The sequence below is a fragment of the Ochrobactrum sp. XJ1 genome (genome assembly GCF_024701725.1).
Lineage (GTDB): Bacteria > Pseudomonadota > Alphaproteobacteria > Rhizobiales > Rhizobiaceae > Brucella > Brucella anthropi.
Genome location: NZ_VDGD01000005.1, coordinates 114988 through 172658 on the forward strand (window position 1 = coordinate 114988; position 57671 = coordinate 172658).

Consider the following 57671-nt stretch of genomic DNA (forward strand, 5'->3'; position numbering starts at 1 on the left):
CAGCAGAGCTGCCAGAGCAGGCGAAAGCGTCAGCGAGTTGAAGGCGGAGATCACCGTCGAGATCGCGATGGTGAGAGCGAACTGGCGGTAGAACTGACCGGTCAGGCCGGTGATGAAGGCAAGCGGCACGAAGACCGCAACCAGCACCAGCGCGATGGCGATGATCGGCCCGGACACTTCCTGCATGGCGCGATAGGTTGCCTCGACCGGCGACAGGCCCTGCTCGATGTTACGCTCGACATTTTCCACCACCACGATGGCGTCATCGACCACGATGCCGATGGCAAGCACGAGGCCGAAGAGGCTGAGCGCATTGATGGAGAAGCCGAACACATACATCACCGCAAACGTGCCGACGATGGAGACGGGAACGGCAACCAGTGGGATGATGGAGGCGCGCCATGTCTGCAGGAACATGATAACGACGATCACCACCAGCACGATGGCTTCAAGCAGGGTATGAATGACCGACTCAATCGAGGCTTTCACAAACGCCGTCGTGTCATAGACGATGTCGAAATCCACGCCTTCCGGCATAGTTTTCTTCAGGTCGGCCATGGCGGCATGGACGTTTTCGGAAATTTCAAGCGCATTGGAGCCGGGTGCCTGAAACACACCCATGCCAACCGCTGACTTGTTGTCGAGGAGCGAGCGCAGGGAATAATCAGCTGCGCCCATTTCGACACGCGCAACATCGCCCAGCCGGGTGATTTCACCTTCGCTGCCCGATTTTACGACGATGTTCGCGAACTCTTCCGGTGACTGGAGACGGCCTTGCGCATTGACGGATAGCTGAAGGTCGAGGCCCGAAACGGACGGCGATGCGCCGATGACACCGGCAGCAGCCTGAACGTTCTGCTGGCGGATGGCAGTGGCGATATCGCTTGCAGAAAGTCCGCGTTCGGCTGCCTTCTGCGGGTCAATCCAGACGCGCATCGAATAATCACCGCCGCCGAATATCTGCACCTGACCGACGCCCGGAATACGGGCGATACGATCCTTGACGTTCAAAACGGCATAGTTGCGCAGATAGTTCACGTCATACCGGCCATCGGGCGAGATGAGGTGAACCACCAGCGTCAGGTCGGGCGAGCTTTTGGCAGTTGTGACGCCAAGGGTGCGCACTTCTTCCGGCAGGCGCGGTTCGGCCTGCGAAATACGGTTCTGCACCAGCTGCTGGGCCTGATCGGGATCGGTGCCGAGCGCAAATGTGACGGTCAGCGTCATGACGCCGTCGGCGGTCGCCTGGCTCTGCATATAAAGCATGCCTTCGACGCCGTTGATCTGTTCTTCAAGCGGCGTGGCGACGGTTTCGGAAATAACGGCTGGGTTGGCGCCCGGATATTGCGCGCGAACTACGATTTGTGGCGGCACGACTTCCGGATATTCCGAGATCGGCAGACCTGTCATGCCGATCAGACCGGCAACGAAGATCAGGACCGACAGAACGCCAGCGAAGACCGGGCGGTCGACGAAAAAGCGTGAAAAGTTCATCTGTTTATCCCCCTTAAGCGGGAAGGCAAAGACTCTCCCGGCCCGCGGGAACAAGTGTTCTCGCGGGTTGTTTAGGCTGAGTGTTTGCGTTTATGCGCGCTTCAGGCGCGCACTGTTTCAATGAGCATTTCCAGCAAAAGTGCGAAGCGGTTTTGCGTGAGGTAAATGCGTACAAGCAAAGAGATAGAGCGGTTCCACGATTCCGTTCAAACTGGAACCGCTCTAGTTCTGGGCAAGTGTTTCGGTTACCGGTTGCGGTGCGACGACCACGCCCGGACGAATGCGCTGCAGGCCGTTCACGACGATATTCTCGCCGGGCTTCAACCCGCTTTCGATAATGCGCAGGCCGTCATAATTGCGACCAAGAACTACCTGCCGGTATTCAACCTTGTTATCCGTGCCGACCACGAAGACGAACTTCTTGTCCTGATCGGAAGAAATCGCCCGGTCGCTCACCACCAGTTTTTCATCCGGTTCCGGCTCACCGAAACGAATGCGGACAAACTGGCCCGGAATGAGCCTTCCGTCCGGATTGTCGATTGCCGCACGAACCCGAATTGTGCCGGTTGTGGCATCGACTTCATTGTTGATGAGCTGAATATGGCCGGAAATCGGGGTGCCTTCATCGGAAGCAGTGCCGATCTGGACAGGAATGCGCTCGATGGCGTTTCCGCCAGGCGAGGCTGCAAGCTTGGCAAGCGCCTTGGTGACGACTTCCTCATTGGCGCTGAAGCTTGCATAGATCGGATCGACCGAAACAAGCGTGGTCAGGACCGGCGAGGCGGAACTTGCCGCAACGAGATTGCCTGCCGTGACTTCCAGCCGCCCGACGCGACCGGAAATCGGTGCGCGCACTTCGGTATATTGAAGATCGAGCTCGGCGGAACGCAGGGCTGCCTTGGCGGAACGTAAGCTTGCTTGCGTCTCATCATAGGCGCTGGAGCGCTGGTCGAGGCCGCTTTGGGCGATCGTACGGGTGGTCACGAGCTGGCGCCCGCGTTCCAGTTCGGTCTTGGCCAGTGCGACGCGGGCTTCTTCAGCGGAAACCTGCGCTTTTGCCTTTTCGACCGCCGCCGCATAGGGCTCGGGATCGATGGTGACGAGCAGGTCACCCTGTTTCACCAGAGCGCCTTCGCGGAAATGGGCTTTCAGGATGGCGCCGCCGACACGCGGCCGAATTTCTACCCGGTCAATCGCTTCCAGACGGCCGGAAAACTCTTCCCAGCTTACGATGCGTCGCGATTCTGCCTTGGCGACCGAAACCGGCACGGCGGGCGGTGGAGCGGAAATATCGGTTGCAGCATCGGCCTTGAGGTGAGGCGCGCCAAAGAGAATGGCGCCGCCGCCGGCTGCAGACAATAGGATACTCAGGCCGGCGCCCCATAGGGCCCGGCGGGCTGTGATCGATGTCATTGTTGTATCTCCTAACCGGTGGGGGCCGGCTTCAATGTGAGCACCAGATCAAAGCTTGGGAGGACTTTAAAACTGATGTTATGCTGCGATTGACTTTGCTCCTGCCTGCCGGAAGAAATCGGAAAACAGGTCGATAAGTTTATGTTCCTGTGGCGACCAGTCGGTGCCCGCCACCTTGTTTTCGGCTATCCAGCCAGCTTTCCCGGGCAGGACATGCGATTGTACCTTCACGCCCGCCTGACGGAGACGCTCGGCATAGGCCTGCGTTTCATCGCGCATCGGGCACTGGGCGCTGGTGACAAGCAAGGTGGGTGCCAGACCAGCAAGACGCGTACACAGGGCAGGCGCGGCGTAGGGGTGGGTGAAACCCGCACACTCGCCCAGATAATGCTGCCAGCCATCCGACATCGTCTGGACGGCGCTTTCCGGGCAATACTTGCGGAAAGACGCCGTGGCGAGGCAGGGGTCGAGCATGGGCGAAAGCAGTATCTGACCCTTGAGTTCGGTCAGATATTGATCGCGCGCCATGAGGGCTACGCCGGCAGCAATATTGCCGCCCGCCTCTTCACCGGCGACGAACAGCATCGACTTCTTGTGCGCTAATTCAGGGCAACGCGCGCGCATCGAAGACAAAATGGAGTAGGCTATCTCAAGCGCCGCCGGGAACGGGTTGAGGCAGGCCGACGAATATTCTGGCGACACGACCACCGCACCTGCCTCGGCAAGTGTTTCGGCAACACGCTCGCAGTCACCAAGGCAGTTGACCGAGAAAGCACCGCCGTGAAGGTGCAACACCACAGGCGGCGGAGAGAGCAACTTGGCGCCCTTATAAATGCGCGCCGTGCAGTTGGTGTTACCCGCCTGCATTGTCTCAACCGTAAACTTCTCGCACATCTTTCTTGGCCTTCATGTATAGCGGCAAACCGCCATGGTTAGATATTAGCATTGTCTATAGGCTGGAATAGTCCCCTATAATTGGTTACACTGTCCAGAATCTCGAACAATGACGGCTTTTTGATAATGGACCAGCTCTCGGCCATGCGCGCTTTTCTCCGGGTTGTTGAAACCGGGAACTTCACGCGCGCCTCCGCCTCGCTCAATATGCCCAAGGCAACGATCAGCAATCTTATCCAGGGATTGGAAGCCCATCTTCGTACCAAACTCCTCAATCGTACGACCCGCCGTGTTCTCGTAACACCGGATGGCGCACTTTACTATGAGCGCGCTGCACGATTGCTGGCCGATCTTGCGGAACTTGACGGCAGCCTGTCGAGCGCCCAGACCTTGCCCAAAGGTCGCCTGCGCGTGGAAATGGCGAGCGCGGTCGCCAATCTCATCATCATTCCGGCGCTGATCGAGTTTCATCAGCGTTATCCCGATATCCAGATCGATCTTGGCGTATCGGACCGGCCTGTTGATTATGTGGCGGAGAACGTCGATTGCGCCATCCGCATTGGCGAGCTGGCCGACCAGTCGCTGATTGCGCGGCGCATCGGCGACATGCATTTCATCGCCTGCGCTTCCGCCGAATATCTCGACCGTTGTTCCACGCCGCTGCACCCGTCCGATCTCGGCAGGAACTGCACGGTGGTCGGTTATTTCCGGCCATCGACCGGCCAGCAGATGCCGTTCCGTTTCAAAAAAGGGACGGAGGAAATCGAGGTCAACGGACGCTATGTGGTGGCAGCGAACGAATCGACCACCTATCTCGCAGCCGCGCGCGCAGGGCTCGGTGTGGTGCAGGCACCCTTGTTCATGGTGAAGGATGACATAGAAAACGGCACGTTGCGCCCTGTCCTGCAGGAATGGGAAATCGAGCCGATGCCGATCTATCTGGTCTATCCGCCCAACAGGCACCTCAGCAACCGTCTCCGCGTCTTTGCCGACTGGGTCGTCAAGACCGTTGCAAAGTCACAGCTTAATGGGAGTTAGAACGGTCCTGTTATAGCAGGGCTGTTCTAACGAATTGGTTTGCCGCACTATCCTAGGCAAAACCGCTTCGCGCTTTTGCTGGCAATGCTCTAGCGCGCGCACCGCCGCTTGTTGAGCCGGACCTTGATCTTGTCGGGAGAAGTGCTTTTCGCCTTGTGACCCGACGAGATGATATGCGCTCGCACGGTGCAGTCGCCTGCGAGAACCTCGAAATTATTGGAGCGGATATACATCACCGTATTGATCGGCTGGTCGGGCATTTTCTGCGCGACGGCGTTGACGACAGCGGTGACTTCCTTCGCCCTTTGTTTCGAACTGCCATTGCTGGCAGCCAGCGCCGGGCTGAGCGCGGATGAAAATGCGAATATGCCCGCAAACAGAAAAGCAGTCTTAGCTTTCTTCATTGGCATGGCCTCCGATTGAGCTGGAATTGAATGGACCAACATAGGCCCCAATTGCGTCAATACCAGTACCGGAAAGCCGTTTTACCCGCTCTTTGCTTCGTTTATGCCGTTTGTGATGCGCTTGACCGTGGTCGCGACCAGAAGCAGGCATAGGAGCGGCTGCAGCCAGAAAATCCATTGTGGCAGAATGCCATCAATGGCAATCCACGCGCCGAGCACGCCAAAGACCACAGCGCGGTCACTTTTGCCCATCGGGCCGTCATAGCGGCGGCTCGCACCCACGGACGCACCGGCAACGCCTGCAAATTCCGTAAGGGTGGCCAGAAAGATAATCGCGAATAGCCATGGGCTGGTGAACGGCGCGATGATCGCGAAGGGCGCATAAAGGGCGGCATCGGAAACAACGTCTCCAATCTCGTTGAGATAGGCACCCAGTGTCGATTTCTGTCCGTGTTCGCGCGCCAGCATTCCGTCGACAGCGTTCAGCGCCATCCGCAGGAAAAGCCAGATCGGGACGAGTGCAAACCATGCCGCGTTACCGCTCAACGCCAGAAAAGCGCCAAGTATGATCGAGACGAGCGCGGCAGCGACTGTAACCTGATTGGCCGTTACACCGCCTGCAGCAAGTCGCACGACAAGAGGTCTCAGTAAATTCTGGAAACGCGACTTGAGTTGATAAACCGACATCAAGAATCTCTTGGGAAACGAAGAATAAGTATTGAACAGCTATTTGCGGTTCGCTCCAGCTCGTTTATTCAAACATTTTGTTTCACTCAATAGAAATTGCGGGCAATTGTCCCATGAGGAAACAGGTGGAGAGGGGATGGCATGAACGAGCACGCTACAAATCGGCATCGCGCGGCGCAGGAAAGCCAGTTCGTCACCCATGACGGCACGTCGCTGTTCTACCGTTTCTGGCCGGCAATTTCCGGCAGGCCGAAAGGCGTGATTGTCCTCCTGCATCGTGGCCATGAGCACAGCGGACGCGTCGCACACCTCGTTGATGAGCTGGGGCTGGATGACTACGCCTTCTACGCCTGGGATGCACGCGGCCACGGCCAGTCGCCGGGCGTGCGCGGCTTCTCGCCGTCCTTCGGCGCGTCGATCCGTGACCTCGACAGTTTTGTCGCCCATATCCGTCAGGAAACTGGCACCGCCATCAAGGATGTGGCAATCATCGCGCAGAGTGTCGGCGCGGTTCTGGCTGCGGCCTGGGTGCATGACTATGCGCCGAATATTCGGGCGCTGGTGCTGGCTTCGCCCGCTTTCGACATCAAGCTCTATGTGCCACTCGCCAAGGAAGGCATCGGCCTGTGGCAGAAGCTGAAAGGCACTTTCTACGTCAATTCATACGTCAAGCCGCAATTCCTGACCCATGATCCGGAACGCATCGAATCCTATCGTACCGATCCGCTGATTACGCGCCCCATCGCCTCGCACATCCTGCTGCAACTCTATGAGACGGCGAAGCGCGTGGTGGACGATGCGCGGGCGATCACCGTTCCGACGCAACTGCTCATTTCCGGCAGCGATTTGGTCGTGCGTCCTGCGCCGCAACATCGCTTCTTTGAAAATCTCGGCAGCCGCATCAAGGAGCGGCATGTTCTGAAAGGGTTCTATCACGACACGCTCGGCGAACGGGATCGCAAACCCGCAATCGAACTCATCCACGATTTCATTGAGGACCGTTTTGCCGAAAAGCCGCAGCGCGCCGATCTGACGGATGCGCATATTGCAGGCCACACGCGCGACGAGGCCGACCGGTTGTCGAGCCCGGTGCCGCTTCTGACCGCGCAGGGGCTTTACTGGGCGTCGACACGCGCTTCGATAGCCTTCGGTGCGTTGTTTTCGGAAGGGTTGAAAGTCGGCAAGCGCACGGGGTTCGATTCCGGTTCCACGCTCGATTATGTCTATGAGAATGAAGCACGCGGCCTGGGGCCGGGTGGCAAGCTCATCGACAAGCAGTTTCTGGAAGCGATCGGCTGGCGCGGCATTCGCCAGCGCAAGGTGCATCTGGAAGAACTAATCGGTGCGGCGATCAGACGGCTCAAAAGCGAGGGCCGCTCGACCAATATTCTCGACATTGCCTGCGGCCATGGCCGCTATGTCATTGATGCGGTGGTGCGTGCGGACGCCATGCCGGACAGCATTCACCTGCGCGATTATTCGCCGATCAATGTGCTGGCGGGTAACAAGCTCATCCGGGATCGCGGGCTGGAGGCGACTGCCCATATGGAAGAGGGTGACGCATTCAACGAGGAAAGCCTTGCAGCGGTCACGCCGCAGCCGGACCTCGCCATCGTGTCCGGTCTTTACGAACTTTTCCCCGATAATGCGCTGATCAACCGGTCACTTTCGGGCCTTGCCCGCGTGCAGAAACCCGGCTCATTGCTGATCTACACCAACCAACCATGGCATCCGCAGCTTGAAATGATCGCGCGTGCGCTCACGTCACATCGCGGCGGCGAGGCATGGGTGATGCGCCGTCGCACGCAGGGCGAAATGGATCAGCTTGTCGAGAAGGCCGGTTATCGCAAGCTCGAACAGCGCGTCGATCAGTGGGGCATTTTCACCGTCTCGATTGCGGAGCGCGTGGGAGACGGCCAAGCGTGACAGTGCATTTGACGCAACTTGACGGATCTTCGCGGCGGCCTGTGATCCGTCGCGCGATCCTTTGGCTTCTGTTTCTAGCGCCCTTTTTCTACCTGACCTACGGTACGGCCAACTGGCTCGCATCGCAGCAAGGTCATGTGCCTAACCTTGCTTTCGGATGGGAAAGCCAAGTTCCGTTTATCGCGTGGAGCATCGTTCCCTATTGGTCGGTCAATCTGTTTTATGCGATTGCGCTGTTCGTCAATGACAGCCCCGAACAGGTCGACCGGCTGGCAAAACGCTATCTGACGGCACAGATCATCGCTGTGCTCTGCTTCGTCGCTTTTCCGTTGACCGCAACTTTTGTAAAACCGGCAACGGCAGGTCTTCCGGGTTTTATGTTCGATGTGCTTGGCGGCTTCGACAAACCCTTTAATCAGGCGCCCTCGCTGCATATCGCGCTCTTGATCATCATCTGGGATCAGATGCGCCGCGTGATGGGCGATACCATACGCATGGTCTGGCATGTCTGGTGTCTGCTGATCGGTCTGTCGGTGCTGACCACCTATCAGCATCACGCGGTCGATATTCCGGCAGGTGCTTTGCTTGGCCTGTTTGCCTTGTGGCTTTTTCCGCGCAGCGGTCCTTCGCCGCTGGCAGAGTTTCGGTTCACATCAGACCCCAAAGCCAGAAGGATCGGGTTTTACTATCTGGCAGGCGCAATCCTGTTTCTGGTGCTCGCCATCCATGGCCTGACCGTCACCGGCTATGCAGTTTTCTGGCTCTGGCCTGCAACGGCACTGGCCATTGTAGCGCTTGGCTATTTCGGTGCAGGTGCTGGCATTTTCCAGAAGCAGACAGATGGATCGGTCAGTCTCGCAAGCCGTTGGCTGCTTTGGCCTTACCGGTTTTTTGCTCGGCTGAATGTGCGGTTCTGGACACGCAAGCTGCCGCCGCATGTCGAGTTGGCCGACGGAGTGTTTCTCGGGCATTTTCCAAGAGCCGCAGAACCCTCATCCTTTGCTGCCGTCATTGATCTTGCCGCTGAAATGGTGCCACCGCTGCATGCCACGGAATGGAAAAACTTTGGCACGCTCGATCTGGTCGCGCCGTCATCGGAAAAGGTGCAACTGGCCTCCGATGCCGTTGAAGCCGCACGCCATCACGGCCCGGTTCTTGTCTGTTGCGCGCTTGGTTTTCAGCGCAGCGCAACAGTTGCGGTCGCATGGCTCGTCTCTACCGGGCGTGTCGCCAATGCGCGAGAAGCCGAAGCGCTGATCCGTGCCAGGGGCTGGCCGGTGCATCTGCATTTGGCGGAGGAGCTGACATGAATTTTCCGGCAGCGTCCATAGCAATTGTTCTGCGCCGCAATGCCTTTCTCGGCATTGTTGTCGCCGTGGCTTTGCTTGCGGTCGCGCCCTTCATGCGCCCGGTGCATGATCTGGCCTTCTGGCTGATCTGGCCGCTTTTGTTGGTAAGCGCGTTGATCGTGCTGGGTATCGCTGCGCATCTCCTGTTCGATGCCGCGCTTTTCAAGCTGATCGCCGGTTCCGGTGAAACGGGCTTGGGTGAGGTAGACAGCATTCTTGAGCGCATGGGGTTGCGCTCCAATGACGGCACGGTCCGTCCACTCGCGAAAAGGATAGAAGGCTCGCGACGCATCATGGGGCGTCTGCGGTTCTTCATGGGGCTGGGTATCGTACTTTTCATTCTGCTGGCCACGGTGCCATTGGGTCAGGGGCTGTAACATGCGGGAACTGATCCGCCATCAGGTGCAATCGACGTTCGGTTCGTTTCTGGCAATCCTGTCGCGCGGGATTACCGGCGTGCGGCCAATCTGGAGCGGCACCGGTCCGTCGCGCAATCAGCGCATCTATTTTGCCAACCATACAAGCCACGGCGATTTCATCCTGCTTTCCTCCTGTCTCGATCAGGAAGAGCGCGCACGCACCCGTGCTGTCGCCGGTGCTGATTACTGGCGGGGCAACCGCGTGCGCCAGTTCATGGCAGAAGTTCTGTTGCGCACCGTGCTTGTCGAGCGCAACTGGGTGGAACGCACGCAAGACCCGATGGAAGTGATGCTGAAAGCGCTGGCCGATGGTCATTCGCTCATCATCTTTCCCGAAGGCACACGCAACATGACCGATGAAGCGCTGCTGCGCTTTCGTTCCGGCATCTATAATCTGGCGCTGGCACGCCCCGATGTCGAGCTGGTGCCATGCTGGATCGAAAACATGTCGCGCGTGCTACCCAAGGGCGCCATGCTGCCGGTGCCGCTTCTTTGCCGTGTCATTTTCGGTGCGCCGGTGCAGCTTGGCGAGGGTGAGGACCGCAAGGAATTTCTCGCCCGCGCCCGTCAGAGCCTTCTCGATATTCAGCCTCAGAATGGTAATCACTCATGAGTGAAACGACCCGATTATTCCTTGGCCTCATGGGCGTTCTGATAACGGCAAGCGCCGTTGCCGGTGTTCTTGCATGGCGCGCGCCGAAGCCGCTTTCATCCACGCTGGTCAATCTCAATGCCCGCATCAAGGCATGGTGGATCATGGTCGGGGCCATGTGCATCGCTTTCCTGTTCGGAAAGGGTGGCGTGATCGTGCTGTTCGCGCTGATATCATTCGCGGCCTTGCGCGAATATGCGACGCTGACGCAGACGCGACGCGCCGACCACCGCGTGCTGCTCGGCATGTTCCTGCTGGTCATTCCGGTGCAATATTATCTGATCTGGATCGACTGGTACGGGCTCTATTCCATCTTCATCCCGGTCTATTGCTTCCTCGCCATGCCGGTTCTGACTGCACTTTCCGGGGACACGTCGCGCTTTCTGGAGCGTATCAGCGAGCAGCAATGGGGCATCATGCTGTCGGTCTATTGCATAAGCCATGTGCCCGCGCTGATGACACTGGATATTCCCGGTTTTGACGGCAAGAAACTGCTTCTGATCGCGTTTCTGGTGGCCACCGTGCAGGGCAGCGATGTGCTGCAGTATATTTTCGGAAAGCTGTTTGGAAAACATCGCATCGCGCCCAGCATATCGCCGTCCAAAACCTGGGAAGGTTTTGTGGGCGGTGTCGCGAGCGCCTCTCTTCTGGGGGCAGGGCTTGCATGGCTGACACCGTTTTCGCCGGTTCAGGCGGGTGCCCTTGCGGCCACATCATGCATCATGGGCTTCTTCGGCGGGCTTGTTGCCTCCGCCATCAAGCGCGATCGCGGCGTGAAGGACTGGGGCCATATGATCGAAGGACATGGCGGGATGCTGGACCGGGCCGACAGTCTCGTCTTTTCGGCTCCGGTCTTCTTCCATATCGTGCGCTATTTCTGGACCTGAGCTCTGAATATTTGTTTCGTCGCATTATCCTACGCAAAACCGCTTAGCACTTTTGCTGGAAATGCCCGGGTCGGTCAGGGCAGCTTCAAAGCAATGAACTGTGAAACCTGACCGTGGTTGAAATTGTTATCCGAGGCAAGGATCAGCGTTCTCTTGCCGTCAATCATCGGCCCGAAGGTGATGGCCTCTATATTGTCGATGTCGAGGCCGAAATCACCTTCGTTCAGCTGGAGGAAAAGTTTCTTGCTGAGCGATGTCACAGACTGATTGGCCAGTGAGGGCACATCCTTTACATTGCTGGCACCGTCGAAAGATGCGCGGTAGAGCGTAATACGATTGCCCACACCCATGGCGAAGGAGCGTTCGACAGTGAGGAGATCGTTTCCATCGGAAACGAATTCCGACAGACCGTTATCGTTCCAGAAGGGCGGCAGCGTCGCCTTGGTGAAGATTGGGTCGGTGTCATAGGCATATTCTGCCGTCACATTGCCTGAGGCGAGGTCAAAGGCGATGATGCGTGAACGGCTGCCATGGTCGAGTGTCGCCTTGTCTCCATCCTGTGTCAGGGCGTTTTCCGTCCCCGCCAGAAGCGTCTTGCCGTCCGGTGTGATGGTCAGGCTTTCAAAAGACAGATTGTTGCGGACGCCGCGTGTCTTGCCTTCGTCGGGAATGTAGGCTTCCGGCAAAGCAAATTCGCGAATGAAACTGCCATCGGTCTTTGCTTCGCCGATAAAAGGCCTGCCGTTCTTATCGCCTTCGCTTGACCAGTAGATCGTGCCGGTCGCCACGTTGAAACGGATGCTTTCAGGGTCCACATCCTTCAGCGCAAATGATTTGCCGGCCTTATCCAGAAGCTTGACTGTTTCCAGAACATCAAGGCTTTGCACGCCGGAACCGTCGATGGCGAGCTTGAGCTTGTAAAAGCGCGCAGGTGCGTTTTCCGAACGATCGTCGGATATGGCGTAATAGATATTTTCACGTGGGTCGTAGTCGAGGCCGGAAATTCCGCCGAATTCAATGCCGCCGATTTTCAGGCCGGTCGGTAGCATGATAGCGCCGATGAGTTCCGGCTTCTGCATTTCCTGTGCCGCAGCGCTGGTGGCAAGGGCAAGAAACAGTGCAACAAAAGGTGCTTTCATGGCGGATATCCGTTCGATCAGGAAAGTCACCGGATAGTCGTTCTGTTTGACAGGAAGATGAAAGCCGGTCTCAAACCCTGCCGGCCGTGCGCGCCGGTTCTTCCCTGTCGATCAGATGGGAAGGTGCCGCAAACTGCAGCAGCTTGTTCTTGTTCGTGATCTTGATTGCAGAGGCCTGCACACTGACACCGTGGGACCCGAGCGTTGCAAAACTGCGCGACAGGTTTTCCGGTGTCATGCCGAGATAGGCGGCAAGTGTCCGTTTTTCATAAGGGATCATTACGACATCTGCGCCGTTGTTAAAGAGCGATTCCTTGACGATCCAGTTGGCGAGGCGCTGCACACTGCTTCTAAGCTTCTGCGCCTTCAGCTCTTTGACCAGACGACGATAGGCGCGTGCCGTTTCAAAGACGACGGCGCGCATGAAACCGACGTCCTCGCTCATCAAATCCCGAACCAGACTTGAAGGCACCATCAGCACACGGGTTGGCGTGAGGGTCTGTGCAGTTTGCAGGCACACATCGTCATTGAGCACGGCTGCGAGAATGAAAATATCGGCGGCGCGCAATATTTCCAGCGCGGTTTCGCCGTCGTCCGATTTCGCGGACATCAACACGAGGCCGTCCAGGATTGCGAACAGGAAGTCCGCAGGCTCGTCTTCCTTGATAAGGGTCGTGCGTGGCGGAAACGACTGCACGAAGCTCGGGCGCATGATCCGCTCGAAAGTGGCATCTGCCATATCCATGAAGAGCGGCAAATTCTTCAGCGCGTCGATGTCTTCTTCTCGCATTAAACCTCACTTTTGGGGTCAAGTTTTCATCAGTCTATTATGCTTGATAAATATCAATTGCGCAATGCGCATAAATCAATACTTTGAACTAACTAGGTCTATTTTGGTCGTTAAGCCACGAATATCTAAAATTCAACTTGAATAGTCTAAAGATATTGATCTTAATCAATGTATTCATCTGAAAGTCGACGCATAAGTGCATACGAAACCTCCAATGGTATTCAATTCGGAGTACGCCTATGCAACATGTCGCAGGGGAAAATCCCAGGGCGCAGACCACGGCGCTAGCGATGAGTACGACCGCTTTCACAGTGTGTTTTGCGGTCTGGACCATCTTTGCAATCATCGGCATTGAAATTCGATCCGAGCTGGGCTTAAGCGAAACCCAGTTCGGCTTGCTCGTCGGTACGCCGATCCTTACGGGATCGCTGATCCGCGTCATTCTGGGCATCTGGGCGGATCGCTATGGCGGTCGGGCCATCTTCACGCTCACAATGCTGGTCTCGGCGGTTGCCACCTATCTTCTGACCTACGCCACCACCTATCCGCAAATGCTGATTGCAGCGCTTGGCGTTGGCGTGGCGGGCGGGTCGTTCTCGGTTGGCGTTGCCTATGTCTCGCGCTGGTATCCGCCGGAAAAGCAGGGCGTTGCGCTTGGCATTTTCGGCGCGGGCAATGTTGGAGCGGCGGTGACGAAGTTCTTCGCGCCGATGGTCATGGTTGCATTCGGCTGGCATACGGTCGCCGAAGTCTGGGCGGCCGCGATGGTCGTCATGGCGTTGATTTTCTATTTCACCACGAGTGACGATCCGGTCCTGGTCGAGCGTCGGCGCAAGGGCGAAAAACCCGCCAGCACCTTGATGGAGCTGGAGCCGCTGAAGAATATTCAGGTCTGGCGTTTCTCGCTTTACTATTTCTTCGTCTTCGGCGCCTTCGTGGCTCTCGCGCTGTGGCTGCCGCAATATCTGATCCATGTCTATGGCGTCGATATTCGCCTCGCAGGTATCATCGCGGCATTCTTCTCCGTCCCGGCAAGTCTTTTCCGCGCCTATGGCGGACATCTTTCGGATGTCTATGGCGCGCGCCGGGTCATGTACTGGACCTTCGCCGTCTCGCTGGTCGCGACATTCATACTGTCCTATCCGCCGACGGACTATGTCATCCAGAGCGATAATGGTCCGCTGGCCTTCCATGCCGAAATGGGCGTGATCGGCTTCACCATCACCGTCTTCATTCTCGGCTTCTTCATGGCCTTGGGCAAGGCGGCCGTCTTCAAGCACATTCCGGTCTATTATCCGGGCAATGTCGGCTCCGTCGGCGGTCTGGTGGGCATGATCGGCGGTCTTGGCGGCTTCATCCTGCCGATCCTGTTCGGTGTACTTCTGGACCAGACCGGCCTCTGGACGAGCTGCTTCATGCTGCTCTTTGTCATCGTCGCGGTTTCCTTTGCGTGGATGCATGTCTCGATCCGCCAGATGGAGCGCGCAGCCGAGGGCAAGACGACGGAAGAGCTTCCGGCCTTTGCTGAATTGCAGGGCTTGAAGAAAGCCGACGTCAAGCCGGCAAAGGGCGATTCCGTCCTGACCGACTGGCGTCCGGACGATCCGACCTTCTGGGAAGAGAAGGGAAGGAGGATCGCCAAGCGCAACCTGTGGCTTTCGATCCCGGCACTGCTTCTATCCTTCGCCATCTGGCAGGTCTGGTCCGTGGTGGTGGCAAAGCTGCCGCTGGTGGGTTACCAGTTCACGACCGACCAGCTGTTCTGGCTGGCGGCGCTCCCCGGCATTTCGGGCGCGACCTTCCGCATCTTCTATTCCTTCATGGTGCCGATCTTCGGCGGCCGCCTGTGGACCACACTGACCACCTGGTCGCTGGTCATTCCGGCCATCGGTATCGGCTATGCCGTGCAGAACCCGAATACGCCTTACTTCATCTTCCTGCTGCTGGCGCTCTGCTGCGGCTTCGGCGGCGGTAACTTCGCCTCCTCCATGTCCAACATCTCCTTCTTCTTCCCGAAGAAAGAGAAGGGCAATGCGGCAGCACTCAATGCGGGCCTCGGCAATCTCGGCGTCAGCGTCGTCCAGTTCGTGGTTCCGCTGGTCATCACTGCCGGTATCTTCGGCAAGCTTGGCGGCGATCCGTCAATGGTTGCGACCGAAGCGGGCAGCACGCCGCTCTGGCTGCAGAATGCCGGCTTCTTCTTCGTGCCATTCATCATCATCACGGCTTTCGCCAACTGGTTCGGCATGAACGATATCGCGTCGGCCAAGGCTTCGTTTGCCGATCAGGCCGTCATTTTCCGCCGCAAGCACAACTGGATCATGTGCTGGCTTTATACCGGCACGTTCGGCTCGTTCATCGGTTATTCGGCTGGCTTCCCGCTTCTGACCAATATCCTGTTCCCTGAGGTTAATGCACTTCAGTTCGCCTTCCTCGGACCTCTTGTCGGCGCGCTGTCGCGGTCGGGTTCGGGCTGGCTTGCCGATAAATATGGCGGCGGACGCGTCACCATCTGGGCATTCGTCCTGATGATGATCGGCGTGGCGGGCGTACTGTACTTCGTCGGCATCAAGGATCAGCCGAATGCGTTCTGGGGCTTCTTTGCTTCCTTCATCCTGCTGTTCTTCGCAACGGGCATCGGCAATGCCTCCACCTTCCAAATGATCCCGGCGATCATGTCGAAAGAGATGGACAGGCTTATGCCCAATGCCACCCCGGAAGAACGCCGTCACGAAGCAGACAAGGAATCTGCGGCCATCACCGGCTTCACCTCGGCCATTGCTGCCTTCGGCGCCTTCTTCATCCCGAAGGGTTACGGCACCTCGATCAGCATGACCGGCGGACCGGAAGCCGCACTCTGGGCCTTCCTGATCTTCTACGTGACCTGCCTCGTCATCACCTGGGGCGTCTACACCCGAAAAGGCGGTCTGCTCTACGACGTGGAGCACCGCAGCAAACCAGCCGCTGCTGCTGCCTGAAGAAATAAAGTGAGGATATAATCATGAGTCTACTCCTCGATCGCCTGAACTTTCTTGCGCGCAAGAATGTCGGCACCTTCTCGGAAGGCCATGGCGTCACGACCAATGAGAACCGTGACTGGGAAGACGCCTATCGCAAGCGCTGGCAGCACGACAAGATTGTCCGCTCCACCCATGGTGTGAACTGCACCGGCTCCTGCTCGTGGAAAGTCTATGTCAAGGGCGGCATCATCACCTGGGAAACCCAGCAGACGGATTATCCGCGCACCCGGGCCGACCTGCCGAACCATGAGCCGCGCGGCTGTTCGCGCGGGGCAAGCTATAGCTGGTATGTCTATTCTGCCAACCGGGTGAAATATCCGCTGATCCGCTCCCGTCTCCTGAAGCTGTGGCGCAAGGAACGCACGCTGAAAACGCCTGTCGCGGCCTGGGCCGCGATCCAGCAGGATCCCGCCAAGCGTGCCGACTATATGAAAGTGCGCGGTCTCGGCGGCTTCGTTCGCGCAACGTGGGAAGAAGTCAACGAGATCATCGCCGCGGCCAATGCCTATACGGCCAAGACCTATGGACCGGACCGCGTGATCGGCTTCTCGCCGATCCCGGCCATGTCGATGGTGTCCTATGCGGCGGGCTCACGTTACCTGTCACTGCTCGGCGGCGTCTGCATGTCATTCTATGACTGGTATTGCGATCTGCCGCCCGCTTCGCCGATGACATGGGGCGAACAGACCGACGTGCCGGAATCGGCTGACTGGTACAATGCCGGCTTCCTGATGCTCTGGGGTTCCAACGTACCGCAGACCCGCACGCCGGATGCGCATTTCTATACGGAAGTGCGTTACAAGGGCACCAAGTCGGTCGTGGTCTCGCCCGACTATTCGGAAGCAGCGAAGTTTTCCGATCTGTGGCTGCATCCCAAGCAGGGCACCGATGCCGCGCTTGCCATGGCGCTTGGCCATGTGATCCTGCGCGAATATCACCTTGACCGGCAGGTTCCCTATTTCGAGAATTACTGCCGTAAATATTCCGACTTCCCGATGCTGGTCATGCTCTCGAAGAAGGACGGACGTTATGTGCCGGACCGCTTCCTGCGCGCTTCCGACTTCAAGGGCGATCTCGGCGAAGGCAATAATCCAGACTGGAAGACGGTCGCCTTCGACACGAAGTCGGGCGCCTATGTTGCGCCGCAGGGCTCCATCGGCTTCCGCTGGGGTGACGATGGCCAGTGGAACCTCGAAGAAAAGGACGGCAAGGGCAAGGATGTGGAACTTGCCAAGAGCTTCATCGACAAGGACAGCCATGATGCCGTCGCCGATGTGGCTTTCCCATATTTCGGCAACCGCGAGCACGATTATTTTGAAGGCACGGACCATGACAGCGTGCTGGTGCGCAAGGTTCCGGCCCGCAAGCTGAAGATTAAGGGTGGCGACGTCATGGTCGCGACTGTGTTCGACCTGTTTGCCGCCAATTACGGTCTTGATCGCGGGCTTGGCGACGAGAATTCCGCCAAGTCCTATGACGAGGGCCTGCCATATACCCCGGCCTGGGCAGAGAAGATTACGGGTGTCCCGCGCGACCAGATCATTGCTGTCGCCCGCGAATTTGCAACCAATGCCGAAAAGACCAATGGTCGTTCCATGGTCATCCTCGGTGCCGGTCTCAACCACTGGTACCACATGGACATGAACTATCGCGGCATCATCAACATGCTGGTGATGTGTGGCTGTATCGGCCAGTCCGGCGGCGGCTGGAGCCATTATGTGGGGCAGGAAAAGCTGCGCCCGCAGACCGGCTGGACAGCGCTTGCCTTCGCGCTCGACTGGAACCGTCCGCCGCGTCACATGAACTCCACCTCGTTCTTCTATGCGCATACTGATCAGTGGCGCTACGAAACCGTGAAGGTGCAGGACATCCTTTCGCCCACCGTGCCTGAGGGCGCGTGGGACGGCACGATGATAGACTACAACATCCGCGCCGAGCGCATGGGCTGGCTGCCTTCCGCGCCGCAGCTTCAGACCAACCCGCTGGAGCTGGCCAAAGAGGCAGCCGCATCAGGCAAGGAGCCTAAAGACTTCATCGCGAATGCTTTGGAGAACGGCACTGTCACCATGTCCTGCGAGGACCCCGACCACGAGGCCAACTGGCCGCGCAACATGTTCGTCTGGCGCTCGAACCTGCTTGGTTCGTCGGGCAAGGGGCATGAGTATTTCCTGAAGCACCTGCTCGGCACGTCGAACGGCCTGCTTGGCAAGGATCTGGGTCAGGAAGGCGCGCAGGAAAGCCGTGAGGCCGTGTGGCATGAGAATGCTCCGGAAGGAAAGCTCGACCTTCTGGTCACGCTCGATTTCCGCATGTCCACAACTTGCGTATATTCCGATATCGTTCTGCCGACTGCCACCTGGTACGAGAAGAACGACCTCAATACTTCCGACATGCACCCCTTCATCCATCCGCTGTCGAGCGCGGCCGACCCGGCTTGGGAAGCACGCAGCGACTGGGAAATCTTCAAGGGTATCGCGAAGAAGTTCTCGGAAGTGGCGCCGGAAGTGCTGGGTGTCGAGAAGGACATCGTTCTTGTGCCGACCCTGCATGACACGGCGGGCGAACTGGCGCAGCCGAAGGATGTTCTTGACTGGAAGAAGGGCGAAGTCGAGCCGATCCCCGGCAAGACCATGCCATCGGTCGTGGTTGTGGAGCGCGATTATCCAAACCTCTACAAGCGCTATACGTCCGTTGGGCCGCTTCTCGACAAGCTGGGCAATGGCGGCAAGGGCATTTCGTGGAATACCGAACACGAGGTCGAACTGCTCGGCAATCTGAACGGCAAGGTTCATGAGCCGGGGGCAAGCGAGGGACGTCCGCGCATCTATACCGACGTCGACGCAACCGAGGTCATTCTGTCGCTCGCGCCGGAAACCAACGGTGAGGTGGCGGTCAAGGCATGGGAAGCGCTGTCGAAGTTCACAGGTCGCGACCATTCGCATCTGGCCATTCCCAAGGAAGACGAGAAGATCCGCTATCGCGATATTGTTGCGCAGCCGCGCAAGATCATCTCCTCGCCAACCTGGTCGGGCATCGAGTCCGAAACCGTCTGCTACAATGCAGGCTATACCAACGTGCACGAGCTGATCCCGTGGCGCACGCTGACCGGCCGTCAGCAGCTCTATCAGGATCACCTGTGGATGCGCGCTTTCGGCGAAGGCTTCTGCGTCTATCGCCCGCCGATCGATACCAAGACGGTCAATCCGGCAATCCGTGAAAAGGCGGACGGCCAGCCGCATCTGGTGCTGAACTTCATCACGCCGCACCAGAAATGGGGCATCCACTCCACCTATACGGACAATCTGTTGATGCTGACGCTCAATCGCGGCGGGCCGGTTGTCTGGATTTCGGAGCCGGATGCCGCAAAGGCTGGCATCGTCGATAATGACTGGGTGGAAGTCTACAACGCCAACGGCGCCATTGTGGCCCGTGCGGTCGTCTCCCAGCGCATGAAGGACGGAACCGTCTTCATGTATCACGCACAGGAGAAGATCGTGAATACGCCCGGCTCGCCGCTCACCGGCCAGCGCGGCGGCATTCACAACTCTGTCACCCGCATCATCACCAAGCCGACGCACATGATCGGCGGCTACGCCCACCAGTCCTATGGTTTCAACTATTACGGAACCGTCGGCTCAAACCGCGACGAGTTCGTGGTCGTGCGCAAGCTTGAGAAAGTGGACTGGATGGAAGGTCCGCTTGAAGAAGGCAACCAGAACTCCGCAGCGAAGGAGGCAGCAGAATGAAAATCCGTGCGCAAATTGGAATGGTGCTCAATCTCGACAAGTGCATCGGCTGCCACACCTGCTCCGTGACGTGCAAGAACGTCTGGACCAATCGTGAAGGCGTGGAATATGCCTGGTTCAACAATGTCGAGACCAAGCCCGGCATCGGTTTCCCGAAGGAATGGGAAAACCAGAAAAAGTGGAACGGCGGCTGGGTTCGCAAGAAGAACGGCAAGATCGAGCCGAAGATGGGCTCCAAGTGGCGCATCCTCGCCAAGATTTTTGCCAATCCGGACCTGCCGGAAATCGACGACTATTATGAGCCGTTCGACTTCGATTATGGCCATCTCCAGACGGCAGGCGAAAGCAAGACCATGCCGACCGCCCGTCCGCGCTCGCTGATTTCCGGCGAGCGGATGGAAAAGATCGAATGGGGTCCGAACTGGGAAGAAATTCTCGGTGGTGAATTTGCCAAGCGTTCGAAGGATTACAATTTCGAAGGCGTGGAAAAGGAAATCTACGGCCAGTTCGAAAACACCTTCATGATGTATCTGCCGCGCCTGTGCGAGCACTGCCTCAATCCTACCTGCGTTGCGGCCTGCCCGTCAGGGGCGATCTACAAGCGCGAGGATGACGGCATTGTCCTGATCGATCAGGAAAAGTGCCGCGGCTGGCGCATGTGCGTCTCCGGCTGCCCCTACAAGAAAATTTACTACAACTGGAGCTCCGGCAAGTCCGAAAAGTGTATCTTCTGCTATCCGCGCATCGAAGCTGGCCAGCCGACCGTATGTTCGGAAACCTGCGTCGGTCGCATCCGCTATCTGGGTGTGATGCTCTATGATGCCGACCGTATTTCGGAGGCCGCTTCCACGGCCAACGAACAGGATCTCTATGAGGAACAGCTCAATATCTTCCTCGATCCGAACGATCCTGCCGTGATCGAACAGGCGCGCAAGGACGGTGTGCCGGAAGCCTGGCTGGAATCCGCCAAGCATTCGCCGGTCTACAAGATGGCGATGGACTGGAAGATTGCCTTCCCGCTCCATCCTGAATACCGCACCCTGCCGATGGTCTGGTACGTACCGCCGCTCTCGCCGCTCCAGTCGGCTGCCGCTGCGGGCAAGCTTGGCATGGATGGTCCGCTGCCGGATGTTCGTTCCATGCGCATTCCGGTCCGCTACCTTGCCAATCTTCTGACCGCAGGCAAGGAAGAGCCGGTCATCTCGGCGCTGGAACGTATGCTCGCCATGCGTGCCTATATGCGCGCCAAGACCGTCGATGGTGTTATCGACGAGGCGATTGCCGACCGCGTCGGCATGAGCAGCGCGATGATCGAGGAAATGTACCACATCATGGCGATTGCCAATTACGAAGACCGCTTCGTCATCCCGACCACGCATCGTGAAATTACCGAGGATGCCTATGACGTGCGCGGCTCCTGCGGCTTCACTTTCGGCAATGGCTGTTCGGGTGGAACGTCGACCGAAGACCTGTTCGGCTCCAAGCGCCAGAAAGTCGTCCAGACACCAACGGATATTTTCCGGGAGCAGGTGTAATGAACAAGACCCTGAAAATCATTTCGCTGCTGCTTTCCTATCCGACCGCAGAGCTGCAACTCGGCGGCGAGGAACTGAAAAAAGCACTGGCCGGGGAAAAGCTTTCCCCCGGCATCCGCAGGCTGCTCGACAGCCTTGTCGATTATGTCTGCGACTGCGACCTCTACGAGGCGCAGGAACGTTACGTGCATCTTTTTGACCGCACGCGCTCGCTGTCGCTGCATCTTTTCGAGCATGTGCATGGTGAAAGCCGCGACCGCGGCCAGGCCATGGTCGATCTCATGAAGATGTATGACGACAACGGCTTTGTCGTAGATGCCAAGGAACTGCCGGACTATCTGCCGCTGTTCCTCGAATACCTGTCGACACGCTCGCCAGAGGAAATCCACGATCTCCTCACCCAGACAGGCCATATCACGGCGGCCATCGGCGAGCGTCTGCGCAAGCGCCAGTCGCCTTATGCCAACGCCTTTGCGGCGCTGCTGCATGTCGCCAATGCCAAGCCGGACAAGAACCTCGTCGGAGAATTGCTTCGGCAAGAGGAAGACGACCCGAACGATCTCGCCGCACTCGACCGCATCTGGGAAGAAGAAGCGGTAACGTTTGGCGGCAATGCGGGCGACAATTCCTGCGGCCCGGACCGGTTGCGGACGCAGATGCGTGCAGCACAGCGCAAGCCCGGCAACCTGTCCAACCCTTCACATATATAGGAGACGGAAAATGGCTTATCTCCATACGTTTCTTTTCGGCATCTATCCCTACATCGCACTGAGCGTGCTCGTGCTCGGTTCGATCTTCCGTTACGACCGCGAGCCCTATACGTGGCGTTCGGGCTCAAGCCAGCTTTTGCGGCGCAAGCAGCTCATGTGGGGCTCGGTTCTGTTCCACCTTGGCGTGTTGTTCATCTTCGCCGGTCATTTCGTCGGCCTGCTGACGCCGATCTGGGTCTTCGACATGCTCGGCGTCAGCCATGAGGCAAAGCAGATTCTCGCTGTCGTGGCAGGTGGTATCGCCGGTGTGATGGCAATCGTCGGCGCCAGCATGCTTGTGCATCGCCGTGTGTTCGATCCGCGTGTTCGTGCGTCCTCGCGGCCATCCGACACGCTGATCATCATTCTGTTGTGGTTGCAGCTCCTGCTCGGTCTCAGCACCATTCCGATCTCGCTGCAGCATCTGGACGGCGGCGAAATGGTGACATTCATGAACTGGGCGCAAGGCATCTTCACCTTCAATCCGGCTGCATCAAGCTACATCACCAATGCGTCGATCATCTTCAAGATGCATATCTTCTTAGGCTTGACCATATTCCTGCTGTTCCCGTTCACGCGCCTTGTGCATATGCTGAGCGCTCCGGTGCGCTACATCTGGCGTCCGGGCTATCAGGTCGTGCGTGAGCGCAACCATACGGCTCAGCCCTCGCATATGCGTATTCCTGCGGAGTAAGGCTCATGGTGACACTTTTTGACCGGAAGCAGCCAACTGAACAGCCAGCTGAACATTCGCACGGAGCGCATGCTCATAATACGGGCTACACGACCTATCAGGAGCCGGATACGCGCGTGCCGCCGAAGCCGCGCCCGGTCTTCGATGCGGTGTCCGTCAATGGTGTGGCGATCAACGAAACCGACATTCTGACGGAGGCTCAAAACCATCCGTCGGAAAATCCCGGCGCGGCACTGCTTGCCGCCGCGCGGGCGCTGGCGATCCGTGAGCTTCTTCTGCAGCGTGCGAGGGAAACCGGCATCGTGCCCGAGCACGAGAAGGATGCAGAAGGGCGCAGCGAGACCGACGAGGATGCGCTGGTGCGCATGGTGATCGAACGGGAGGTGGAAGTGCCTTCCGCCACACGCGAGGAAGCCTTGCGCTTTTACGAAAACAACCGCCACCGCTTCACCAGTGCGCCTATTCTGGAGGCGAGCCATATCTTGATCGCTGCCGATCCTGCTGACAGCCAAGCCCGTGAGAAGGCCCGCACGACCGCATCCCATCTGGCATCCTCGGTGATTGCCGCGCCTGCCACATTCGCCTCGGTTGCGCATGAATATTCGTCCTGTCCTTCGGGCGCGCAAGGCGGCAATCTGGGTCAGCTCACACGTGGCAGCACGGTGCCTGAATTCGAGCGGGCGCTGGAACGCCTGACACCTGGTGAAATAACGCCAGCCCCGATTGAAAGCCGTTTCGGCTTTCATATCGTACGGCTTGACCGCCGTATCGAGGGCGAAGAATTGCCCTTCGACTATGTTGCCGACAGGATTGCCGGCTGGCTTGAAGCCTCCACCTGGTCGAAGGCCGTGTCGCAATATATCGCGATCCTCGCAGCCGATGCCGACATTACCGGCATCGATCTGCTGTCGAACGAGGGAGCCGAGGCATGAGCCATGAACCGACACTTGCAGCCATCCTGGCCGCAAAGGATGTGCCGGTGGACCAGCTTCTGGCTGGCGTAGCGCATCGGGCGAGGCAGGCAGGGCTGCGCGTGGCGGGCTTTCTCCAGCACCGCGAGAGCAATACGGATGAATGCTGCCGCGATATCGAGATCGAGCATATTGGCACCGGCGTGACGCAGATTATCTCGCAGTCGCTCGGTTCGGGGTCGAAGGGGTGTCGTCTCGATCCAGCGGCCCTTGCCGATGTGGCAGGTTCGCTTCTGGCGGAACTCGATAGCGGCGCCGATATGCTGATCCTCAACCGTTTCGGCAAGGGCGAGACGGAAGGGCATGGTTTCCGCTCCATCATCGAAATCGCCTATGCGCGCCAGATTCCGGTGCTGACCGTGGTGCGGGAAACCTATGTCGAAGGCTGGAACGACTTCGCCGGTGATTGCGGCGTTCTTCTGGCTCCTGATAGCCAGGCAACGCTTGGTTGGTTCGACCGGGTGACGGAACCCCGGCAGCTGTCGGAAGCCGTTTGACGGCGGTCTTTCTGCCGGAATCGCTGCTCTATAAATCGAGCTGGTCGCGACGGTCTTCCGCAATCAGCTTGCGGATCTGATAGACGATCTGGTCTCCATGGGCCTTGCCAAGCAGATCGGCGGTATCCACGTCCCGTTCTTCGATGGCGCGGATCATGTCTTCATGCTCGGTGACGTAGCGCTCGGGCAGGCGATCGGCGAAAGACTGGTAATAGAGGCGCAACAGCCTGCGCCCTTCATCGAGAAGCCTCGAAAAGAAGGTGGTGTAGAACGGATTGCGACCCGCTTCAGCAATAGCGGCGTGAAAGTCGCGGTTTGTCGCGATCATTTCCAGCGCGTTTTGTGAGCGGACTGCGCGGGCAAAAGCTTCCTGATGCGCACGGATGTTCTCAAGATCCTTGTCGGTCCGGTTGCGGGCGGCAAGCCGCGTGGTCACGCGGTACATCAGCGTTACTGCGTCGAAAAATGCGGGCAGGCTCAAAAAGTCGATATTGGACACAACGGTCGAGCGATTGGGAAGCGTGGTTACGAAACCGTCGCTTGCCAGCCGCACCAATGCTTCGCGTATAGGCGTGCGTGACATGGAAAAGCGTTCGGCCAGCTGGTTTTCATCAATGGGGCTACCCGGCGCGAGCGAAAGATCGATGATCTCGTCGCGCAGCACGTCGTAAACCAGCTTGACACCTGAACCCTTTTTCCGGTCGGCTGTCTGGTTTGCGTCGTCTTTGTCCATGATCTTGTCTGTCCTCTGTCGGTGTATTTGCCGCAGCACAACTGCATTCTAACACCAGTTTAAATCTCATCGGTCAAGCAATCCTATCCCGAAATAAAATTTTGGTCGACAAGAAAAATACAAAGTGTATATTTTACTTCAATACAAGGTTCGGCAGACCGATTGTAGATCCAGCCCGCGTGAAGAACGCTCAAGGAAAAACGTCCAAGGAACGACGCTATGACCTCTAATATTTTCTCCGGTTGCATTCCGGCCCTCATGACCCCCTGCAAGCCCGACCGCACGCCGGATTTCGATGCGCTGGTCCGCAAAGGCAAGGAACTGATCGCGAAGGGCATGTCTGCGGTTGTCTATTGCGGTTCCATGGGCGACTGGCCGCTTCTCTCGGATGAGGAACGCATGGCTGGCGTTGAAGCGCTTGCCAAGGCAGGCGTGCCCGTCGTCGTCGGCACCGGCGCTGTCAACACGAAGATCGCTGCCGCCCACGCAGCCCATGCGCAGAAAGTTGGCGCGAAGGGCCTGATGGTCATTCCGCGTGTTCTCTCGCGTGGTTCGTCGATCTCGGCGCAGAAGGCCCATTTCAAGGCGATCCTTGCGGCAGCTCCCGATCTGCCAGCCGTTATCTACAACAGCCCGTATTACGGCTTTGCGACCCGCGCCGACCTGTTCTTCGCACTGCGTGCGGAACATCCGAACCTCATCGGCTTCAAGGAGTTCGGCGGTGCGGAAGCCATGCGTTATGCAGCCGAAAACATCACGAGCGCCGATGACAATGTAACCCTGATGGTCGGCGTCGATACCGGCGTTTTCCACGGCTTCGTCAATTGCGGTGCAACTGGTGCGATCACCGGCATCGGCAATGTGCTGCCGAAGGAAGTCCAGCATCTGGTGGCACTGTCGAAGGCCGCCGCCAAAGGCGATGTCGAGGCACGCAAGCTGGCGCTGGAACTGGAAGCCGCACTGGACGTGCTGTCATCCTTCGATGAAGGCCCTGACCTCGTTCTCTTCTACAAGCACATGCTGGTTCTGACCGGCAATCCGGAATATGAGCTGCATTTCAATGAGACGGACAAGCTGTCCGATAGCCAGCGCGGCTATTGCGAAACCCAGCTTAAGCTGTTCCAGACCTGGTATGCCGACTGGCTCAAGCAGGGCAGTGCGGCGGCGAAATACGCTGCCTGAAACGCATACAGATAAAAGAAAAAGGCGCCGAATTCCGGCGCCTTTTTGTGTCTGGTCAGGATATGGCGTCCAGACCCTTATCCTTCAGTTTTTCCAGAAGCGCCATTTCGGCAGCGGTAAGCATGATGCCTTTGGCCAATGAATCGCGGCGGGCGGCAAAGCGGCGCTGCGACGGCAGGCGCGCGCCCTGTCCGGCTATCGCTTCGATCAGGATTTCGCCGCGCTCCTGCGGATTGCCGCGACCACCTGCCATGCGAGCAGGGTCGAAGGCAATGATGAGTTCGCCATGGCGCGGCGCCAGCGTCGTCGTGCCAAGGAAATCGAGCGCTTCGGGGCTGGTGAAATCACCGATCATCACACCGGCCAAAAGTTCGATCATCGTGGAGATGGCCGATCCCTTGTGCCCGCCAAATGGCAGCATCGCGCCTGCAAGGGCGGCTTCCGGATCGGTCGTCGGATTGCCGTCTGCATCGACGGCCCAGCCTTCCGGCAGCTGCTTTCCGGCGCGACGGTAGAGTTCCAGTTCGCCACGTGCGGCAACGCTGGTCGCAAAGTCGAACACATAAGGATAATCGCCGGAGCGAGGCCAGCCGAAGGCAAAGGGGTTGGTGCCGAGAAGCGGCTTCGTTCCGCCAGCGGGCGCAACGGTGGCATAGCTCGGGCACATGGCCATTGCCGCAAGCCCCTGTTCGGCAAGTGCTTCGACTTCCGGCCACAAGGCCGCAAAATGGGTGCAGTCGTTGATCGCCAGCGCCGCGACGCCGAGCTTGCGCGCCTTCTCGACGAGGGCAGGCGTACCGCGTTCGAACGCCAGATTGGCAAAACCGCCCTTGGCATCGACGCGAACGACGGCGCTGTCATCGGTCGTGACGACCGGATCGGCATCGGCAACGACCTTGCCGCTCTTCAGCGTGCGCAGGCAGCCTTCGATACGGTAGACACCATGCGATTTGCAGCCGTCGCGCTCACCCGCCACAATCGTCTTGGCAATGGCTATGGCATGATCGGCGCTGAAACCTGCCTTGTGCAGGATTTCTCGCACAAGCCTGGCGAGTTCTTCTGTCGAAATCGAAATGGTGTCGCTCATTCTGTCATTCCTTGCCAATTCTCGGGGGCCGTTCTTAAGGGGGCAGTGCTGGGCTGTAATAGGCGTGAAGGCGAGTATCGTTCGTTGAATGCATACAAGATGCATGCAGGCTTGTCATGTCGCGCAGGTCGGCCGGAGGCTGCGGCAAAAGGGCTGGCGGGCACATCAAATGGTGCGATGGTGGAATGCAGAAAATCAATCAGTTTTATTCTGAGCGTCATTATCATGAATAACTTCACCTGTTTGATCCAGATCAAAGAGGTTGGCAGGCGACGGGTCTAAACCCCATTACGTGGCGTGTTGAGGCCGAGACGGCAGGTGCGCCAATCGTTGGAGATCAGGACAAAATGCGTAACATCGCGATCAAATTTGCTGCCGCAGGCATCCTCGCCATGCTGGCTGCCCCCGCTCTTGCCGAAAATATCGAAGTTCATATGCTCAACAAGGGCGCCGAGGGCGCCATGGTTTTCGAGCCTGCCTATATCAAGGCCAATCCCGGCGACACGGTCACCTTTATTCCGGTGGACAAAGGACATAATGTCGAATCCATCAAGGACATGATCCCTGAAGGTGCCGAAAAGTTCAAAAGCAAGATCAACGAGAACTATGTGCTGACGGTTACCCAGCCCGGCGCATATCTGGTAAAGTGCACACCGCATTATGCCATGGGTATGATCGCGCTCATCGCTGTCGGTGACAGCCCGGCCAATCTCGACCAGATCGTTTCGGCCAAGAAGCCGAAGATTGTTCAGGAGCGGCTGGAAAAGGTCATCGCCAGCGCCAAATAAGAGCGCCAAATAAGATTGACCGAAAACTCTCGATGAGCCGAACTTGAACCGGCTTCATGACGAGGACATCATGACCAGACAGCCAGGCCTGCAGGCAGTACCTGCTGCGATGCCATCCGATCAAAAAGGTATGCCGCGCGGACTGAAAATGACCGGTCCCGTCCTCCTCAGCTATGGCTTCCGCCCATTCTTTCTGGGCGGAGCCATATGGGCCGTTCTGGCCATGCTCTTCTGGATATTGTCACTGACACTCGGAATGCCGCTCGGCGGCTCCTATGGCGGGTTGAACTGGCACGCCCATGAAATGGTGTTCGGTTTCTCCTCTGCCGTTCTGGCAGGCTTTCTGCTGACAGCCATTCCGAACTGGACGGGAGGCTTGCCGGTATCTGGCACACCGCTCGCCATTCTCTGTGGGGTATGGCTTGCCGGACGGCTGGTCTTTCTGGAGCCTGACCTGATCGATGTGCACTTTGCAGTCGTTGTCGAAAGCCTGTTTCTGCCCTTGCTGCTTTTCATCTGTGCGCGGGAAATCATTGCCGGGCGCCAATGGAAAAACCTGAAGGTACTGGTTGGCGTGACGACGGTGATGGTTGCCAATCTTGTCTTCCATTATCTGATCCTGACCGACGGCGACGTGGCATTGGCTAACCGCATCGGGGTCAGCGCCTATGTCCTGCTGGTCATGGTGATTGGCGGGCGCATTGTGCCAAGTTTCACCCGCAACTGGCTCAACAAGATGGGGCGGACACGCTTTCCGGTGTCTTTCAACCGCTATGACGGTTTCAGCATTCTTGTCGGGGTGGCTGCCTGCATCGGCTGGATCGCCGCTCCTGATCAGACGATAACGGCGGTGCTGGCGTGGATCGCAGCCCTGTTTCACATCGTGCGGCTTTACCGCTGGCGGGGATGGTCTGTGGCGCGGGAAAAGCTGCTGCTGGTTCTTCATGTCGCCTATGCGTTCATCCCGCTCGGTTTCATCGCCATCGGTCTTTCCGCCATTGATCGCCTCAACCCCTATTCCGCCTTGCATGTCGTGACTGTCGGCGCAATCGGCTGCATGATGCTGGCGGTCATGACGCGGGCCACCCGCGGCCATACCGGGCGCGAACTGACTGCCTCGCCCGTCACACAGGTCGCTTATCTTTGCCTTGTCGCGGCAGCGCTGATCCGTCCGCTGGCGGAAGTCATGCCGAATTTCTTCCATACCATCCTCGCAGCATCGGCTTTGCTCTGGATGGGTGCTTTCGGGCTTTATGTCCTGGAATACGGTCCGATGCTGTTGCGTGAGAGACGCCAGCGCATGGCCGGGGCGTAATCCGCCTCATTTCGATACCATTATAAAGCGCAGTCCGTGGTGATCTACGGGCTGCTTTTTTGTGTTTCGAGAGGTGAGTCGCGACGCCAGAGCTGCGATTCGGCCCGTCCGAAGGGCCTGAAACAGGGGTGTGGAAAGAAAAATCACACTCAAGATCACATTTAAATCGTTATAATGTTATGGCCGTATTGTTATGCTTTTGAAACGGTGTTACCGGAATTGGTGCCTGAGAGGCTGGCCTTAAAAGGACTGCGAAATCTCAGGCAGCACGAGCGCGATGCGCTCTGGCTTAGTTGTTTTACGCATATCGGCACCGAACCGGGTTTCGTCTGCCGGACATGCTCAAGGCTTTGCTTTTGGCAAGGAGGTTGCCGCCGATGAATTTCGCCCCGCCCGTATCAGATATGCTGCAACTCGCCAACTGCATTCGCGCTCTCTCGATCGATGCCGTCGATGCCGCCAATTCCGGCCATCCGGGAATGCCGCTCGGCATGGCTGACGCCGCAGCCGTTCTGTTCTCGAAGCATCTGAAATTCGACGCATCGGCTCCCAACTGGGCGGACCGCGACCGTTTCGTGCTCTCCAACGGTCATGGCTCGATGCTGCTTTACAGCGCGCTCTATCTGGCGGGCTACAAGGATGTGTCCATCGATGAGCTGAAGAACTTCCGCCAGTGGGGTTCGAAGACCGCCGGTCATCCGGAATATGGTCATACAGAAGGCGTTGAGCTGACCACCGGCCCGCTCGGTCAGGGTCTCGCCAGCTCTGTCGGCATGGCAATCGCCGAACGCGCGCTCGCCGACCAGTTCGGCAAGGATATTGTCGATCACCGCACTTATGTGTTCTGCGGCGACGGCTGCCTCATGGAAGGCGTGGGACAGGAAGCGATCTCGCTTGCCGGTCACCTTCGCCTCGGCAAGCTGATCCTGCTTTATGATGATAACGGCATCACCATCGACGGCAGCACGGAAATCGCCTTCACCGACGATATTCCCGCCAAGTTCAAGGCTTGCGGCTGGAATGTCGAAAAGGTCGACGGTCACGATCACGACGCCATCGATGCGGCGCTGACGCGCGCCAAGGCTCAAGCCGACCGCCCGACGCTGATCGCGCTCAAGACTGTCATCGGCTATGGTTCGCCAAATCGCGCCGGTACGAGTGGCGTGCATGGCGCGCCGCTGGGTGCCGCGGAAAACGCCGCCACCAAGGCGGCGCTCGGCTGGACGGCGGAAGCTTTCGAAATCCCTGCACCGTTGCTCAATGCCTGGCGTGAAGCCGGTGCGCGTGGCGTTTCGGAACGTGAAGCATGGCAGAAGCGCGTTGATACGCTGCCTGCAACCGAACGCGCCGAATTCGACCGTCGTATTGCCGGCGTTCTGCCGGAAGGCTTTGCGGCAGTTGTCCACGACGCCAAGCAGCGCCTCCTCGACAAGCCGCTGAATGTTGCGACCCGCAAGGCAAGCCAGATCGCGCTTGAAAGCCTGACGGCAGCCCTGCCGGAAATGATCGGCGGTTCGGCTGACCTTACCCATTCGAACCTCACCCGCGTTCCTGCCGTCGACAGCGATTTCACGCCGGAAAAGAGCGGTCGCTATGTCAGCTACGGTGTGCGTGAATTTGCAATGGGCGCGGCTATGAACGGTATAGCGGTTCATGGCGGTTTCATCCCTTACGGCGGCACCTTCATGGTGTTCTCCGATTACGCCCGTAACGCCATCCGCCTTTCGGCGCTGATGGGCGTGCGTGTCATTCATGTGCTGACACACGACTCTATCGGTCTCGGCGAAGACGGCCCGACCCACCAGCCGGTCGAACATCTGGCCAGCCTGCGCGCCATGCCGAACCTTCATGTCTTCCGTCCGGCAGACACGATTGAAACGCTGGAATGCTGGGCTGTGGCGGTTTCTGATCCGCATACGCCTTCGGTTCTGGCCCTGTCGCGCCAGAACGTGCCGCAGCTGCGCACCGATAATGGCGAGAACCTTTCCGCACGCGGCGCCTATGTGCTGCGTGAGGCGAAGGGCGAACGCCAGATCACGCTGCTTGCCACGGGCACGGAAGTCTCGCTCGCAGTGAAGGCCGCCGAAAAGCTCGCAGAAGAAGGCATCGCAACGGCGGTTGTCTCCATGCCGAGCTGGGATCTGTTTGAAAAGCAGGGCAAGGATTACCGCAAGGGTGTTCTGGGCGATGCGCCGCGCATCGCCGTCGAGGCCGCAGGCAAGTTCGGCTGGACACGTTATGTCGACAGCGAAGACGACGTGATCGGTATGGATGGCTTCGGCGCTTCTGCACCTGCTGAAGTGCTCTATGAAAAATTCGGCATCACGGCCGAGGCGATTATCGCCCGCGCCAAATTCTTGCTGGAGCAGGGCAAATGACGATGGCTGGCAATTTTTCTCCACTGGTTCTGGTGGGCGATAGCGATCGCGTGGAAGCAGAAGCGGTCGGCGCCTATCTCGACAACTGGGCTGGCAAGGACGGCTTGCGTCTTGCGACCGCCGACGCCATCAAGGCTATTCTTGCTGGCGCAACGCGGCTCGCCGGTCGCATTGCACGCGGTTCGCTTCCCGGCGATCCGGGCAAGCTTGTCGGCGTCAACAGCGATCAGGACCAGCAGAAGTGCATTGATGTCGGTTCGCACAATCTGTTCGTCGAGCTGCTGATTGCGGCGGGTGCAGCCTCCATTCTTTCGGAAGAAGCGGACCTCCCCGTAGCAGGCAAGGCCGATGGGCTGATTGCCGTTGCCATCGATCCGCTTGACGGTTCGGGCAATGTGGGTCTCGGTGCACCGCTTGGCACGATTTTCTCGGTTTTCCCGGCAGATACGGCTGAGCCGTTTTTGCAGCCCGGCAACCGCCAGATTGCAGCCGGTTATGTTTCCTACGGCAATTCGGTCGATCTCGGCTTTTCGGTCGGCGAGGGCGTGATCTTCGCGACCTTCGATCCGGCAAGCGGGATTTTCCATATCACGCGCCGCAATGTGACACTGCCGGAACGCACGTCCGATCTGGCGTTCAACGCATCCGTCCAGCGGCATTTGTCCGCTGGTATGCAGGCCTATGTCAACGACGCATTCCTTGGAAAGGATGGTCCGCGCGGGCGTAACTTCAACATGCGCTGGCTCGGTGCTGCGGTGGGCGACATGCACCGCATCATGCAGCGTGGCGGTTTGTTCTTTTACGTGAATGACAGCCGCCCCGGCTACGAAAAGGGCCGCTTGCGGCTCGTCTACGAAGCCAATCCAATTGCTTTCCTCGCCCGTGAGGCGGGTGGCAAGGCGACCGACGGTTCGAGATCCATTCTCGATATCGTCCCGCAATCCTATCACGAGCGCAGTGCGCTGGTGTTCGGCGTGGCCGAAGAGGTGGATATCCTTGGCGAATACTTCGCGAAATAACCTGATCTGACATCGTCTGGAGCATTGGAAATGCTCCATCCATTTGTTTTTACGCGCATCTTGTTCCGAAAACCGTTTCACACTTTTCGGGATGCGCTCTAGGAGGCTAGAAATGGCGCGCATTACGCTGCGGCAATTGCTCGATCACGCCGCTGAAAAGGGTTACGGCGTCCCGGCATTCAACATCAACAACATGGAACAGGCGCTTGCCATTATGGAAGCGGCGGATGCCGCCGATGCGCCGGTGATCCTGCAGGCTTCGCGCGGCGCGCGTTCCTATGCAAACGACATCATGCTCCGTCATATGATGGATGCGGTGACGGAAATTTATCCGCATATTCCGGTTTGCGTGCATCTGGACCACGGCAACGAAGCCGCCACCTGCATGACCGCCATCCAGGCAGGCTTTACCTCCGTCATGATGGACGGTTCGCTCAAGGCTGACGGCAAGACGCCTGCCGACTGGGACTACAATGTTTCAGTCACGCGTCAGGTCAGCGAGATGTCGCATCTCGGCGGCATCTCGGTGGAAGGGGAACTCGGCGTTCTGGGTTCGCTCGAAACCGGCATGGGCGATGCAGAAGACGGCCACGGCGCGGAAGGCGTGCTGTCGCACGACCAGCTTCTGACCGATCCGGACGAAGCCGTGAAATTCGTGCGCGAAACCAAGGTCGATGCACTGGCAATCGCCATGGGCACGTCGCATGGCGCTTACAAGTTCAGCCGCAAGCCGGACGGTTCCGTGCTCGCCATGAATGTGATCGAGGAAATCCATCGCAAGCTGCCGAACACGCATCTTGTCATGCATGGTTCGTCTTCTGTGCCGGAAGAGCTGCAGGAAATCATCAACAAGTACGGCGGCAAGATGAAGCCGACCTGGGGCGTTCCGGTTGAGGAAATCCAGCGCGGCATCAAGCATGGCGTGCGCAAGATCAACATCGACACGGACAACCGCATGGCCCTGACCGGCCAGATCCGCCGCGTCCTGCAGGAAGATCCGAGCGAATTCGATCCGCGCAAATACCTGAAGCCTGCAATGGCTGCCATGACCAAGCTCTGCAAGGAGCGCTTCGAGCAGTTCGGCACTGCCGGTCATGCTGCCTCGATCCGTCCGATCCCGCTTTCCGAAATGGCAAAGCGCTATCGCGATGGTTCTCTGGACCCGAAGTTCAGCTAAATTCTGCTGTTAAACCAAGTCTCGCTGAGACTTGGTTAAGCCCGTGCGGCGATTGAGCATCTTCAGGGCGTGATGCGTTAGCATCTTAGCGCCCTGCTATAAGCCAAAAGAAAAGCGGCCTGATGGCCGCTTTTTTTGTTTTCAAGAAACTGAATAATCAGCCCTTGTTGTACTTCGCGTCAACTTCGTTGATCGCGTTGACATTGCCAGCCGAACGGCCGTTTTCGTCAAAGGTCTCAGCAAGGAAGGCGTCGGCAATGGTCTTGGCTACTTCCGAGCCGATGACGCGGGCGCCCATGGTGATGATCTGGGCATTGTTGGAAAGCGCTGCGCGCTCTGCCGAATAGGTGTCGTGCGTCAGCGCGGCGCGGATGCCCGGAACCTTATTGGCTGCAATGCATACGCCGATGCCGGTGCCGCAAACGAGGATGGCGCGGTCATAGGTGCCGTCGAGAACGGCGGAAGCCACGCGGTCGGAGAGGTTGGCGTAGAATGTATCTGCGCCAGCGTCTGTACGCGAGATTTCCGAAACCTCGAAGCGATCCTTGAGGTGATCGGCGAGAACCTTGGCCAGACCTTCGCCGGCGCTGTCGCCTGCTACTGCTACTTTCATCATATTGCTCCTTAATTAGCTCGAGTCTTGGCGGCACACTTGGCCAGAATGTCGAGATAACCTTCGACGTTCCATGCCGAGCGACCGATGAAAAGCCCGTCAATGTGCGGGCAAGCGATCAGCTCTTCGCAATTGCCCGGATTGACCGAGCCGCCATAGAGGCAAGGCACACGACGACCGAGTACGCTTTCTGCAACCGCGATGATTTCCGCCTGGCGCGCATCGGCATATTCCGCCGATGCCGGGATACCATTTTCGCCGATGGCCCAGACCGGCTCATAGGCAAACAGGATTTCCGCCTGCTTCTGGTCACCGGAAAGCTTGGAAAGTGCACCGCGCACTTCTTCCTCAAGAACTTCCGCGGCGCGTCCGCTTTCGCGGTCTTCCAGCGTCTCACCGATGCAGATGAGTGGGATCAGGCCGTGGCGCACCGCAGCTTCGACCTTGAGGCCGACCGTTTCGTTGGTTTCACCGAAATGTTCACGGCGCTCGGAATGACCGAGTTCGACGATATCGAGATTGCAGTCCTTGAGCATCAGCGGCGAAATCTCGCCGGTCCATGCTCCCTGATCGGCCCAATGCATGTTCTGCGCGCCGACCTTGACGGAGGTGCCGAACAGGATTTCCTTCACTTCGCGCACGGCGGTAAAGGGCGGGATGACGAAACGCTGAATGTCGGTCGAGCGGCTTGCATCGGCAGCTTTCAAGGCTTCGGCGAAAATGCGGGCCTCGGCCAGCGTCTTGTTCATCTTCCAGCTGGTGCCAATCCAGAATTTTGTCATGCTCGATTTTCGTCCTCTAGGTTTATGCGCAGTCGTCAGCGATGGTCAGTGCAATGCCCGCCTGTTCAAGATCGGCCAGTACGGTCGCGTCGGGGGAGGCATCGGTTATGATCGCGTCGAAATCGGAAAGATCAGCCATGACATGCAGGGCAGGGCGTCCGAACCGCTGGTGATTGACCAGAAGGCAGGTGCGGGCGGCGGATGCCGTCATCGCGCGCTTGGTGCGAACAACATTCTCATCCATGTGATAGACGAGCTTGCCATTGACTGCAGGCGAGGAAATGAAGGCGATGTCGGCGCTCAGATGCGACAGGGCCCCTTCCGTCAGGATGCCGAAAAACGCATTGAACTTGGCTGAATAGGTTCCGCCGAGCGCAATCAGATTGATCCCGTTCTCGCCCTTCAGTTCATCGATGATGACGGCATTGTTGGTGATGACTGTCAGCGGGCGCTTTTCCAGAAGCATGCCGCCAAGGACAGCCGCCATGGAGCCGTCATTAATCATCACCGTCATGCCGGGTTCAACAAGCTCAAGCGCGGCGCGGGCCATTTTCTGCTTCGCTTCGCCGTCCTGCCGTTCGCGGAAGCGGAAATCGCTTTCAAATTGTGTGCCGGTATCGATTGTCGCGCCGCCGCGTACTTTGCGCAGCACGCCGGTATGTTCCAGCGAATCCAGATCGCGATGGATCGTCATTTTTGATACGGCAAACCGATCCGCCAGATCGTCGAGGTCGACGGCCTGATTTTCGATCAGAAGGTTTATAATCGCCTGTCTTCTGTCGTCGCGCTTCACGCTCTCGTCCGATCTTATTGGCGGAACATTTTCTGCGCGAAGTTAGATCACAAAATCACAAAATAATCCATTGCAAAAATGTTATTATGTTATTTTCCGTTCGGCTGCTCAACGAGCGTCTTTGCCGTGCGTTCATCGGTGATGAGACCGTAAAGACGACCGCTTTTCAGCACAGCGCGGATGGCTTCCGCCTTGGAAATTCCACCGGCAAGGCCCACGATTCGGCTCATATCCGCGTTTTCGACTGATGCAGCGATGGTGCGGGCGGTCAGCGCGGTTTCAAGGCGCTGGCCATTGGCGTCAAAGAAATGGCCGAGCATTTCGCCAACACCGCCGAGGCTGGCGATCTCTTCGACCTCGGCCAGTTCTATCATGCCGGATGTGACAAGCTGCGCCTGCGCATCGACAGTGCCGATGCCGACGATCTTCAGTTCGGCTTGGCAACCCATGTCGAAAACGGTGGTGACGCCGCGCTGTGCGAGCAGCACTTCGCGGTCTTCCGCCGTGTTGGCGAAGAAGGGCACCGGCATCACATAAGCAGGCATACCGGTCTTTTCGGCGATACGGTGCATAACGTCATGGGGGTTGGCGGCGAAATTGCGCGTCAGGCCGCCGAGCAGCGACACGAAGCGCAGATCATTGGCGACGACGCGCGGCATATAGTTGACTGCAGCCGAAAGCGTGCGGCCATGGCCGATGCCGATGACTTCATGGTCGCCATGCTCGATCTCGCGGCGCAGAAAATCTGCACCCGCATGGCCAAGCGCCATGAGCGGCAGACCTTCCTCACCGATGTCGGGAACGACTTCGCAATAGTCGAGGCCGTACATATCGGCGAGACGATTTTCGAGGTCGATACATTCGGTAATGTCGCCGTCGATACTGACCTTCACCGCACCGTCCGCGACGGCTTTGGCAATAAGGCGATGCGCTTTCACGGAGGGCAGACCAAGGCGCTTCGCAACGGCTGACTGGGTCATGCCCGCCACGAAGTGAAGCCATGCGGCGCGCAGCGCCAGTGAATCGTCAGCATCTGCCATTGAAAGCGGTCCGGTTCCTGAAATCGTTTATATCTTCAAGTCCTTAGCGCCGGTGTCAATGTGCGGAGCCCAGAAAGCCACACTTTCCGCAATCTGCGGAATGACTTCACGGTCATTCGGCTCGCGCTCCTTGAACGACAGTTCGAGGCAGATTTCATTGTCCACAGCGCCGCCTTCGGCAAAGGCTTTCAGAAGCGGTTCCGGCTGGATGCGTCCCTTGGCATTGAACGCGGCTGTGAAAGGACGATGTCCGCCCTTGTCCATCAGGCTCTGCTTGATGTGAATGATCGGCGAGACTTTCGGCACGGCGCGTGCCCAGGCGTAGGGATCGAAATCGTCCGGATTGGCGGAAGTCACATCGCCGTGGTCGATATCGGCCATCATCCACATCGGAATAGCCATGTCGGCGGCGGTCAGGCGATCCTGAAGCTTCATGCATTCGGCAATCGTCTCGCCAAATTCACGCCCGATGCTCATCGGTTCCCAGAACACATAGTCGAGACCGGCACGGCTCGCATGTTCGGCGACTTCCGCCCAGCAATCGATGGCGATCTTGATCAGATCTTCGCGGCGCGCAGCGTCATCGAAATCCTTATAGGTGAAGATCGCAAACTGCGTGCCGACCGACTTGCCGCCAAGATCGCCGATAATGTCGGCGAAGGTCTTGAACCAGTCGACATAGTAACGGCGCACTTCTGCGTCCGGATGGCCGAAATGGTTGAGGCGGCCATAGGGGCCGGTCATGCCCGAAGTGACGCGAACACCGGTACGCTGCAAGGCCTTGTCCATGTCGCGCGTCAGGCGGCGGATGGTTGGAGCCTGCCAGCTTGGATTGATGAACTCGTGTGTGAGCTGGAGATCGCGCAGGCGCAGATCGCGCGCAACCGTTTCAATCAGGTCATCCGGTTCGGCAAAGCGGTTCACAAGTGGATTGGTGTTCAGAGAAAGCGTAAGGGCCATAGTGTCCTCAAGAGACCATTTTAGCGTTGTCGAACCATTCCACGAAAGCGGCGCGTTCGGCTTCGGTCAGGTGCAGATAGTGCTTGGTGCGGCGATAGAGAATGTCTTCCGCCGTCATTGCCCATTCCCTGGCCACCAGATAGCGCACTTCCGCCTCATGGAAATTGCCGCCGAAATGACGGCCGAGCCCTTCGAGGTTCTGTGCGCCTGCAACAACGTCTTTCGTGCGTGCGCCGTAGAGACGACCGTAGTGCTGGACGAGCGCGCGCGGCATCCACGGATAGGTGTCGCGCAAGGAGTTGGCGAAGGTTTCATAATCGGCATTGGCGATTTCGCCGCCCGGAAGCGGTGCGCCATGAGTCCAGTCGCCGCCCATCTTCGGGAAAATGTGCTTGAGGCGATGCATGCCGCGCTCGGCCAGCTCGCGGAAGGTGGTGATCTTGCCGCCAAAGACGTTGAGCAGCGGCGCGTCGTTGGTTTCATCGAGGTCGAAGACATAGTCGCGGGTGACGGCGGAAGGGTTGCCCTTGCCGTCGTCGAACAGCGGACGCACACCGGAGAAGGAATGCAGCACGTCTTCACGCCTGAGCTTTTCCTTGAAATAGCGGTTCACTGCAGTCAGCAGATATTCGATTTCCTTCTCATCTGCTGCAACATCTTCGGCACGGCCTTCATAGGCGATGTCGGTGGTGCCGATCAGCGCCTTGTCGCCCTCGTAGGGATTGATAAAGATAACGCGCTTGTCGTGGTTCTGGACGAGATAGGCATTTGCGCCCGACCAGAATTTCGGAACGATGATGTGGCTGCCCTTGACGAGACGCACATTGCGCGACGAGTTGGAGCCGGCGACATTGTGGATGACATCCGTGACCCATGGTCCGGCGCAATTGACGATGCAGCGCGCGCGGAATGTGCGGGTTTCGCCCGTGTCGCGGTTTTTCGTTTCCACGATCCAGCCGCCTTTTTCGCGACGAGCGGAGACGACAGGCGTGCGGGTCAGAATGGTCGCGCCTTTTTCAGCAGCGCCAACCGCATTCAATGCAACGAGACGGGCATCATCGACCCAACAGTCGGAATATTCGAAGCCCTTGGTATATTGGTCGAGGATCGGCGTGCCTTCCGGATCGCGCCGCAGGTCGAGCGTGCGTGTGCCGGGAAGCTTCTTGCGGCCGCCGAGGTGGTCATAGAGAAACAGGCCAAGCCGCACCAGCCAGGCGGGACGGTCCTGCGGGCTGTGCGGCAGAACGAAACGCATTGGCCAGATGATATGGGGAGCGGCGTTCAACAGCACTTCGCGCTCGATCAGCGCTTCGCGCACAAGGCGAAACTCATAATATTCGAGATAACGCAGACCACCATGTACCAGCTTGCCGGAGCGTGACGAAGTTCCCTGCGCCAGATCGTCTTTTTCCGCCAGCACCACCTTGAGGCCGCGCCCGGCGGCGTCACGGGCCACGCCCGCGCCGTTGATACCACCGCCGATGACAAAGAGATCGCAGGTTTCCGGTTCAGCCATTTCATGCTCCTTCGGATGCAATTGCATCCCATAGTCTATATGTGCCGGAAGGAAGGTCCGGCCTTATTCGTTTTGTTCACCGCATTTCCGAACGCAAAACCGCTTCACGCTTTTGCTGGAAATGCTCTATCGGAAGCCAACTTGTCCCAGACGGGCGTCAGTGCCAGCCGGGCTTCCTGATAGGCAACGAAGAGTTCTTCATAGTGCTTTGCGCGCGGACCATCCGGGGCCTCGCAAGGGCCAAGCAGCGGCTCGACCCATTCCGCAATACATGCATCCATGCTTGGATAAGCGCCAATGGCCACCGCAGCCATCATGGCAGCACCTGCGGCTCCCGCCTCTTCACGCGAGGAAACGCGCACGGGCGCATTCACCGCTGCGGCAAGGGTGCTGCGCAATGCTTTTGAACGCGCTGCACCGCCGGTGATGCGCAATTCTGCGGGCATTTCACCCATGGCCGTGTAGCAATCGCGCGTCGCCATTCCGAGGCCCTCGACAACCGAGCGCACCATTTCCGGGAAACGGTCGCGGCTGGAAAGACCGACGAAACCGGCCCGGGCATAGGCATTGACGAAGGGACCGCGTTCGCCCGCTTCCGAAATATACGGATGATAGAGGATTGCACCCGGACGGCTGGCATTAAACCAGTCATCAAGGCGGGGAATGAGGTCACTGAGCGAAACAGGCTTGTCTGGCGTCGACATGAGATCGGCAGCAACCTGCAATATCCAGTCGATGTTGATCGTTGCCCCCATATTGGTCTGCACCTGGGTGACGATGCCGGGAATGGGCAGCGCGATGACGTAACCGGTGCCTTCCTTGTTCAGGTGGATATCGGCAACCGGCTTGGCGCGCATATGGACGCCTGTCGAACCAATGGTCGAGCACCCGGCGCCTGCTGTGCCGCCGCGCACGCCCGCACCAAGTGCTGTCATGGCCATATCGACATAGGCGAGACTCACCGGCGTCCCTGCCCGCAAACCCGTTGCAGCTGCCGCTTCGGGGGATAGCGGATGCTGCACTTCGGTGCCGTCGATGATTTCCGGCAGCAATCCACGCCGTTTCCTCAGACCGAGCGCGTCGATGACGACATCGTCATACTGGCGATTGCGGAAATTGCCGAAGGTGAAGCTTGCTTCCGAAGGGTCGGTGGCGCGAACGCCGGTGAGATTGAGATAGAGCCAGTCTTTGCAGTGGAGCGCGACTTCGGCATTGTCCAGCAGCTCGGGCGCGATGCTGTCCATATGCGCCATCTGCGAGCCTTGCTGGCAGGTGTTCAACCCAGTGCCGGTCGCTTCAAAGCGCGCGCGGTTCATGGGGCCAGCGGCGAGGCGCGTCACCGTCGTTGCCGCGCGGGCATCGAGCCACAGCCAGGCATCGCCGACCGGCTGCTTGTCGCGGCCAACAAGCCAGGTTCCGTCACCCTGACCGGTAACGGCGATTGCCGCAGTGCGTTCGGCAAGGCCGGGCATCTTTGCACCGAGGTCGCGCAAGGCGCGCGCGCAGTCCTGCCACGTCTGGGAAAGCGATTGTGTGACAGCGCCATGTTCGCCGGTATCGTATTTATTGCGAACGGCAGCAGATTCGATCTGGCGTCCGCTAAGGTCGAAAGCGACTGCCTTGAGCACAGACGTGCCCGCGTCGATCCCGATGATGATGTCACCTTTCTCACGCATGGCGGCTATGTGCTTTCATTGACATTTGGATTCCTCCCGCGACTGAAAATACGTCGCTCGCAGCCCTGTTTATAATGAAATCGGGCGATGGCGTATGCTGGAGATAACATAACGCTATCACGTTGTCTGTAAAATTTTCTAGATGGCGCATTTTTTTTCACCAAAGAGTGAATGCAGGGGAAATCTCCGCGCCTTCGAGTGCGGTTTTCCCACTGTTTTCCATCAATAGCTTAATGTTTCTTCGGTTTTAAATATGTTTAATTCATTGAAAATAAAAGAAAATATAGAAGTTTGTGAGTATCTTTGTGGCGGGCTTTGCGAGAAAAGACGGTGCTGTGAATAGTGCGATTGATAACGAATTATGTAGTGGATTTCTCTAGATCGTGATCGAGATTCGGCGCGAAATTGTGCTATTTCACCGGTGTTTCGAAAACATCCGATTGACAGCTTTCGAGCTTTATAACATCATTATTGGAGTTAATAACACGCCGCTATCATAGGTTTTGATTGCGGCGCATCTGTTTCCAGGATGCACGGAGGAGCGGGGCCCTGGAATTCATGTGGAGGCTATCATGATCTCGTCTGTCGCGTCCTGCACCGCTTTGGCGGAGGCTTTTGCCTATCCGGTAAGCGTGATGACAATGGTCGAGGGTAATCTCCGGGCGGTCTAATTCAGCCGCATCATCCGTTTCCATAACGACAATACGGCAGAATTGCTGAAGGCGTTTGATAATGAGTGCACAAACCAGTCAAGTTTCACAAAAACCCGCCAAGCTGAGCCGCGCCGTCGTCTGGAGCGTGATCGCTGCGATCGTGGTTGTCGGTGCGATTGCCTTCGACACGAAGGTCGTGAAGATCGGGTCTGATTCCGATGTGCGCCAGCAGGCTTTCTCCCCCGATGCCTACGGTGCTTCCGAATTCCCCAAGGTGAAGGCGAGCGTTGAGCAGCGCGCCGTGGATGCAGTGGAAGTTGGAACGGCTCTCGCCGCCGACAAGGCCGCCGCCGGAAAGAAATATGGCGTCGGCGACGTCAATCCGGTTGTCCCGGTCAAGTTTACAGGCACCGTTGAGGAGCGCAAATCCAACTACAATGTCGTGAAGGTCGACGGCCTGCCGGAAGGCGTTGCCATCCGCGTTCAGACCGGCCCTGCCGTCAACGGCACCGATCTGCGCGATGCGACCGGTGAAATCCAGTTCGGCCAGTTCAAGAACCAGATCGAATATCAAAATGCCGGTTCTGCCCTGAACAACGAGATGAAGAAGCAAGTGCTTTCCGGCGTCGATGTCGAGAATCTCGTCGGCAAGACCGTGACGGTGGTTGGCGTGTTCAAGGTCGTCAATCCGAAGAACTGGCTCGTCACGCCTGTGGGGCTCGAAGTGAAATGAGCACCGCTTCGAAAATCGAAGGCAAAAACGGTGATGTCGTTCTTGCCGCAAACAACGTTGCCAAATCCTATGGTCGCATTCATGCCCTGAAGGGCGTGAATTTCGAGATTCGCCGTGGTCAGGTCACGACGCTTTTCGGCGAAAACGGCGCTGGCAAATCAACGTTGATGAAAGTGCTTTCGGGCGTCATCCAGCCGACTTCGGGCACAATCATTCTCGATGGCGAACCTGTGACGTTCAATTCGTCCACCGAAGCGCGCGACCTCGGCATCTCGATCATCCATCAGGAATTGAGCCTCGCGCCCAACATGAACGTGCGCGACAACATCTTCATGGGGCGCGAAATCCGCACCGCCACCGGCGTTGATTTTGCCGAGGAAGAACGCCTGACGCGCGCGCTTCTGAAGGAACTGGAAGAAGACATCGACCCGCTGACGCCGGTCGAGGAACTTCGTCTCGGCCAGCAGCAGGTCGTTGAAATCGCCCGCGCCCTTTCGGTCAATTCGCGCATTCTCATCATGGATGAGCCGACTTCGGCGCTCAGCGCCTCGGAAGTGGAAGTCCTGTTCAAGGTCATTCGCGACCTGACGGCGCGCGGTGTCGCCATCGTCTACATTTCGCATCATCTGGAAGAAGCGTTGCAGATCACCAATCATGCGGTGGTGCTGCGCGACGGAACCATGACGGCCTATGCGCCGCGTGAGGAAATTGATCTGGAATGGATCGTGCGCAACATGGTCGGCGAGAACTTCGATCTCGGCTCGCCTCCAACCGGATATGACTGGGGCGATGTGGCGCTCTCTGTTGAGAACCTGACCGTTCCCGACCCGGGTGGCGCGGGCTTCTCGCTGGTCGACCGCATGTCGCTCAATGTGCGCGCAGGTGAAATCGTCTGCATTTATGGTCTTATGGGCGCCGGTCGCACGGAACTTCTGGAAACCGTTGCCGGTCGTCTCAAGGCAAGCGGCGGACGCGTTCTCCTCAAAGGGCAGGACGTTTCCGGCCTCACCATCGCACAACGTATCGAGAAGGGCCTTGTGCTGGTGCCGGAAGATCGCCAGCGCGACGGTCTCGTCCAGACGATGACGGTCGGCAAGAATCTGTCGCTCGCCAGCATCACCGAAATGACCAAGGGTCTGTTCACATCGCGCAAGCGCGAAAAGCAGATTGTCGATCAGTCGATCAAGAATGTGCACATCAAGACGGATGGCGGCGAAGCGGCAATCGGTTCGCTTTCCGGTGGCAACCAGCAGAAGGTCGTGATCGGCAAGATGCTGGCGACCGAGCCGGAAGTCATCCTGCTTGATGAGCCGAGCCGCGGCATCGACATCGGGGCGAAGGCGGAAGTGTTCAAGCTTCTGGCTGAAAAGGCGAAGCAGGGTCTGGCCGTCGTCTACACGACTTCGGAAGTCGGCGAATGCCTCAGCATCGCTCATCGTATCATCGTCATGCACCGTGGACGCATCTCCGCCGAATTCGGATCGGACGTGTCCAAGGAGAAGATCATGGCCGCCTCGGGCGAAGCCATGGTCGGTCACTAAAGCATAATCCCGAAAAGTTGCAGACTTTTCGGACAAGATTATGCGTTAAAACAAAAGGATAGAGCATAAGACCCGACAAAGTCGGGTTGTTAAATGCTCTGGTTATGGAGCACTGATAGAATGTCAGTCACGAGCACCAACAAAGAAACAGCGGCTCCGAACGGCGCGAAGCGGAAACCCGGCATCGTGCATCTGCTGCTCGAAGGTCGTGCATTTTTTGCACTGATCGCGATCATTGCAGTTTTCTCGTTCCTTTCGCCTTATTATTTCTCGGTCGATAACTTCCTCATCATGTCGTCGCACGTGGCCATTTTCGGCCTGCTTGCCATCGGCATGCTGCTCGTCATCCTCAATGGCGGCATCGATCTTTCCGTTGGCTCCACATTGGGGCTGGCCGGTGTGGTCGCCGGGTTCCTGATGCAGGGCGTGACGCTGCAGGAATTCGGCATCATTCTCTATTTCCCGGTCTGGGCCGTGGTTCTCATCACCTGTGCGCTCGGCGCATTCGTCGGCGCGGTCAATGGTGTGCTCATCGCCTATCTGCGCGTTCCGGCCTTCGTTGCGACGCTCGGCGTTCTCTATTGCGCGCGTGGCGTGGCGCTTCTGATGACCAATGGCCTGACCTACAACAATCTCGGCGGACGTCCGGAGCTTGGCAATACAGGCTTTGACTGGCTCGGTTTCAACAAGCTGTTCGGCGTGCCGATCGGCGTTCTGGTTCTGGCGGTTCTCGCCATCATCTGCGCCATCGTTCTCAACCGCACCGCATTTGGTCGCTGGCTCTATGCGTCGGGTGGCAACGAACGTGCGGCTGAACTGTCCGGCGTTCCGGTCAAGCGCGTCAAGGTGTCGGTCTATGTCATTTCCGGCATCTGCGCTGCCATTGCAGGTCTGGTTCTTTCTTCGCAGCTGACGTCGGCCGGTCCGACGGCAGGCACCACCTACGAACTGACGGCAATCGCTGCCGTGGTTATCGGTGGCGCTGCGCTCACTGGGGGGCGCGGTACTATCCAGGGCACACTTCTCGGCGCTTTCGTGATCGGTTTCCTTTCCGACGGCCTCGTGATTATCGGCGTGTCCTCCTACTGGCAGACCGTCTTTACCGGCGCGGTAATCGTGCTCGCGGTTCTGCTCAACAGCATTCAATACTCCCGGCGATGATCGATAGCGGCTCTGTCCACCGTTCCGGACGGAGCCGCGAAAATAACCGGGCGTATCGAAAGACTTCCAAAAAGGCACAAGATCTCGAAAACGGCCTGATGGAAATGAGTACCGCCGGGGAACCGGCATAACACAAACGAAAAATGTTAAGGGAGTGAGACCATGTTCAAGAAGGGAATGCGCGTTCTGTTCGCCGCTGCGGCAGCGTTGCCTCTCATCGCCAGCACGGCCTGGGCCGAAGGACTGATGACGATCATCGTCAACGATCCATCCAACCCGTACTGGTACACCGAAGGTGAAATCGCCAAGAAGACCGCTGAAGGTCTCGGCTACAAGGCTGTTGTCGGTGGCCACAAGGGCGACACCAACACCGAAAGCAACCTGATCGACACGGCTATCACCAACAAGTCGGTTGCCATCATTCTCGATCCGGCCAATGCGGACGGTTCGGTCGGTGCGGTCAAGCGTGCAATCGCCGCCAACATCCCGGTTTTCCTCGTCAATGCGGAAATCAACCAGGAAGGTCTGGCCAAGGCACAGCTCGTTTCCAACAACGCACAGGGTGCCGCTCTCGGTGCGACTCAGTGGGTCGAAAGCGTTGGCGACAAGGGCAAGTATGTCGAGCTGTTCGGTTCGCCATCGGACAACAACGCCGCAACGCGCTCGAACGGCTATGAAACCGTTCTGTCGCAGTATCCGGATCTGGTGAAGGCCGGTCAGGACGTCGCCAACTGGGACCGTACCCAGGGGCACGACAAGATGCAGGCTCTGCTTCAGGCCAATCCGGACATCATCGGCGTTATCTCCGGTAATGACGAAATGGCTCTGGGCGCAATTGCCGCTCTGAAGAAGGCTGGCAAGCTGGATCAGGTGAAGGTCGGTGGTTTCGACGGTTCGCCGGATGCGGTTGCAGCCATCAAGGCGGGTGAACTGCAGTACACCGTTCTGCAGCCGGTTGCCGTGTTCTCGGAAGCTGCCGTCAAGCAGGCCGACAACTTCATCAAGACCGGCAAGACTGGTGTGGATCATGAAAAGCAGCTCTTCGACTGCATCCTGATCACCAAGGACAATGTCGACAAGTACACCTCGCCGTTCGTTCTCGAACAGTAAGGTTTGAAAAGGCGCATCCCGACAGCAGAAAGCTTTCGGGATGCGCATTCTGGAAGTCCCTCTCCGCAAGAAAGTCCCATGCAACCACTCGCTGGATTTTGGGGCTGAAGACCGCGCAATATGAAGCCTATCAGGCGATTTCGAGGCTTTCGAAACGCGCAAGCAAGGGGACAAGTGACAGGCATGGCAGTGAGCAACAAAGCAAGCATTGACAAGCTGATGGCGGAGCAAGTGCCGAACGACAGCCGGCATGCGCGTCAGCTCGTCCGGCGCCAGCAGATTGCGGAAACTGTAATGGCCGAAGGCTCGATGCGTATCGAGGACCTCACCGAACGGTTCGGCATCAGCCTGATGACAGCGCATCGCGACGTCGATGAACTGGTAAGCCGTGGCCTGTTTCGCAAGTCGCGCGGCATCGTGTCGGCTGCGCCCACAAGCCTGATCGAGGCAAGCGATCTTTATCGCGTTACCCGCCAGTCGGAAGAAAAGAAACTGATCGCCGAAGCTGCAATGCAGTTCGTTGAACCGGGACAGGCCATTTTCTTCGACGATTCCACCACTGTTCTGCAAATGGTGCCGCATCTTCCCGGCAAGGGACCGCTCACCGTCATCACCAATTCGCTGATCCTGATGAACGAGGTGCGTGACATCAAGGATGTGACGCTGCTCGGCCTTGGCGGTCAGCTCTATAACTGGTGCAACGCATTCGTCGGCGGCATGACGATCCACGAAATTCGTCGTCTTCGCGCCGATGTAGCGTTCATTTCGATTGCAGCGATCACCGACGACCTTCTGTTCCATCAGTCGCCGGAAATGGTGGAAACCAAGCGTGCCATGCTGGACTGCGCCGCCAAGCGCATTCTTCTGGCTGATCACACAAAATTCGAGCGCCGCGCTTTGCATAATTTCGGGGCACTCAGCGACTTTGATGTCGTCATCGTGGATGAAGATACGCCTTTCGCGCATATCGAGCGCATGGAGGCGCAAGGCATCAACGTGGTGGTTGCCCGCGCCAATGCCCGGACAGGCGGCAAGCAAGAATAGCCCGCGCATATTTATCAGGAATACGATACATGCCCTCTCTGCTCGGAATCGACAGCGGACTGACCGTCACCAAAGCCGTATTGTTCGATATTGACGGAACCACCCTTGCCGTTGCGCGCCGTCGCGTGGCGCAATCCTTTCCGCGCGCCCGTCATGTCGAACGCGACATGGATGAATTCTGGAATGCAACAGCGGATGCGATTGCCGAAGCTATAGCCAAAAGCGGGCGGCCTGCTTCGGACATTCTGGCCATCGCCACCACAGCGCATGGTGATGGCATCTACATGCTCGACAAGGACCGCCGTCCGCTTGGCGCAGGGATATTGTCGCTCGACAGCCGCGCTGTCGATGTTGCGGAGCGTTGGGTCAATAGTCCCGTTGCAGAGCAGGCCATCACTACCACGGGTCAGCTTCCCCATGCATCGGCTCCATCCGCCATTCTGGCATGGGTGAAGGATAACGAACCGGAACGCTTTGGCCGCATCGCGCATGTGATCGCCTGCAAGGACTGGCTGCGCTTTTGCCTGACCGGCGATGTGGGCACGGATCGCACTGAAGCCTCGACCTCCTTCACCGATGTCAACACGCAGGAATATTCGAAAGAAGCACTGGCCCTTTTCGGGCTGGATGCGCTTTGGGATGCGCTGCCACCCATGTCGCGTTCCGATGAAATTGTGGGTAGCGTCTCGGGCGAATGCGCGGAACGCACCGGCCTCGTTGCCGGAACACCGGTTGTCGGTGGCTTGCACGATGTCACCGCTTCAGCACTTGGCGTCGGCGGGCTTGGCATCGGGACCGTTGCCGTGGTTGCCGGGACCTATTCCATCAACGAAACGCTGTCTTCCGAACCGCGTGTCGACAAAAGCTGGTTCTGCCGCAATGGCATTGCGCCGGGCGAATGGAACAATATGTCGATCTCGCCCGCATCGACGGCCAATTATGACTGGTTTCTCGACAAGCTCTGCCCGGCAGAACGGCGCGAGGCAGAGGAAACAGGGCGTTCCATCCACGACATGCTGCGCCCGGAAATCGATGCGGCACTGGCAAAGCCTTCGACGGCAATGTTCCATCCCTACCTCTTCGGTTCGCCCTATGGAGCGATGGCGAGCGGTGCGTTTTTCGGTCTGCGCGGCTGGCAGGATCGGGGCGACATGCTGCGCGCGATATGGGAAGGCATTGCCTTCAATCATCGTATCCATGTCGATCACCTGAAAGACGGGTTTGCAATCTCCGTCGCGCGCCTCACTGGTGGCGTGTCGCGCAGTCCGGCTTTCGCGCAGATGTTCGCCAATGTTTTCGGCATGCCCGTTACCGTCACGGATACGGACGAGGCCGCTGCCTGGGGTGCTGCCCTTTGCGCTGGCAAGGGCGCTGGTGTCTTTGCCGATGTTTACAGCGATCCGCGCGATCTCGATGCCATAGGCCGCACCTATGAGCCGGATGCGGCGCGAAGCGCGCTTTATGAAAAGCGCTATCAGCTTTTCAGGGAGATTGCATCGGCGCTTGGACCGATCTGGCCGAAGATCGAAGCGCTCACGGATTGAAATAAACGGCGTGTCCCGCGCCTCAGAGCATGTCTCCCGAAAGTGGGAACCGGTTTCGGGATAAAGACATGCGTAAAAACAAAGAGATAGAGCATTTCCGATGATATGAGAAAAGCAGGGAATGCTCTAGAGAGACAGTAAGATGAATGACTTCGCAGGCAATGCCGAAATGAAAAGCCGTATCGGACAACTCGAGACCGAGGGCGTAGATGTGCTCATCCTTGGCGCGGGGGTTAACGGAGCAGGCCTTTATCGCGATCTTTGCGAGCAAGGCGTTAGCTGTTTCATTGTCGACAAGGCGGATTTTGGTTCAGGGACAAGTGCTGCGCCGTCGCGGCTTATCCATGGTGGTCTCAAATATCTGGAAACGGGCGAGTTCGGGCTTGTGGCCCAGTCCACCCTCGAGCGCAACCTGCTCCTGAAGAATGCGCCGCACAATGTCGAGCCGCTGCCGACTTTCATTCCTGTCTTCTCATGGACCAAGGGCATCACGGCCGCGCTGCGCACCCTGTTCGGCTCGACGACCGCGCCACGCAGCCGTGGCGCCGTGCTGATCAAGATCGGTCTGGCACTTTACGATTATTTTGGTGCGCGCGAGCGCGTCATGCCACGTCACCGTTTTCTGTTGAAGGAGATGGCGACGAAGGAAATGCCCTATATCACGCCTGCAATCGTGGCGGGCGGCATCTATCACGATGCGAAGGTCAGCCAGCCGGAACGTCTGGTCTATGAACTCGTCAGCGACGGGCTGCGCGCCAATCCGAAAAGCGCTGCCGCCAATTTCACGACGCTGGTTTCCGCCGAGAACGGCCTTATCGGCTTTGAAGGGCCGGATGGCGTAAAATTCGCGGTGAGGCCGAAGCTGGTCATCAACGCGGCTGGCCCATGGATCGACCGGGTCAATGCTGCACTCGGCAAGCCGACCAAGATGATCGGTGGCACCAAGGGTTCGCATATTCTTGTCGATCACCCCGAACTGGTGAAGAGCCTCAACGGACGAATGATCTATTTCGAGGCGGATGACGGGCGCATCTGTCTCGTCTACGACTATCACGGTCTGGCGCTGGTGGGTTCCACCGATATTCCATCGGACGATCCGGACAATGTGCGTTGCGACGATCATGAAACCGACTATTTCATCGACAGCCTGCGTTCGCTGCTGCCGAAGCTCAAATTCGACCGCAGCCAGATTGTCTACACTTATAGCGGCATCCGCCCGCTTCCAGCGTCCAATGCTTCCGAACCGGGTTTGATCAGTCGCGATCATTCCGCGCCTGTCATCGAGCCGGATAACCAACGGCCATTCGCGGTCATTTCGCTGGTCGGCGGTAAGTGGGCCACATTCCGCGGCTTTGCCGAGGAAGTGGCCGACAAGGTTCTGGGCCGGTTCGACAAGACGCGGCAAGTGTCAACGCGCAACCTCCCCATAGGGGGCGGCAGGGACTATCCGTCCGACGATCGCGCCCGCAAGGCTTGGGTGACGAAATACGCCACCGAAACAAGATTGCCCGCCGCACGGGTTGAGACCCTGTTGAAGCGCTATGGCAGCACGGCCTTGCCGATCCTCCGCGAGGAAGCCGGGGTAACGGTTGCGATGCTGCCTGAAACCGACACGGTCAGCGCGACGGAAATCGCATGGATCGCACGCAACGAGCTTGTCGTGCATCTGGCGGATGTCGTTTTGCGACGCACCACACTTGCAATCGACGGGGCGCTGACGACCGGCAATCTTGCTGCAATCGCCGATATTCTGGCGCGGGAGCTTAGCTGGGACGATCCGCGCAAGGCGCAGGAAATCGAAGCGGTCAACACAGAACTTGCGAAACGGCATAACGTGATTTTGCAGCGGAACCCGGCCAAAAGGCGCTGAACAGTCCGTGAAGTTGATCTATGTTGCGTTGTGAACAGGAAAGGAAACGCCTCATGGATATCAAGCGAAACGGAACCGATCCTTCGGGAAAAGGCCCAGCCGACTGGTTTACGGGCAATGTCCGTATCGATCCGCTGTTTTCTCCCAATAATGCCCGGCGGGCTGCGGCTGCGACCGTAACCTTTGAGCCCGGCGCCCGCACTGCCTGGCACACGCATCCGCTTGGCCAGACCCTGATCGTGACCGCCGGGCTTGGCCTCGTGCAACGCGAAGGCGGACCGATTGAAGAAATCCGGCCCGGCGATGTGGTCTGGTTTGAGCCGGGCGAGAAACACTGGCACGGCGCATCCGCGAGCAATGCCATGACTCATATAGCCATTCAAGAACAGCTCGACGGCAAAGTCGTTGACTGGATGGAGCATGTCAGCGACCTGCAATATGGCGGTGGGAAATAAATTTCGCCCCGGTTTTGCGCAGCTTTCAGAAGTCGGCCCGACCGATCAATGGTCAAGGGTTGCGCAAAACGCAAAGATGATTGCGCATATTGCGAACAGGCGTTTCCTGTTTCCCCTATCATGTTGTTCTCAATAAAAACAAAGGGGAGAAGATAATGAAACGCCTATTTCTTTTGCTTGCAGCAAGCGTCGCCAGCCTTGCCAGCGTGCAGGCGCATGCCGCTGAAGGGGCAAACTGCAAGGCACCCAAATTCTCCGATGTCGGCTGGACCGACATTACTGCAACGACGGCGCTCGCTTCTCTGCTGCTTGAAAAAGCCGGATACGAGCCGCAGACAACCATCCTTTCCGTGCCGGTCACCTTCCAGTCGCTGGAAAATGGACAGATCGATATTTTCCTCGGCAACTGGATGCCGCTTCAGGAAGAAGCGCGCAAACCCTATCTTGAAGGCAAGAAGATCGAGCAGGCTGGCGTCAATCTCGAAGGCGCAAAGATCGGTCTTGCTGCGACGGGCAAGGATCTTGGCATCAAGAATTATGCCGATATCGCAAAATTCAAGGACCAGCTTGGCGGCAAGATTTACGGCATCGAGGCTGGCAGCAGCGCCAACGCCACGATCCAATCGATGGTCGAGCAGGACAAGTTCGGCCTGAAGGATTTCCAGCTCGCGGAATCGAGCGAGCAGGCCATGCTCTCGCAGGTTCAAAATGCGGTGCGCAAGGATGAGCCCGTTGTGTTCTTTGCCTGGACACCGCATCCGATGAACATTCGCTACAAGCTCACCTATCTGGAAAATGGTGAAAACCTGTTCGGACCGGATGATGGTGCGGCAACCGTCGAAACACTGACCCGCAAAGGTTATGCAACCGACTGTCCCAACGTCTCGCGCTTTGTGTCGAACCTGAAGTTCAACACGGATATGGAAAGCACGATGATGAACATGATCCTGAACGATGGCATGGAAGCCAAGGATGCCGTCACGAAATGGATCAAGGAGAACCCGGCGCAGCTTGATGCGTGGCTTGACGGCGTGACCACTTTCGACGGCAAACCAGCACTTGCTGAGGTGAAGTCGGGGCTGGGCCTTTAAGTAAGGGTGCCTTTACTGCCGCAGCTTGCTCGGCGACTGACCGAAATGCCGCTTGAAGGCGCGTGACAGTGAACTGATCGACGAAAAGCCGGTCTGTTCCGCTGTATCCGCCATGGAAAGATGCGTATCGAGGATCAGGCGCCGGGCTGCTTTCAGCCGGAGCGACAGGTAGTAATTGCCCGGTGACTGCCCGATCACATTGGCGAACAGCAATTCAAGGCTTCGTGTGGAAAGGCCAAGTCTTCGGGCGATGCTCGACACCGGGATCGGGAGGTCGATATGGGTTTCCATGATTTTTATGGCATCTGCCAGTCGCGGTTCGCGGTTAAGCAAACGGCCAAGGGATACCAGCGGCTGTGCGTCGGAAGCCTGTTTCACCTCATCGTAGATGTAGAGGCTCGCCACATCCAGCGCGATGGAATAGCCGTGGCGGGCGCGAATGAGTGCCAGCATCACGTCGAGCGCCGGGGCAGCGCCTCCGGTTGTCAGAAAAGCTCCATCCCGCACCCAGCGATCCGATTGCATTTCGACTTCCGGGAAGCGCTGCGAAAATGCTTCCATGTCCTCCCAGTGCGTCGTTGCCTTGCGTCCGTTGAGCAATCCCGCCTTTGCCAGCACCCATGATCCGGCTTCCACACCCACGACGAGTTTCGATTGCTTGGCCGCCTGGCGCAGCATGGCGAGAAGCTTCGGCGTCGCATGTTCCAGCGCATGAAAAGCGCTGACGATAATGAGAATGTCCTGCGCGCCGACCTCGAAACGGCCATTGGCCGCAACTTTGAGGCCGCTGGATGTGACGGGATCGCTGCCATCCGGTGACACCACCCGCCAGCGATAAAGCGAGCGGCCCGTCACGCGGTTGGCGCCGCGCATTGGGTCCAGCGTTGCGGCCAGCGACATCAGCGAACAATCCGGCAGGACCAGCAGGGTAACGCTCAGTTCTTCGTCGGAGGGTTCAAAGATCATACGTTTCGTTCTTCGCCAAATAGATTTCGTAAAATGATAATCCCGGCATTTCGCGACCTGTCAAGCTCGGCGAAAATTGAGGGAAACGATCATGCCTTTAAAGCCCGCCCGCGAAATATTCATCACTGCTGCCGTCACCGGTGCCGGAGCCACCACGCACCGCTCAAACAAGGTGCCGATCACGCCGCGCCAGATTGCGGATGCGGCCATTGAAAGTGCGGAAGCAGGTGCCGCCGTTGCGCATATTCATGTGCGCGATCCGGAAACGGGTGAACCATCGCGCAAGCTGGAGCTTTTCCGCGAGGTTGTGGACCACATCCGGGCGTCCGGTGTCGATATCGTGCTGAACCTGACTGCAGGCGTTGGCGGTGATCTGGTCTTTGGGTCGCCAGAAGCTCCACTGCCACCCGATGCCGCCAAGACCGATATGGCGGGCGCGACGGAACGGCTTGCTCATGTCGCTGAACTCTTGCCGGAAATCTGCACGCTGGATTGCGGCACGATGAATTTCGGCGAGGGCGATTACGTGATGACCAACACGCCTGCTATGCTCAGGGAAATGGCCGGACAGATACAACGGCTTGGCGTGCGTCCGGAGATCGAGATTTTCGACACCGGCCATCTGCCGCTCGCCCAATGGCTGCAACAGCAGGGTCTGCTTGATGACCCGGTTCTGGTGCAGCTGTGCATGGGTATTCCATGGGGCGCGCCGGACGATCTGGCGACGCTGGTTTCCATCGTCCACAACCTGCCGGACAACTGGATTTTCTCGGCGTTTTCCATTGGCCGCAATCAGTTGCCTTATGCGGCCCTTGCCGTGCTGGCGGGTGGCAATATCCGTGTGGGTCTCGAAGACAATATCTGGCTCGACAAGGGTGTTCTAGCGTCGAATGGCGATCTGGTCGAACGGGCCAAAGCCATCGCCGTTAATATGGGAACGAAAGTTCTGACGCCTGCTGAAGTCCGCGAAAAACTCAAGCTTACAAAGCGCTGGTGATATCCATGAACAGCCATCCTCCCAAGATTGCCTGCATCGGCAGCGGTGTCATCGGCAGCGGCTGGGCCGCACGCTTTCTGCTGAACGGTTTCGACGTTGCCGTTTACGATCCGTCGCCCGATGCAAAGGCGACGACCGAACACATTCTCGATAATGCACGCAAAGCGCTGGCGGCGCTGACCACCGCGCGCCTTCCGCAGGAGGGGCAACTGTCCTTTTCCGCTTCGCTGGCAGAGGCGGTGGCAGGCGCGGCGCTTATTCAGGAAAGCGTTCCCGAACGCCTTGACCTTAAACTTGCCGTGCTGGCGGAGATTGAAGCCGCTTGCGCAGACGATGCACTGATCGCCTCGTCCACTTCCGGCTTTCTTCCAAGCAAGTTGCAGGCTGGGTTGCGGCATCCGGAGCGCCTCTTGATCGCGCATCCCTATAATCCCGTTTACCTGTTGCCACTGGTGGAACTCGTGCCGGGTGAAAAGACCAGCGGATCGACAATTGAAAGAGCGTCCGCGCTCTACCGTCTGACCGGAATGGAGCCGGTCGTTCTTGAAAAGGAAATCGACGCTTTTGTTGGCGACAGGCTTCTGGAAGCGCTGTGGCGAGAGGCCTTGTGGCTCGTGCGCGACGGCATCGCCACGGTCGAGCAGATTGACGACATCATCCGCTATTCGTTCGGGCTTCGCTGGGCGCAGATGGGGCTGTTCCAGACCTATCGCATTGCCGGCGGTCCGGCAGGTATGCGACACTTCCTCGCCCAGTTCGGGCCTGCGCTACAATGGCCATGGACGAAGCTGACAGATGTGCCCGATCTTGATGACAGCCTGATCAGCCGCATCGCGGATCAGTCGGACGAGCAGAATGAAGGGCTTTCAATCCACGATCTGGAACGGATTCGTGACGAAAATCTGGTTGCGATCATTCGCGCTCTCGCGCATCAGCAGAACGGCAAGGGTTGGGGCGCGGGCGCGCTTCTCAATGCCTATACTGCACGGCTCGATGGGGCGGGCTCTTCCAAGGCAGGTTCCGGCCCGTTGCGTCTTCTGGATGCGCGCGTGATTCCGGAGTGGATCGACTATAACGGGCATATGACCGAGCATCGTTATCTCGATGTATTCGGCCAGACGACCGACAGGTTTCTGGCACATATCGGTGTGGACGAAGCCTATCTGAAATCCGGTCACAGCTACTACACGGTCGAAACCCATATCATGCATCGCGGCGAGGCCAAGGTAGGCGATGCGCTACATGTGGAAACGCAGTTGCTCTCCTTTGACGAGAAACGCGCGCATGTCTTTCACAGTCTGAGGCGGGGCGATACGGAAATCGCCAGCGCCGAGCAGATGCTGCTGCATGTCGATAGCACAGTGGGCAAGGCGGTCGCTGCGAAGGCCGGAATTCTGGCCGCATTGGAGGGGCTTTCTCATGCACACCGTGAGATGCCGACACCGATCGCCGTCGGGCGGCATGTTGGAAGACGGGGGTGAACGACGTCTATAATTTTCAGTGAAATCAAGGTGCTGATCCAGGATCGACGCTTTGGTTTTTGTCGTGCTTGACATTTAATCAATCGATTGATTAAATCATGATATGAGCAAAGCGAAACATACAAGGCAAGAGCCTCCGTCACCTTCGGTCGATCAGACGCGAGCGGCGCTGATCCACGCGGCCTTGCAACTATTTGGCTCGAAGGGTTTCGATGCCACATCGACGCGTGAGATTGCCGGTCTGGCTAAGGCGAATATCGGTTCCATCGCGTATCATTTCGGCGGCAAGGAAGGGCTGCGACTGGCGGCGGCAGACTATATTGTCGAAACGATACAAGGCATAGCCGGGCAGGCGCTTGGACATCACGGTGTGATCAGTGCACCTGCCGAAACGAAGGAAACGGCCCGCCAGCAGCTCGGTCTGGCGCTGGAGCGGATGACGCATTTCATCGTCGCGCAACCACAGTCCGGCGAGATCGTTCAGTTTCTCTTGCGCGAACTGGCGCATCCGACCGCAGCACTCGATCGCATCTATTCCGGTGTTTTCGAGCCGACGCACAAAAGGCTTTGCGCCATCTGGGAAGTCGCGACGGGCGAACCTGCCGAGAGCGAGGCCACACGGCTTCTCATCTTCACCCTGCTTGGGCAGATCGTTTATTTCCGCATTGGCCGGGAAGCTGTGAAACGGCGCATGGGCTGGTCCACGATGGGCGCGGAAGAGGCGGCGGCTGTCGCGGCAATCGCACGCCAGAATTTGATGGCCATTCTCGCAGCGAAGGATGCCATCAAAGACGGCGAGGTGAAAGCATGAGTATTCTCTGTATTGTTCCTTTCGCCTCTTATCTTTTCGCCGCATGCAGCGCGCAGCCCCTTGCTGTTGGTTACGTTGAGGGGGAATTCGTGCAGCTTGCGCCGCTGGAAGTGGCGCAGGTTCAGTCCGTTGCCGTCAGGCGTGGGGATCGTGTCGAGCCGGGCAAGCCCATAGCAATGACGGAGGATGCGGACGCAAAGATCGCCGTCGCGCAGGCCGAGGCAGCATTGGCGCAGGCACGCGCGCAACTGGCGGATTTGCAGGTTGGCAAGCGCCCCGATGAAATTGCAGTTCTGGAAGCGGCGGTCAGGACGGCCAAAGCACAGGCAGACGATGCCCAGCGAACCCTTTTGCGCACGCAAGACCTGACGAAACGTGGAGTGATGACACAGGCGCAGCTTGACGATGCGGCCACCAAGGTCGAAGTGGCTGAGGCCTCGATCAATCAGGCCACAGCCAATCTGGCGGTCGGTCGATTGCCCGCGCGCCCCGAAGAAATCAAGGCGGCAGAGAATGCCGTCAAAAGTGCCGAAGCGCAGCTGGATTCCGCACGCTGGCATCTGACCAAGCGAACGATTGAAGCACCTGCGCCGGGCCGGATCACCGATGTCATCCGCAATCCAGGCGATATTGCCGGTCCGTCTGCGCCGGTTTTGACGATGCTGCCCGATGGTGCGGTCAAGCTGAAGGTCTACATACCGGAAGACAAGTTCTCGACCGTGCGGGTGGGCGATACGCTGTCCGTGCGCTGCGATGGTTGCGCGCCCGGCCTGCAAGCCCGTGTGAGCTATGTTTCGCCCGATCCAGAATTCACGCCGCCCGTCATCTACTCGCTCGAAACGCGCCAGAAG

General features: G+C 58.2%; 49 protein-coding genes (2 of these 49 only partly in view). 32 read left to right on the forward strand and 17 right to left on the reverse strand.

Features of this window, described 5'->3' with window-relative positions:
* From FG152_RS10315 to FG152_RS10325, 3 genes are all read right to left on the reverse strand, one after another.
* Positions 1-1494, reverse strand: the start of a protein-coding gene (locus tag FG152_RS10315) for an efflux RND transporter permease subunit (protein WP_151607035.1). It extends 1692 nt beyond the left edge of the window; only the first 1494 of its 3186 coding nucleotides appear in the window; it begins with the start codon at positions 1492-1494; the stop codon falls past the left edge of the window.
* 222 nt (positions 1495-1716) lie between these two features.
* Entirely contained in the window at positions 1717-2907 is a 1191-nt protein-coding gene (locus tag FG152_RS10320; protein ID WP_036579624.1) for an efflux RND transporter periplasmic adaptor subunit, read from the reverse strand.
* A 78-nt stretch (positions 2908-2985) separates the two neighbouring features.
* Entirely contained in the window at positions 2986-3801 is an 816-nt protein-coding gene (locus FG152_RS10325; RefSeq protein ID WP_105529331.1) for an alpha/beta hydrolase, read from the reverse strand.
* Positions 3802-3927: 126 nt separating this feature from the next.
* Between FG152_RS10325 and FG152_RS10330 the strand changes: the two genes are divergently transcribed.
* Positions 3928-4839 carry a LysR family transcriptional regulator gene (locus FG152_RS10330; RefSeq protein WP_010660841.1) on the forward strand — a complete coding sequence of 304 codons (912 nt, stop codon included), beginning with the start codon at positions 3928-3930 and terminating at the stop codon, positions 4837-4839.
* An 89-nt stretch (positions 4840-4928) separates the two neighbouring features.
* On the opposite strand, the gene FG152_RS10335 is transcribed toward FG152_RS10330, so the two are convergent.
* Together FG152_RS10335 and FG152_RS10340 are read right to left on the reverse strand one after the other, a co-directional pair.
* Positions 4929-5243, reverse strand: a complete 315-nt coding sequence (locus FG152_RS10335; RefSeq protein WP_036579618.1) for a hypothetical protein — start codon at positions 5241-5243, stop codon at positions 4929-4931.
* An 81-nt stretch (positions 5244-5324) separates the two neighbouring features.
* The gene (locus FG152_RS10340) at positions 5325-5930 is read right to left on the reverse strand and encodes a CDP-alcohol phosphatidyltransferase family protein (RefSeq protein WP_151607033.1); all 606 of its coding nucleotides are present in this window, start codon (positions 5928-5930) and stop codon (positions 5325-5327) included.
* A 141-nt stretch (positions 5931-6071) separates the two neighbouring features.
* On the opposite strand from FG152_RS10340, the gene FG152_RS10345 reads away from it, so the two are divergent.
* From FG152_RS10345 to FG152_RS10365, 5 genes are read left to right on the forward strand one after another with little or no spacing between them, the layout of a single operon-like run.
* A complete protein-coding gene (locus tag FG152_RS10345; RefSeq protein ID WP_151607031.1) occupies positions 6072-7856 on the forward strand; it encodes a bifunctional alpha/beta hydrolase/class I SAM-dependent methyltransferase in 1785 nt (594 codons plus the stop codon).
* A complete protein-coding gene (locus FG152_RS10350) occupies positions 7853-9166 on the forward strand; it encodes a phosphatase PAP2/dual specificity phosphatase family protein (RefSeq protein ID WP_151607029.1) in 1314 nt (437 codons plus the stop codon). The genes FG152_RS10345 and FG152_RS10350 overlap by 4 nt, the downstream gene beginning before the upstream one ends.
* Positions 9163-9582: a hypothetical protein gene (locus FG152_RS10355; RefSeq protein ID WP_151607028.1), complete on the forward strand. Its 420-nt coding sequence runs from the start codon at positions 9163-9165 to the stop codon at positions 9580-9582. Before FG152_RS10350 ends, FG152_RS10355 begins: the two co-directional genes overlap by 4 nt.
* A 1-nt stretch (position 9583) precedes the next feature.
* Positions 9584-10237 carry a lysophospholipid acyltransferase family protein gene (locus FG152_RS10360; RefSeq protein ID WP_011982634.1) on the forward strand — a complete coding sequence of 218 codons (654 nt, stop codon included), beginning with the start codon at positions 9584-9586 and terminating at the stop codon, positions 10235-10237.
* Complete coding sequence (locus FG152_RS10365) at positions 10234-11163, forward strand: phosphatidate cytidylyltransferase (RefSeq protein WP_151607026.1); 930 nt, start codon at positions 10234-10236, stop codon at positions 11161-11163. The genes FG152_RS10360 and FG152_RS10365 overlap by 4 nt, the downstream gene beginning before the upstream one ends.
* 74 nt (positions 11164-11237) lie before the next feature.
* Here the strand turns inward: FG152_RS10365 and FG152_RS10370 are convergent, their stop codons facing one another.
* Together FG152_RS10370 and FG152_RS10375 are read right to left on the reverse strand one after the other, a co-directional pair.
* Positions 11238-12302, reverse strand: coding sequence for an esterase-like activity of phytase family protein (locus FG152_RS10370; RefSeq protein ID WP_010660849.1), 1065 nt, complete (start codon positions 12300-12302; stop codon positions 11238-11240).
* A gap of 70 nt (positions 12303-12372) precedes the next feature.
* The gene (locus FG152_RS10375) at positions 12373-13092 is read right to left on the reverse strand and encodes a cyclic nucleotide-binding domain-containing protein (protein WP_151607024.1); all 720 of its coding nucleotides are present in this window, start codon (positions 13090-13092) and stop codon (positions 12373-12375) included.
* A gap of 239 nt (positions 13093-13331) precedes the next feature.
* Here FG152_RS10375 and FG152_RS10380 point away from each other — a divergent pair, with 239 nt between their 5' ends.
* From FG152_RS10380 to FG152_RS10410, 7 genes are read left to right on the forward strand one after another with little or no spacing between them, the layout of a single operon-like run.
* Positions 13332-16070, forward strand: a complete 2739-nt coding sequence (locus FG152_RS10380) for a nitrate/nitrite transporter (protein ID WP_036587126.1) — start codon at positions 13332-13334, stop codon at positions 16068-16070.
* Between the two features lie 23 nt (positions 16071-16093).
* Positions 16094-19858, forward strand: a complete 3765-nt coding sequence (locus tag FG152_RS10385) for a nitrate reductase subunit alpha (RefSeq protein ID WP_498986390.1) — start codon at positions 16094-16096, stop codon at positions 19856-19858.
* The gene (gene narH, locus FG152_RS10390; RefSeq protein WP_010660853.1) at positions 19855-21393 is read left to right on the forward strand and encodes a nitrate reductase subunit beta; all 1539 of its coding nucleotides are present in this window, start codon (positions 19855-19857) and stop codon (positions 21391-21393) included. Before FG152_RS10385 ends, narH begins: the two co-directional genes overlap by 4 nt.
* Positions 21393-22103, forward strand: a complete 711-nt coding sequence (gene narJ / locus FG152_RS10395; RefSeq protein WP_043061610.1) for a nitrate reductase molybdenum cofactor assembly chaperone — start codon at positions 21393-21395, stop codon at positions 22101-22103. Before narH ends, narJ begins: the two co-directional genes overlap by 1 nt.
* A 10-nt stretch (positions 22104-22113) precedes the next feature.
* Positions 22114-22836 (forward strand): respiratory nitrate reductase subunit gamma, encoded by a 723-nt coding sequence (narI, locus tag FG152_RS10400; RefSeq protein ID WP_010660855.1) that lies wholly within the window; start codon positions 22114-22116, stop codon positions 22834-22836.
* Between the two features lie 5 nt (positions 22837-22841).
* Entirely contained in the window at positions 22842-23768 is a 927-nt protein-coding gene (locus FG152_RS10405; protein WP_010660856.1) for a peptidylprolyl isomerase, read from the forward strand.
* The gene (locus FG152_RS10410) at positions 23765-24304 is read left to right on the forward strand and encodes a DUF2478 domain-containing protein (protein ID WP_029928129.1); all 540 of its coding nucleotides are present in this window, start codon (positions 23765-23767) and stop codon (positions 24302-24304) included. Before FG152_RS10405 ends, FG152_RS10410 begins: the two co-directional genes overlap by 4 nt.
* A 28-nt stretch (positions 24305-24332) precedes the next feature.
* On the opposite strand, the gene FG152_RS10415 is transcribed toward FG152_RS10410, so the two are convergent.
* Positions 24333-25037 carry a GntR family transcriptional regulator gene (locus tag FG152_RS10415; RefSeq protein ID WP_006468363.1) on the reverse strand — a complete coding sequence of 235 codons (705 nt, stop codon included), beginning with the start codon at positions 25035-25037 and terminating at the stop codon, positions 24333-24335.
* A 219-nt stretch (positions 25038-25256) separates the two neighbouring features.
* Between FG152_RS10415 and FG152_RS10420 the strand changes: the two genes are divergently transcribed.
* On the forward strand, positions 25257-26219 hold the full coding sequence (locus tag FG152_RS10420) for a dihydrodipicolinate synthase family protein (protein WP_278524690.1): 963 nt from the start codon (positions 25257-25259) through the stop codon (positions 26217-26219).
* Positions 26220-26274: 55 nt separating this feature from the next.
* On the opposite strand, the gene FG152_RS10425 is transcribed toward FG152_RS10420, so the two are convergent.
* Complete coding sequence (locus FG152_RS10425) at positions 26275-27306, reverse strand: Ldh family oxidoreductase (RefSeq protein ID WP_498986399.1); 1032 nt, start codon at positions 27304-27306, stop codon at positions 26275-26277.
* A 347-nt stretch (positions 27307-27653) separates the two neighbouring features.
* Between FG152_RS10425 and FG152_RS10430 the strand changes: the two genes are divergently transcribed.
* From FG152_RS10430 to fba, 5 genes are all read left to right on the forward strand, one after another.
* Complete coding sequence (locus FG152_RS10430; RefSeq protein ID WP_010660860.1) at positions 27654-28094, forward strand: pseudoazurin; 441 nt, start codon at positions 27654-27656, stop codon at positions 28092-28094.
* Positions 28095-28164: 70 nt separating this feature from the next.
* A complete protein-coding gene (locus FG152_RS10435; protein ID WP_029928125.1) occupies positions 28165-29409 on the forward strand; it encodes an NnrS family protein in 1245 nt (414 codons plus the stop codon).
* Between the two features lie 377 nt (positions 29410-29786).
* Positions 29787-31787 (forward strand): transketolase, encoded by a 2001-nt coding sequence (gene tkt / locus FG152_RS10440; protein WP_036587135.1) that lies wholly within the window; start codon positions 29787-29789, stop codon positions 31785-31787.
* Complete coding sequence (locus FG152_RS10445; protein WP_151895801.1) at positions 31784-32806, forward strand: class 1 fructose-bisphosphatase; 1023 nt, start codon at positions 31784-31786, stop codon at positions 32804-32806. The genes tkt and FG152_RS10445 overlap by 4 nt, the downstream gene beginning before the upstream one ends.
* Positions 32807-32918: 112 nt before the next feature.
* Positions 32919-33983 (forward strand): class II fructose-bisphosphate aldolase, encoded by a 1065-nt coding sequence (fba, locus tag FG152_RS10450; RefSeq protein ID WP_010660864.1) that lies wholly within the window; start codon positions 32919-32921, stop codon positions 33981-33983.
* A gap of 157 nt (positions 33984-34140) precedes the next feature.
* Here the strand turns inward: fba and derI are convergent, their stop codons facing one another.
* The 7 genes from derI to FG152_RS10485 form a co-directional block, all read right to left on the reverse strand.
* Positions 34141-34596 (reverse strand): D-erythrulose-4-phosphate isomerase, encoded by a 456-nt coding sequence (gene derI, locus FG152_RS10455; protein ID WP_029928121.1) that lies wholly within the window; start codon positions 34594-34596, stop codon positions 34141-34143.
* Between the two features lie 11 nt (positions 34597-34607).
* On the reverse strand, positions 34608-35378 hold the full coding sequence (locus FG152_RS10460) for a triose-phosphate isomerase (RefSeq protein ID WP_036587137.1): 771 nt from the start codon (positions 35376-35378) through the stop codon (positions 34608-34610).
* A 22-nt stretch (positions 35379-35400) separates the two neighbouring features.
* On the reverse strand, positions 35401-36171 hold the full coding sequence (locus tag FG152_RS10465; protein WP_029928117.1) for a DeoR/GlpR family DNA-binding transcription regulator: 771 nt from the start codon (positions 36169-36171) through the stop codon (positions 35401-35403).
* Positions 36172-36260: 89 nt separating this feature from the next.
* On the reverse strand, positions 36261-37211 hold the full coding sequence (locus tag FG152_RS10470) for a sugar-binding transcriptional regulator (RefSeq protein ID WP_011982651.1): 951 nt from the start codon (positions 37209-37211) through the stop codon (positions 36261-36263).
* A gap of 27 nt (positions 37212-37238) precedes the next feature.
* Positions 37239-38171, reverse strand: a complete 933-nt coding sequence (locus FG152_RS10475; protein ID WP_036587138.1) for a TIM barrel protein — start codon at positions 38169-38171, stop codon at positions 37239-37241.
* Between the two features lie 7 nt (positions 38172-38178).
* Positions 38179-39687: a glycerol-3-phosphate dehydrogenase gene (locus tag FG152_RS10480; protein ID WP_043061612.1), complete on the reverse strand. Its 1509-nt coding sequence runs from the start codon at positions 39685-39687 to the stop codon at positions 38179-38181.
* Positions 39688-39791: 104 nt separating this feature from the next.
* Positions 39792-41363 carry an FGGY-family carbohydrate kinase gene (locus FG152_RS10485; RefSeq protein WP_278524695.1) on the reverse strand — a complete coding sequence of 524 codons (1572 nt, stop codon included), beginning with the start codon at positions 41361-41363 and terminating at the stop codon, positions 39792-39794.
* Between the two features lie 732 nt (positions 41364-42095).
* Here FG152_RS10485 and FG152_RS10490 point away from each other — a divergent pair.
* The 9 genes from FG152_RS10490 (at position 42096) to choX (ending at position 52565) form a co-directional block, all read left to right on the forward strand.
* Positions 42096-42749: a DUF2291 domain-containing protein gene (locus FG152_RS10490; RefSeq protein ID WP_011982655.1), complete on the forward strand. Its 654-nt coding sequence runs from the start codon at positions 42096-42098 to the stop codon at positions 42747-42749.
* Positions 42746-44290 (forward strand): sugar ABC transporter ATP-binding protein, encoded by a 1545-nt coding sequence (locus FG152_RS10495; protein WP_011982656.1) that lies wholly within the window; start codon positions 42746-42748, stop codon positions 44288-44290. Before FG152_RS10490 ends, FG152_RS10495 begins: the two co-directional genes overlap by 4 nt.
* Positions 44291-44410: 120 nt before the next feature.
* Complete coding sequence (locus FG152_RS10500; protein WP_010660874.1) at positions 44411-45451, forward strand: ABC transporter permease; 1041 nt, start codon at positions 44411-44413, stop codon at positions 45449-45451.
* 162 nt (positions 45452-45613) lie between these two features.
* Entirely contained in the window at positions 45614-46561 is a 948-nt protein-coding gene (locus FG152_RS10505; protein ID WP_010660875.1) for a D-ribose ABC transporter substrate-binding protein, read from the forward strand.
* A gap of 183 nt (positions 46562-46744) precedes the next feature.
* Complete coding sequence (locus tag FG152_RS10510) at positions 46745-47605, forward strand: DeoR/GlpR family DNA-binding transcription regulator (RefSeq protein WP_010660876.1); 861 nt, start codon at positions 46745-46747, stop codon at positions 47603-47605.
* Between the two features lie 29 nt (positions 47606-47634).
* The gene (locus tag FG152_RS10515; RefSeq protein ID WP_498986409.1) at positions 47635-49149 is read left to right on the forward strand and encodes an FGGY-family carbohydrate kinase; all 1515 of its coding nucleotides are present in this window, start codon (positions 47635-47637) and stop codon (positions 49147-49149) included.
* A gap of 142 nt (positions 49150-49291) precedes the next feature.
* Entirely contained in the window at positions 49292-51019 is a 1728-nt protein-coding gene (locus tag FG152_RS10520) for a glycerol-3-phosphate dehydrogenase/oxidase (protein ID WP_498986412.1), read from the forward strand.
* Between the two features lie 53 nt (positions 51020-51072).
* Positions 51073-51474, forward strand: a complete 402-nt coding sequence (locus FG152_RS10525; RefSeq protein WP_029928103.1) for a (R)-mandelonitrile lyase — start codon at positions 51073-51075, stop codon at positions 51472-51474.
* Between the two features lie 155 nt (positions 51475-51629).
* Positions 51630-52565, forward strand: a complete 936-nt coding sequence (gene choX, locus FG152_RS10530) for a choline ABC transporter substrate-binding protein (RefSeq protein WP_010660880.1) — start codon at positions 51630-51632, stop codon at positions 52563-52565.
* A gap of 12 nt (positions 52566-52577) precedes the next feature.
* Here choX and FG152_RS10535 read toward each other — a convergent pair whose 3' ends face one another.
* Complete coding sequence (locus FG152_RS10535) at positions 52578-53531, reverse strand: GlxA family transcriptional regulator (protein ID WP_029928101.1); 954 nt, start codon at positions 53529-53531, stop codon at positions 52578-52580.
* Between the two features lie 91 nt (positions 53532-53622).
* On the opposite strand from FG152_RS10535, the gene FG152_RS10540 reads away from it, so the two are divergent.
* The 4 genes from FG152_RS10540 to FG152_RS10555 form a co-directional block, all read left to right on the forward strand.
* Complete coding sequence (locus FG152_RS10540; protein ID WP_010660882.1) at positions 53623-54528, forward strand: beta-keto acid cleavage family enzyme; 906 nt, start codon at positions 53623-53625, stop codon at positions 54526-54528.
* A gap of 5 nt (positions 54529-54533) precedes the next feature.
* Positions 54534-56009, forward strand: a complete 1476-nt coding sequence (locus FG152_RS10545) for a carnitine 3-dehydrogenase (protein WP_029928099.1) — start codon at positions 54534-54536, stop codon at positions 56007-56009.
* A gap of 103 nt (positions 56010-56112) precedes the next feature.
* On the forward strand, positions 56113-56820 hold the full coding sequence (locus FG152_RS10550) for a DUF1956 domain-containing protein (protein ID WP_011982665.1): 708 nt from the start codon (positions 56113-56115) through the stop codon (positions 56818-56820).
* On the forward strand, positions 56817-57671 hold the 5' portion of the coding sequence (locus tag FG152_RS10555) for an HlyD family secretion protein (RefSeq protein WP_029928097.1). Its footprint extends 90 nt past the window's final position; 855 of the gene's 945 nt are visible here — the first part of the coding sequence; the start codon lies at positions 56817-56819; its stop codon lies off the right edge, out of view. Before FG152_RS10550 ends, FG152_RS10555 begins: the two co-directional genes overlap by 4 nt.

Coding starts and splice junctions, on each gene's coding strand:
- FG152_RS10320 (WP_036579624.1), bottom strand. CDS start 2,907: ATGACATCGATCACAGCCCGCCGGGCCCTATGGGGCGCCGGCCTGAGT.
- FG152_RS10325 (WP_105529331.1), bottom strand. CDS start 3,801: ATGTGCGAGAAGTTTACGGTTGAGACAATGCAGGCGGGTAACACCAAC.
- FG152_RS10330 (WP_010660841.1), top strand. CDS start 3,928: ATGGACCAGCTCTCGGCCATGCGCGCTTTTCTCCGGGTTGTTGAAACC.
- FG152_RS10335 (WP_036579618.1), bottom strand. CDS start 5,243: ATGAAGAAAGCTAAGACTGCTTTTCTGTTTGCGGGCATATTCGCATTT.
- FG152_RS10340 (WP_151607033.1), bottom strand. CDS start 5,930: ATGTCGGTTTATCAACTCAAGTCGCGTTTCCAGAATTTACTGAGACCT.
- FG152_RS10345 (WP_151607031.1), top strand. CDS start 6,072: ATGAACGAGCACGCTACAAATCGGCATCGCGCGGCGCAGGAAAGCCAG.
- FG152_RS10355 (WP_151607028.1), top strand. CDS start 9,163: ATGAATTTTCCGGCAGCGTCCATAGCAATTGTTCTGCGCCGCAATGCC.
- FG152_RS10360 (WP_011982634.1), top strand. CDS start 9,584: ATGCGGGAACTGATCCGCCATCAGGTGCAATCGACGTTCGGTTCGTTT.
- FG152_RS10365 (WP_151607026.1), top strand. CDS start 10,234: ATGAGTGAAACGACCCGATTATTCCTTGGCCTCATGGGCGTTCTGATA.
- FG152_RS10370 (WP_010660849.1), bottom strand. CDS start 12,302: ATGAAAGCACCTTTTGTTGCACTGTTTCTTGCCCTTGCCACCAGCGCT.
- FG152_RS10375 (WP_151607024.1), bottom strand. CDS start 13,092: ATGCGAGAAGAAGACATCGACGCGCTGAAGAATTTGCCGCTCTTCATG.
- FG152_RS10380 (WP_036587126.1), top strand. CDS start 13,332: ATGCAACATGTCGCAGGGGAAAATCCCAGGGCGCAGACCACGGCGCTA.
- FG152_RS10385 (WP_498986390.1), top strand. CDS start 16,094: ATGAGTCTACTCCTCGATCGCCTGAACTTTCTTGCGCGCAAGAATGTC.
- narH (WP_010660853.1), top strand. CDS start 19,855: ATGAAAATCCGTGCGCAAATTGGAATGGTGCTCAATCTCGACAAGTGC.
- narJ (WP_043061610.1), top strand. CDS start 21,393: ATGAACAAGACCCTGAAAATCATTTCGCTGCTGCTTTCCTATCCGACC.
- narI (WP_010660855.1), top strand. CDS start 22,114: ATGGCTTATCTCCATACGTTTCTTTTCGGCATCTATCCCTACATCGCA.
- FG152_RS10405 (WP_010660856.1), top strand. CDS start 22,842: ATGGTGACACTTTTTGACCGGAAGCAGCCAACTGAACAGCCAGCTGAA.
- FG152_RS10410 (WP_029928129.1), top strand. CDS start 23,765: ATGAGCCATGAACCGACACTTGCAGCCATCCTGGCCGCAAAGGATGTG.
- FG152_RS10415 (WP_006468363.1), bottom strand. CDS start 25,037: ATGGACAAAGACGACGCAAACCAGACAGCCGACCGGAAAAAGGGTTCA.
- FG152_RS10420 (WP_278524690.1), top strand. CDS start 25,257: ATGACCTCTAATATTTTCTCCGGTTGCATTCCGGCCCTCATGACCCCC.
- FG152_RS10425 (WP_498986399.1), bottom strand. CDS start 27,306: ATGAGCGACACCATTTCGATTTCGACAGAAGAACTCGCCAGGCTTGTG.
- FG152_RS10430 (WP_010660860.1), top strand. CDS start 27,654: ATGCGTAACATCGCGATCAAATTTGCTGCCGCAGGCATCCTCGCCATG.
- FG152_RS10435 (WP_029928125.1), top strand. CDS start 28,165: ATGACCAGACAGCCAGGCCTGCAGGCAGTACCTGCTGCGATGCCATCC.
- tkt (WP_036587135.1), top strand. CDS start 29,787: ATGAATTTCGCCCCGCCCGTATCAGATATGCTGCAACTCGCCAACTGC.
- FG152_RS10445 (WP_151895801.1), top strand. CDS start 31,784: ATGACGATGGCTGGCAATTTTTCTCCACTGGTTCTGGTGGGCGATAGC.
- fba (WP_010660864.1), top strand. CDS start 32,919: ATGGCGCGCATTACGCTGCGGCAATTGCTCGATCACGCCGCTGAAAAG.
- derI (WP_029928121.1), bottom strand. CDS start 34,596: ATGAAAGTAGCAGTAGCAGGCGACAGCGCCGGCGAAGGTCTGGCCAAG.
- FG152_RS10460 (WP_036587137.1), bottom strand. CDS start 35,378: ATGACAAAATTCTGGATTGGCACCAGCTGGAAGATGAACAAGACGCTG.
- FG152_RS10470 (WP_011982651.1), bottom strand. CDS start 37,211: ATGGCAGATGCTGACGATTCACTGGCGCTGCGCGCCGCATGGCTTCAC.
- FG152_RS10475 (WP_036587138.1), bottom strand. CDS start 38,171: ATGGCCCTTACGCTTTCTCTGAACACCAATCCACTTGTGAACCGCTTT.
- FG152_RS10480 (WP_043061612.1), bottom strand. CDS start 39,687: ATGGCTGAACCGGAAACCTGCGATCTCTTTGTCATCGGCGGTGGTATC.
- FG152_RS10485 (WP_278524695.1), bottom strand. CDS start 41,363: ATGCGTGAGAAAGGTGACATCATCATCGGGATCGACGCGGGCACGTCT.
- FG152_RS10490 (WP_011982655.1), top strand. CDS start 42,096: ATGAGTGCACAAACCAGTCAAGTTTCACAAAAACCCGCCAAGCTGAGC.
- FG152_RS10495 (WP_011982656.1), top strand. CDS start 42,746: ATGAGCACCGCTTCGAAAATCGAAGGCAAAAACGGTGATGTCGTTCTT.
- FG152_RS10500 (WP_010660874.1), top strand. CDS start 44,411: ATGTCAGTCACGAGCACCAACAAAGAAACAGCGGCTCCGAACGGCGCG.
- FG152_RS10505 (WP_010660875.1), top strand. CDS start 45,614: ATGTTCAAGAAGGGAATGCGCGTTCTGTTCGCCGCTGCGGCAGCGTTG.
- FG152_RS10510 (WP_010660876.1), top strand. CDS start 46,745: ATGGCAGTGAGCAACAAAGCAAGCATTGACAAGCTGATGGCGGAGCAA.
- FG152_RS10515 (WP_498986409.1), top strand. CDS start 47,635: ATGCCCTCTCTGCTCGGAATCGACAGCGGACTGACCGTCACCAAAGCC.
- FG152_RS10520 (WP_498986412.1), top strand. CDS start 49,292: ATGAATGACTTCGCAGGCAATGCCGAAATGAAAAGCCGTATCGGACAA.
- FG152_RS10525 (WP_029928103.1), top strand. CDS start 51,073: ATGGATATCAAGCGAAACGGAACCGATCCTTCGGGAAAAGGCCCAGCC.
- choX (WP_010660880.1), top strand. CDS start 51,630: ATGAAACGCCTATTTCTTTTGCTTGCAGCAAGCGTCGCCAGCCTTGCC.
- FG152_RS10535 (WP_029928101.1), bottom strand. CDS start 53,531: ATGATCTTTGAACCCTCCGACGAAGAACTGAGCGTTACCCTGCTGGTC.
- FG152_RS10540 (WP_010660882.1), top strand. CDS start 53,623: ATGCCTTTAAAGCCCGCCCGCGAAATATTCATCACTGCTGCCGTCACC.
- FG152_RS10545 (WP_029928099.1), top strand. CDS start 54,534: ATGAACAGCCATCCTCCCAAGATTGCCTGCATCGGCAGCGGTGTCATC.
- FG152_RS10550 (WP_011982665.1), top strand. CDS start 56,113: ATGAGCAAAGCGAAACATACAAGGCAAGAGCCTCCGTCACCTTCGGTC.